This is a genomic window from Cobetia sp. 14N.309.X.WAT.E.A4, assembly GCF_030397495.1.
GTDB classification, from domain to species: domain Bacteria; phylum Pseudomonadota; class Gammaproteobacteria; order Pseudomonadales; family Halomonadaceae; genus Cobetia; species Cobetia marina.
Window position 1 is genome coordinate 1 of record NZ_JAPNXT010000015.1, and the last position, 57,671, is coordinate 57,671.

The following is a 57,671-nucleotide window of genomic DNA, read 5'->3' on the forward strand; positions in this document are numbered from 1 at the left end:
GTCGTGCCATCGATCACGATCAGGCAGGCTCCATGGAGAAGAAGAAGCGCGAAGGGTATTTCTAGTCGCCAATTCTCGCTAGGCCCATTGCCTCACGAGGCCCCATCCTGCTGATTCCGCCTCGTGCTTGATGACCTGAACGAACAATTCGCCTGATGAATCGGCTCGCAGCCTCACGAGACACTGGCTCGTGATACTGGCTCGCCAGCTCATCAGGCCCATGACAGCGGCAAGGAGAAGAGTGTGTCCCACGCGTCAGACAAGATTTCCGCGGATATCGAAGCCTATCTGCAAGAACACGAGCGCAAGGACCTGCTGCGCTTCATCACCTGCGGTAGCGTCGATGACGGCAAGTCGACCCTGATCGGTCGTCTGCTGTTCGACTCCAAGCTGATCTATGAAGATCAGCTGGCCTCCATCACCCAGGCCTCCAAGACCAGCGGCACCACCGGTGATGAAGTCGATCTGGCCCTGCTGGTCGATGGCCTGCAGTCCGAGCGTGAGCAGGGCATCACCATCGATGTCGCCTATCGCTTCTTCTCGACCGACAAGCGCAAGTTCATCATCGCCGATACCCCGGGGCATGAGCAGTACACCCGCAACATGGCCACCGGTGCCTCGTCCGCGAGCCTGGCGATCATTCTGATCGATGCGCGCTACGGCGTGCAGACCCAGACCCGTCGTCACAGCTTCATCGCCGACCTGCTGGGTATCCAGCATCTGGTGATCGCGGTCAACAAGATGGATCTGGTCGACTACTCCGAGGCGCGCTTCAACGAGATCGTCGCCGAGTATCAGGAATTCGCCGACAAGTTGAATGCGCCGGATATCCGCTTCGTGCCGATGTCCGCGCTCAAGGGCGACAATGTCGTCAATCGCAGCCCATCACTCGACTGGTACACCGTCGATGGTCAGGCCGGACCGTCGCTGCTGGAGGTGCTGGAAACCGTCGAGCTGACTCGCGATCAGAACCTCAGCGATCTGCGCTTCCCGGTGCAGTACGTCAATCGTCCCAACCTGGATTTCCGTGGCTATTGCGGCACGCTGGCGGCCGGTGTCGTGCGTCCGGGCGACAGCGTCAAGGTGCTGCCGTCCGGCAAGATCTCGACCATCGAGCGCATCGTCACCTTCGATGGCGACCTCGAGATCGCCTATCCGGGCCAGGCCATCACGCTGACGCTTGACGACGAGATCGACATCTCGCGCGGTGACTGGCTGGTGGCGGCAGACGCCGAACTGCCGCTCTCCAATGCGCTGGAAGCGGATGTCGTCTGGATGCACGAGAAGCCGCTGCAACCGGGCCGTCAGTACGATATCAAGCTGGCGACCCGTGATCTGACCGGGCAGGTCAGTGCCATCGACTACCTCTACGACGTCAATACGCTGGAGCATCACGAGGGCGACAGCCTGGCGCTGAACGCCATCGGCCGCGTCCAGCTCGAGCTGACCCAGTCGGTGCCGGTGGACGACTACCGTTCAAGCCCGGGCACCGGCAGCTTCATCGTCATCGATCGTCTGAGCAACGTGACCGTCGGCGCGGGCATGATTCGTGGCGTGGGCCGCTCCGGCACGCAGGCAACCACGCAGCAGACCGATTGGGCCGCGTTTGAAGCCGATCTCAACGCGCTGGTACGCAAGCACTTCCCGCACTGGGAAGCCCGCGACGTGCGTGAGCTGCTGGGCCGTGGCAACTGAGTCTTTGCAACTGAGCCTTGGCAACATGAGTCGCGGTAACGGAGTCGAGCCGGCACGGTCGACTCCGTCGCATGACCCGATAACAACAACGCTGGACACGCGATAACAACACGGCCTGCTAGATATGAAGCCGGAGAACGCAGAAGCCCCCATGGCCGCAAGGCGATGGGGGCTTATTGCATGGTGCGGGTCACGTCAGCGCATCAGGCGGCAGCGGCGTCGATGGCAAGCGGTGTGGAGGGGCCGAAGTGCTCATGATGGCACTGGGTGAGCGGTACGCCGATGCGATTGAGGTGCTGGATCATGCTCTGCATGAAGCCATGCGGACCGATCACGAAGGCCTGCAGGGACTCGGCACTGGCACCTGTCGCGGCAATCTGACGTGCCAGCCAGTCGCGCTCGATGATGCCCAGGTGCGCATGCGTCGGCAGAGTGTCAGCCTTCTCGTAGCAGACCTGATAATGCAGCTGCTCAGGATACTGCGCGACCAGTGATTGCAGCGTGGTGTCGAAGGCATGTACCTCGGGATTGCGGGCCGCATGCAGATAGATCACCTGACGGCCCGCCGCGAGCGCTGCCTCCAGCAGCGAGAGCATCGGTGTCTGGCCGACCCCGGCAGACAGCAGCAGTACCGGGGCCTCGGGGCTCTGGGGCGCGGCATGCTCGAAGGTCAGCTCGCCGGCCGGCGGCAGCAGATCGATCTCGTCACCCACGTTCAGCGCATGCAGATACTGGCTGGACTGGCCGTGGTCTTCACGCTTGACAGAGATACGGCAGAAGCGCTCGTCCGGCGCGTGTGACAGGCTGTAATGACGGTGGATCACGCCCTGCGGCGTCGTCAGGCGCATGCCGATGTACTGGCCCGGCAGGAAGGAGAACATCGGACCTTCCACTGGCGCCAGGTACAGCGAGCGAATCTCGCGGCTCTCGTCCTCCGTGCGCACGATGCGAAAGCGGCGCAGCCCCTGCCAGCCGCCGCGAGTGGCAGCGAAGCTGTCGTAGCGGCCCTGCTCGGCGGCGATCAGCACGGCGGCCAGCTCTCCGTAGAGGGCGCCCCAGGCGTCGGCGATCTCCGGCGTGACGGCGTCTCCCAGCACCTCACCGATGGCGGCCATCAGGCACTCGCCGACGATGGGGTAGTGCTCGGGCAGGATATTGAGCGAGACGTGCTTGCTGACCACGGGCGCGAGCAGGCGGTCCACCGCCTCACGCGAGTGGCGTGCGCCGACATAGGCGAGCACGGCGCCGGCCAGCGCACGGGCCTGACCCCCACTGGCCTGGTGCGTCTGATTGAACAGCGGCTTCACTTCGGGATAGCGCTCGAACATCAGCGGATAGAAGCGCGCGGTAATGGCGTTGAGGTGCTCGGCGACGACGGGAGCGGTGGCGGCGATCAGGTCTTCCTGGGCGTTGGTCAGCATGACGGTACCTCGTGATGAATGTCGCCATGAAGAGAGCAAGGGCCATGCCAACTCGTCAGGCCAGTATCCATGCGTCCCCGAGAGTGGTGATGTGAAAAATACACGACGTGAGAATGTGTCAAGATGACATCTTGCGTGTCATGATGACATCATCTGTCGCCATGACGATGTCTTGCGACACGCCGTCGCGTGAGCAGCGTGCTCATCACCCAGTACCTCGCCCGCCATTTCCGGTTGACTGACGTCAGGAATCCCGCATGCCCGAGACTCCCTTGCCACGCAATGATACGCCCCTTGCCGCCCTGAACGCCTGGCTTGCTGCCTGGTTGACGGAAGAGGAGGGTGGCAAGCGGCGTGCCTTGCCATGGACCCGTCTGCTGGCCGCGATCATGCAGCGTCTGCCCGGTGAGGCCGCGACGCTGATGCGCTATCTGCCGGAGCGTGACGAGTTGCTGCCGCTGGCCACGCATGGGCTACCTGCCGAGGTGCGCGGTCGGCGCTTTGCGTTGTCAGAGCATCCGCGGCTCAAGGCGATTGCCGAGCACACCGGTGTCTATCGCTTCGCGGTGGACAGTGACTTGCCGGACCCCTTCGATGGCCTGCTGGGGGAAGTACATGGGCCGGATCTGCTGGTGCACGACTGTGCGGGTATCGCGCTGCGCGAAGGGGGCAGGTTGCTGGGCGTGATGACCTTCGATGCGCTGACACCCGGCGTGCTGGCCCCGCTGGAAGCGCTGGAGATTCGGCAGATCGGCGATGCCGAGCTGGCAGACGTCCTGGCTCAGGAGTATCAGGAGCATCAGGAGCTTCATGACCTGCTGACGCTGCCCACCTGCTGTCTGGCGCTGGCATCACGGCTTGAGCGTGGGGCCGCTCCGCTGACCGGCATGCCAGCGCTTGCGCCGGGCATGACACCGCAGGCCCAGAGGACCTGTCCGCAGCGCGGGCCAGCGATGGCGAGACTGGAGGCACAGCTGGAAGCGGTGGCCGATACCGACATGACGGTGCTGGTGACGGGCGAGACCGGGGTGGGCAAGGAGGGCGTGGTCCAGCGGTTGCACGATGCGTCGCGTCGCGCCAGTCGGCCTCTGGTGCGCATCAACTGTGCCGCGCTGGCACCGGAACTGGTCGAGAGTGCGCTGTTCGGGCATCGGCGAGGGGCCTTCTCCGGCGCGTCCCATGATCACCGTGGCCATTTCGTGATGGCCGATGGCGGCACCCTGCTGCTGGACGAGATCGGTGAGCTGCCACTGGCGCTGCAGCCCAAGCTGCTGCGGGTGCTGCAGGAAGGTGAATTGCAGCCGCTGGGCAGCGATCGCGTGGTCAGGGTGGACGTGCGCGTCATCGCGGCGACCAATCGTGATCTCGAGGCCGAAGTCGCCGCCGGGCATTTCCGCGAAGATCTCTACCACCGCCTGAGCGTCTATCCGCTCAGGGTACCGCCGCTGCGTGAGCGCGGACGAGCGGATCTGCTGGCGCTGGCGGGAACCTTTCTCGAGCACAACCGCACGCGCCTCGGGCTGGGCAATCTGCGCCTGACGCCGGCGGCGGAGCGTCTGCTGTGTGACTACCCGTGGCCCGGCAACGTGCGTGAGCTGGAGCACTGCCTGAGTCGTGCCGCCCTGCATGCGCGCCTGGCGCAGGGGGCTCATCCGACGCGCCTGCGCGCCGATGGGCGTCAGCTGGTGGTGATCACGCCGGAGTTGCTGGGGCTGGAGGCGAGTGCCGAGGTGGCGCACGAGCAGGCCGGTGGCATTGCCCTCCACGCCGCACAGGAGGGGCATGGCACGATTCAGGCGGGGAGAGCGAACCCGGCGCAGCGTCATGTCCTGCAGGACATCGATGAAGCGCTGGGGCTGCGTGATGCCACCGAGGCGTTTCAGCGCGAGCACATCTCGCGGGTCTGGCTGGCGAGTGATCGCAACTGGGCAGAGGCCGCGCGCAGGCTCAAGGTCGATCGCGGCAATCTGTATCGACAGGCCCGGCGGTTGGGCATCGTGTGAGGCGAGAGACGAAGACGGCGGTGCTCGATGAGCGCCGCCGTCGTGTGTCGTCTGCCCTGGCGCAGACACCGCTGGGAGAGAAGGTGCTGCGCAGATCAGGCGCGCGTGGCGATCAGCACCGCACGCCGTGGTGCCGGATGGCCTTCACGGGTCAGGCGTGGGTCGTCAGGGTCGAGGAAGTCACTCAGCGAGTGATAGGTCATCCAGTCGGTCGAGCGTTGCTCATCCAGCGTGGTCACCGCTTCATCGACGATGCGCACGTCCTTGAAACCGGCGCGCTCACACCAGTGGGCCAGCGCCCGGGAGGACGGCAGGAAGTAGACATTGGGCATGGCGGCGTAGCGCTCGCCGGGCATCAGTACCGTCGTCACGTCACCTTCCACCACCAAGGTCTCTAGCACCAGTTCGCCGCCGGGGCGCAGGGCATCGCGCAGCTGGAAGAGGTGATCCATCGGCGAGGGGCGATGATAGAGCACCCCCATCGAGAACACGGTGTCGAAGGCGGCCATCTTCGCGGGGACGTCCTCGATGCCCACCGGCAGGAAGTGCAGGTTGCGCCCCTGGGGGTGATCCGCGCCGATGAAGTGACGCACGGCATGGAACTGGCAGTAGAAGCGCGGGGAAGGGTCGATCACCAGCGTGAAGGCGGCACCAGCGCCGACCATGCGCCAGCCGTGGTAACCATTGCCGCCCCCGACATCCAGCACGCGACGGTGAGTGAGATCCGACAGATGCGGCGCGAGGCGCTGCCACTTCCAGTCGGAGCGCCATTCGGTATCGATATGGATCTCGTCGAGCTGATAGGGGCCCTTGCGCCACGGCATCATGGCGCGCAGCAGATTCTCGCTCTGGCGTTGCTGCCCCGTGCTCAGGCCTGTCGGAAAGCATGCACCGACACGGTCGGCATCCAGCTGCACCTCGCGCTCGTCAGGTAGCGTCGGCAGCTTCTCCAGTGCCCCATGCCAGGCCTTGAGGTCAGCATGGCGCTTGCGGTCCAGACCCTTGGCCAGTTGCTCGGGCAGGGCGCCCAGCCAGCGGGCGAAGCCGTCACCGACGGCGCCTGGCTCACAGGCAAGCTCGGTGAAGGCGCGGTAAAGATCACGATCGTAGGGGGAAATGCTCATGCGCTGGGTCGGGTCCGTGTAGGCGTAGCGGTCATTCGGCGGCTTTGAAAGCGACCATCGAGGCAAAGTTCAGGTATTGCAGCCAGGTGTGGCTGCGCGCGAAGCCGGCGCGTGCCAGGCGCGCATGGTGAGTGGCGAGACTGTCGGGCTTCATCACGTCCTCCAGCGCTTCGCGTTTCTGCGAGATCTCGAGGTCGGAGTAGCCGTTGGCGCGCTTGAAGTCGTGATAGCGCTCGATCAACCAGGCGTTCTCGACCGGGTCGTCGCTGATGATCTTCTCGGACAGGATCAACACGCCGCCGGGCTCCAGCGCCGCAAACAGCTTGTCGATCACGGCGTCGCGGTCCTGCGGCGGCAGAAACTGCAGGGTGAAGTTGACCACGATCATTCCGGCAGGCTGGTACTCCAGGGTGCGGATATCGGCTTCACTGACGTTGATGCGATGGTCCGGGAAGGCGTCGGCGAGCTCGCGGCTGGCGCGCTCGACCATCGGCCGGGACAGATCGACGGCTTCGATCTCGATGTCCTGGGCCGCCATCTCACGTGCCAGTGCCATGCTGGCAGCCCCCAGCGAGCAGCCCAGATCATAGACGCGTGCGCCAGGGCGCAGGTGGGCGCGGGCCATCAGCCCCAGCATGGCGATGATCTGACCGTACCCCGGCACCGAACGGCGCAGCATGTCCGGGAAGCAGCTGACGACCTGTTCGTCGAAGGAGAAGCTGGCAACACGGTCAAGGGGTGTCGTAAATATCGCGTCACGGTAAGATGCATCACTCATGGATCAAGGCTTCATCGGGCAGAGGGCCTGGGCGACATGCCATTGGCCGGGGAGCGGCTGGGCTGAGTGCCCTGCTGGGCCCGCCATTCTACGCATTCGAGGTGCCTGACGCACCCGCCGCGGCTTACCGATGATGCCTCCATCAACCGATTTCTGACCGGGCCACGCAGGGCCGGTCGCGACACTTCAAGGAGAGAGGTGGCCATGTCCACTCCATCGTCTGCACGTTCTGCCCGCCGTAACAGTCAGGCCTGGCAGGCCCTCGCGCGTCATCATCAGGAGCAGATGGCCGATGTGCACCTGAAGGACCTGTTCGCCGAGGATGCGGCGCAAGGGCGCGATCGAGTGACGACCTTCACCCGTTCTGCCGCGGGCCTGCGCCTGGATCTCTCCAAGCAGCGTCTCAAGCAGGAGACCCTGGAGCTGCTGCTGGAGCTGGCGCGGGAAACCGGTGTCGAGCAGGGCATCAAGCGTCTGCTGGCCGGTGAGCACGTCAATCGCTCGGAAGATCGCCCGGCCCTGCACGCGGCCCTGCGTCTGCCACGCTCAGCAAGTCTCGAGGTGGATGGCGAGGATGTGGTACCTGCCATCCACGAGAGCCTCGAGCGGCTCGCCGAGATGGTCGAGACCTTCCATAGCGGGCAGTGGCGTGGCGCCACCGGCAAGCCGATCACCGATGTGGTCAATCTGGGGGTCGGTGGCTCGGACCTGGGGCCGCTAATGGTCTCGAGCGCGCTGAGCGATTGCCGTCCCAAGGGCGTCCATGAGGTCGGCGTGCACTTCGCCTCGACCATGGATGGCTCACAGCTGGCGGACTACCTGCAGTCCTTCAGTCCGGAAACCACCTTGTTCATCCTGTCGTCCAAGTCATTCTCCACCATCGACACGCTCTCCAATGCGCGCACCGCGCGTGACTGGCTGAAGTCGCGCCTTGACCCGCAAGGCCGTCTGGAAGGACTGATCAATCGCCAGCACTTCATCGGCGCTTCCGCCAAGCCGGAGAAGATGAGCGAGTGGGGCATCGCACCGGAACATCAGCTGCTGTTCTGGGACTGGGTCGGCGGGCGCTACTCGCTGTGGGGCACCATCGGACTGCCCATCGCGCTCAATGTCGGCATGGACAACTTCCGTCGCCTGCTGGCGGGGGCGCATGAGCTGGATGAGCATTTCCGCACCGCACCGCTGGAAGACAATCTGCCGGTATTGCTGGCGCTGGCGGGTATCTGGAACAACAACTTCCTCGATATTCGCGCCCACTCCATCCTGCCCTACGACGGCCGCCTGGAATACTTCGCCAGCTACCTCGAGCAGCTGGAAATGGAATCCAACGGCAAGTCGGTCACCAACGATGGCGAGATGGTCGATTACTCCACCTGCCCGGTGCTGTGGGGCCAGCTGGGCCCGAACGCTCAGCATGCCTTCTATCAGCTGCTGCATCAGGGCACCCAGGCAGTGGAATGTGACTTCATCGCGCCGATGCGTCGCTATGACCACGTCGAGGACGCCGAGACCCGTGCCCACCTCAAGGCGCAGCACCGTCTGACACTGGCCAACTGCTTTGCCCAGTCGCGCGTGCTGATGCTGGGCGATGACGCGATACCGGGTGACGAGGCCCAGCCGAATCACAAGCGTTATCGTGGCAATCAGCCCTCGACCACCCTGCTGCTGGAAGCGCTGACGCCGGAAACCCTGGGGGCCCTGATCGCGCTTTACGAGCAGAAGGTCTTCGTCCAGGCCACCATCTGGGACATCAATCCGTTCGATCAGTGGGGCGTGGAGCTGGGCAAGCAGATCGCCACCGCGACGGAAGCGACCATGACCACGGGAGAAGGCTTCGAGCAGCTGGACGCTTCCAGTCGTGCCTTGATCGAGTCCGTGTGGGCCGCCCAGGGGCAGGACCCGCGCTGACGGGGGATCACGCAGGCGATCATCCTCTGTTGATTTATACAGTATTCTCGCTATCCTATATGGGAATCAATCGTTTACACTAGACACCTTGCCGCGAACCGAGCGTGAGCCGTTCGGTTCGCGCGTGTCGGGAGCGCTGATGAGCCGTCCCCATTACCCTGCGCAGGCAGGCGTTGTCGTTCCTCCGGTCAGGGGCGTGTTGTACCTGCATGGTTTCAACTCGGCCAGTTGCTCGCCCAAGGCGCAGTTGATGAAGCGTGCGGCCGCCGAATTCGGTCTGCCCTGCGTCGCGCCTGACATCCCACCGCAACCCGCTGCCGGGCAGGCGGTGGTGGAGGAGGCCTACCAGGCGCTCTGCGCGCAGTTGGATCTCGACCCGGCTGACCCTGCCTGTGACGACGCCATCGTGGTGATCGGCAGCTCCATGGGTGGCTTTCTGAGCACCTGGCTTGCCGCGCGTGAGGCTGCGCGACTCGATGGACCCCAGGGCTGCGAGCAGAGCGTATGGCGTCAGGGGCCGCGCACGGTATTGATCAACCCAGCCGTGCGCCCGGTCAGGCTCGTCACGGCATGGCTGGGGTCGACCCATGCCAACCCCTATACCGGCGAGTCCTTCACCGTCACCGAAGCATTCGGTCCGGCGCTGGCCGCACTGGAAGCGATCCCCGTCACGCCGCAGCGCACCCTCGTGCTGCTTGCCACGGCGGACGAGACATTGGACGTCAACGATGCCGCAAGCCTCTATCAGGATTGCCGGCTGATCCTCACGCCGGGAGGGGATCATGGATTTGCCAGACTGGCGGAGTACCTGCCTGCCATCATGGCGCATGCCGGCCATCGTCTGGCCCCGTCGCTTGCGACATCCTTCCACGTCGCACCCTGCTAACGTGTCGAGGACGGTTGGGCGTGCGGGCCGGACAGGAAGATGAATCCGTCATCGGATCGTTCGGCCAGCGGCGACTCTCTTCAGAAAATCAGGCAGAGGCATCGCCATCCGTGATGCGTCTGCCGGACGTCAACACCAAGGACACAAGGCTGCGATGAGTCAGTACAGCGCCAGTTCCATCGAGGTTCTCTCCGGCCTCGAACCGGTCCGCAAGCGGCCCGGCATGTATACCGATACCACTCGGCCCAACCACCTGGTCCAGGAAGTCATCGACAACTCCGTCGATGAGGCGCTGGCGGGTCACGCGAAGGAAGTACGCGTGAAGCTGCTGGAAGACGGCAGTATCGAGGTGGCGGATGATGGTCGTGGCATGCCCACTGACATCCACCCCGAGCATGGTGTGACCGGGATCGAGCTGATCCTCACCAAGCTGCACGCGGGGGGCAAGTTCTCCCAGGACAGCTATCGCTTCTCGGGCGGCCTGCACGGCGTGGGGGTCTCGGTGGTCAACGCCCTGTCGACACGCCTTGAGGTGGAAGTCTGCCGTGAGGGTCTGCGTCAGCGCATTGCCTTCGAGAATGGCGAGAAGGTCGAGGAGCTGAGTCAGATCGGTACCGTCGGCAAGCGCAATACCGGCACTCTGGTGCGTTTCTGGCCGGACGAGAGCTACTTCGACAGTCCGCGTCTGGCGATGGCGCGCCTGCGTCACCTGCTGCGCGCCAAGGCGGTATTGTGCCCGGGGCTCAAGGTCGTGCTGACCGAGACGGATGGCAGCGAGACGGCCTGGCATTACGAGGATGGCCTGCGCGACTATCTGCTCGGCGCCACCGATGGTTTCGAGCGACTGCCGGAATCGCCGTTCGTCGGTCATTTCGAGGATGAGGAGCATGGCGTCGACTGGGCCATCCAGTGGCTGCCGGAAGGCGGCGAGCTGGTGCAGGAGCCCTACGTCAATCTGATCCCCACGCCGCTGGGCGGCACCCACGTCAATGGCCTGCGTTCCGGCCTGCTCGAGGCGCTCAAGGAATTCTGTGACTACCGCAGTCTGCTGCCGCGTGGCGTCAAGCTGAGTGCGGATGACCTGTGGGAGCGCGCCGCCTTCGTGCTGTCGGTGAAGATGCTCGATCCACAGTTCGCCGGTCAGACCAAGGAGCGCCTGTCCTCGCGCAGCGTCGCGGCCTTCGTCTCCGGCGTGGTCAAGGACGCCTTCTCGCTGTGGCTCAATCATCATGTCGACCAGGCCGAAGCGCTGGCGGAACTGGTGATCTCGGCGGCCCAGCGCCGTCTGAAGAGCGCCAAGAAGGTCGCGCGCAAGAAGGTCACTTCCGGGCCTGCGCTACCGGGCAAGCTCTCGGACTGCTCAAGCTCCGACCCTGCCGACAGTGAGCTGTTTCTGGTCGAGGGGGACTCGGCTGGCGGCAGCGCCAAGCAGGGTCGCAACCGCGAGACCCAGGCGATCCTGCCGCTGCGCGGCAAGATCCTCAATACCTGGGAAGTCGAGTCGCATGACATCTACTCCTCCCAGGAAGTCCACGACATCGCGGTCGCCATCGGGCTGGACCCGGGCTCGGATGATCTCACCAAGCTGCGCTACCACAAGGTCTGCATCCTGGCGGATGCCGACTCCGATGGCCTGCACATCGCCACGCTGCTGTGCGCGCTGTTCGTGCGGCACTTCCCGGCGCTGGTGGATGCCGGACGCGTCTTCGTCGCCATGCCGCCGCTGTATCGCATCGACCTGGGCAAGGAAGTCCATTACGCCCTGGACGAGAGCGAGAAGGCGCACATCCTCAAGCAGCTCGAGAGCAAGCGTGGCACGCCCAACGTGCAGCGCTTCAAGGGGCTGGGTGAGATGAACCCGCTACAGCTGCGCGAGACCACCATGGCACCGGACACTCGCCGCCTGGTGCAGCTGACGCGCAGTGCGGATGACGGCACCCACGAGATGCTCGACATGCTGCTGGCCAAGAAGCGCGCCAGTGATCGCAAGAGCTGGCTCGAGGACTACGGCAACATGGCCGATATCGAGGTCTGATCATCGGTTGAGCTTTCACAGCCTTTGAACTTCGAAAGCCAACTGGGCTTCGAGAGCAGCTGAACTTCGAAAGCCAGACAAGCTGCGCGACAGCATTCTTTCGGGAGCGCCAGAGTCAGGCGCTCCCCGGTTTTACGCTCGTAATCAAGGTCAAGTGCCCATGAGCATGGATATCCAGGTCGCGGAGGGTGACGTCGAACGTCTGGCCCTGCGTGACTACACCGAAAAGGCGTACCTCGACTACTCGATGTACGTGATTCTCGACCGCGCCCTGCCGCATGTCGGTGATGGCATGAAGCCGGTACAGCGCCGCATCGTCTACGCCATGCGCGAGCTGTCCCTGACGGCCAACGCCAAGTACAAGAAGTCGGCGCGTACCGTCGGCGATGTGCTGGGCAAGTTCCACCCGCATGGTGACAGCGCCTGTTACGAGGCCATGGTGCTGATGGCGCAGCCGTTCAGCTATCGCTATCCGCTGGTGGATGGGCAGGGTAACTGGGGTAGCCAGGATGACCCCAAGTCCTTCGCGGCCATGCGTTACACCGAATCGCGTCTGTCGAAATATTCCGAGGTGCTGCTGTCCGAGCTCTCCCAGGGCACCGTCGACTGGGTGCCCAACTTCGATGGCACCATGAACGAGCCCAAGGTGCTGCCGGCGCGTCTGCCCAATGTGCTGCTCAACGGCACCACCGGCATCGCGGTGGGCATGGCGACCGACATTCCGCCGCACAACGTGCATGAAGTCGTGGCCGCCACACGCCACCTGCTGCGCAACCCGGACTCCGACAGCGATCAGCTGGTGGACTTCCTGCCGGCACCGGATTTCCCCACCGAGGCGGAGATCATCACGCCGCGCACCGACCTCGCCAAGCTCTATCGCACCGGTCGTGGCAGCGTGAAGATGCGCGCCCGCTATGTGCTGGAAGAAGGCGATATCGTGATCACGGCGCTGCCGTATCAGGTCTCGGGCGCCAAGGTGATCGAGCAGATCGCCGCCCAGATGCAGGCCAAGAAGCTGCCGATGGTCGCGGACCTGCGCGATGAGTCCGACCACGAGAACCCGACGCGCCTGCTGATTCAGCCGCGCTCCAATCGGGTCGATATCGAAGGCCTGATGGCGCACCTGTTCGCCACCACGGATCTCGAGAAGAACGCGCGCGTCAACATGAACGTCATCGACCTCAAGGGTCGCCCGCGCGTGATGGCACTGCACGAGATGCTGGCCGAGTGGCTGCGTTATCGTCGTGCCACCGTGCGTCGCCGCCTCGAGCATCGTCTGGCCAAGGTCGAGGATCGTCTGCATATCCTCGAGGGGCTGCTGACGGCTTACCTGAATCTCGACGAGGTGATTCGCATCATCCGCGAGGAGGAAGACCCCAAGGCCAGCCTGATCGAGACCTTCCAGCTTTCCGAGCGTCAGGCCGAGGCGATCCTCGAGCTGCGTCTGCGTCACCTGGCACGTCTTGAAGAGATGAAGCTGCGGGGCGAGCAGGACGAGCTCAAGCGCGAGCGCAAGCACCTCAAGCATCTGCTGGGCAATGACGAGGCCCTGACGGACCTGATCGACAGTGAGCTCGAGCAGGCTGCCACTGACTTCGGCGATGCACGTCGCTCGCCGCTGGTTGAACGCGGCGAGGCCAAGGCGCTGTCGGAAGTCGAGCTGATGGGCGCCGACCCGATCACCGTCGCGCTGTCCGAGAAGGGCTGGATCCGCGCCGCCAAGGGACATGATATCGACCCCGAAGGCCTGTCCTACAAGGCCGGCGACCGCTTCCATCTGGCGGCGCGCGGCAAGACCAATCAGCCGCTGGTGCTGCTGGATGACACCGGGCGCGCCTACACCCTGGCCGCGCACAATCTGCCCAGTGCGCGCGGGCAGGGCGAGCCGATCACCGGGCGCATGAATCCGGCGGCGGGGGCTTCGATGGTCGGGCTGCTGCTCGACGCACCCTCGGCGCGCTATCTGCTGGCCTCCGATGGCGGCTATGGCTTCGTGACCACGCTCGAGCAGCTCACCGGTAAGAACAAGTCCGGCAAGGCGGCGCTGACCTTGCCGCGCGGCTGTGCGGTGCTGCCACCGGTCGAGGTGCCGACAGTGCCGGAGGCTGCCGATGGCACGCCCGCGGCCTTGGAAGTGGCGGTGGTGTCCAACGAAGGGCGCCTGCTGGTCTTCCCGCTCGCCGAGTTGCCGGAAATGTCCAAGGGCAAGGGCAACAAGATGCTGTCGATTCCGGGCGAACGTGCCGCCAATCGTGAGGAATTCGTGCGCTCGCTGGTGGTCGTGCCTGCCGGGGCCACGCTGGTGGTGCACGCCGGCAAGCGCAAGACGCTGCTCAAGGGCGCGGATCTTGACTACTATCGTGGCGAGCGTGGCCGACGCGGCAGCAAGTTGCCCAAGGGCTTCCAGAAGGTCGATCGTCTGGCCGTAGACAGTTGATGATGCCAGTGGCGAGCTGCCCTGGAGGTAACCTCTTGATGATTCATTGCTCAGGAACGATTTTCCGATGACACAACGTATCTTGATCCGCGCCACCGGTGCGGCTCGTCCGGGACAGCTGGCAGGGCTCGGTCAGGCGCTGGCCCGCAGTGGCGCACGTCTGCTGGATATCAATCAGAGCGTGACCTTCGGGCTTGTGTCGCTGGAAGCGCTGGTGGCACTGGAGGCGCAGTCCGAACTGGAAGCGGCGCTGAGTGCTGCCGGGGAACAGCTGGGACTGGATGTGCAGGCCGTGCAGGTCGGCGCCGAGGAATATGCACGCTGGAGCCATCAGCTGGAGCGCCCGCGCTGGATTCTGACGCTGCTGGCGCCGCGGCTGCCGGCGGGCATTCTCGCCGAGGTCGGCGGCCTGACGGCGGAATTCGGTATCACCGTCGAGCTCATGCATCGCCTGTCGGGGCGTGAACCGCTGGATGGCGAGTCACCGGCCGAAGGCGCCTGTGTCGAGTGCTGGCTGCGCCTGCCGGAGCACGAGACCGACATCAATGCGCTGCGCGAGAAGGCGCTGGCGCTGGGCGCGCTGCATGGTGTCGATATCGCGATCCAGGAAGACGATATCTGGCGTCGTCATCGCCGCCTGATCTGCTTCGACATGGATTCGACCCTGATCAAGACCGAGGTGATCGATGAGCTGGCGCGTCGTCATGGGGTCGGCGAGGAAGTCTCGCAAGTCACCGAGCGTGCCATGCGCGGTGAGCTGGATTTCCAGGAAAGCTTCCGTGAGCGCATGAGCAAGCTCAAGGGGCTGGACGAGTCGGTGCTGGCGGAGATCGCCGCCAACCTGCCGCTGATGGATGGGGTCGAGCGTCTGATGGCCAATCTCAAGGCGTTGGGCTATCGCACCGCGATTCTCTCCGGTGGCTTCACCTACTTCGCGCGTCACCTCCAGCAGCTGCTGGGCTTCGATGAGATCCACGCCAACGAGCTGGTGATCGTCGATGGCAAGGTGACCGGTGAGGTGCGTGAGCCTATCGTCGATGCCGAGCGCAAGGCGCTGCTGCTGCGCGAGATCGCCGAGCGTCACGGCCTGCGCATGGAGCAGACCATCGCCGTCGGGGATGGTGCCAACGACCTCAAGATGCTTGCTGAAGCGGGGCTGGGCATCGCCTTCCGCGCCAAGCCGCTGGTACGTGAACAGGCGCGTCAGTCGATCTCGACGCTGGGGCTTGATGCCGTGCTCTATCTGATGGGCTACCGCCAGCAGGACCTCAAGCACTGAGTCTGCAGTGAGTGCCTGACGGTGCCTCATCGAAAACGCCCTCACCGCGGTTGCGGTGGGGGCGTTTTCGATGTTCGGGGCGGATGGGACGGGGTCTAGTCCCAAAGCAGCAGGGTGGTTTTGCGCACGGTGACTAGACTGGTGACAGACGCCGACGACTCGGAGTCTGTCTGTTGTCGCCCTACCAAAACGCCATTCGCCACGCCGTCAGGAGTTTGCCCATGCCGTCACCCTATGACGATGAACTGCACCTGCTGTGTCTGTTCCCGCATGACGCCGCCCTCAAGGGCTTGAAGATTCGCCACGATGCCAGTCCTGACATGGTCGCTGCGGCAGAACGTCTGCACGCCAAGGGCCTGACCACGCTGCCCGATGGTGGCTATCTGACCTCCGTGGGTCGTGAGGCTGCCGAGCATGCCCATCGTCTGAACGATCTGCTGCACGTTCCCCAGGCCATGACAGGGACCTGAACACCGCGCATGAGCCCCGGATACGGCGATATCCGGGGACAGGTGCAATAACGCAAGACGCCCCGCGGCAGCCTGCCGGCGGGGCGTCTTGCGTTATTGCCTGAGGGGTCAGGCCTTGTGCTTGCGGTAGGTCGCGCGCGTGATCTCGACGATCTCCACGCTGACCTCGCGAGCGGCCTCGCAGTGCGGCTTGAGGGCTTCCATCAGGATGTCCGCCAGACGCGACTTGTCGTCATCGCTTCGACCTTCCAGCTGATGGCAGTGAAGGTTGACGAAGCCATGCTTGTGCGCCAGTGGTGCCTGATTGCCCGCCAGGCGCCAGTGACGCCAGCTTTCCGCGCGCACCTTGATGTCGCTTTCCTTGAACAGGCCGCTTTGCATGGCGGCGGCATGCAGGTCATCCATGATCGCGTCCATGTCGAGGCTGGGGGCCAGACTGTCGGCATAATCAATGACGAGATGAGGCATGTGATGGGCTCCTTGAGCGTGGCCACGCCTCTTGGGGCGTGTGCCGATGGTGATGATGGCCAGCGATTCTAGCGAAATGGGGCCGCGATGGTAGCAGATTTTCGCAAGCGCACCGCGCATGGCGCAGTGCTGACCTCAAGGTCTGACCTCATCGGCTGATCTCATCGGTGGATTTTATCGGTGGATTTCAGCTGCGGGCAATCAGCGTGGCTCTCGTCGGGTCCGGATGGTCACCATGGCCGACAGTCTGGGTGTGGTCTGCGAGGTGGCCCGGGGAGTGAGCACCACTCAGGGGCGTCTTGGAGCGGCGCCCGGGGATCTCGCGCACCAGACGTGGCATCAGGAAGCCGGGCAGATGCTCCAGCAGTGCCTCCATCAGGGCGCAGGCGTCTTCATCGCTGACCGCGAAGTGGGCGGCGCCCTGGACGGGGTCGAAGGCATGCAGGTAGTAGGGCAGCACCCCGCACTCGAACAGTCGCTCGGCGAGGGCCGTCTGCGTTTCCACCGAGTCATTGACGCCGCGCAGGATGACGCTCTGGTTGAGCAGGGTGACCCCGGCTGCCTTGAGGCGTGTCATGGCCGCGGCGACCTCCGCGTCCAGCTCGTTGGCGTGGTTGCTGTGGATGACCAGCACCTTCTGCAGCCGCGTCGCCTTCAGCCAGTCCAGCAGCTCGGCATTGACGCGATCCGGTATCACCACCGGCAGGCGGGTGTGGATACGCAGACGCTTGAGATGCGGTATCTCGCCCAATGATTCCACCAGCCAGGCCAGTCGCCTGTCGGGAGACACGAGCGGGTCGCCACCCGAGAGGATGACCTCGTGGATGCGCTCATCGGCGCGCAGGTAGTCGAGAATGTCCTGCCATTGCGCGCGGCTGGGCTGGTGGTCTTCATAGGGAAAATGGCGCCGGAAACAATAGCGGCAATTGATCGCGCAGCCACCGCTGGCCATCAGCAGCACCCGGTTGGTGTACTTGTGGATCAGTCCCGGGAGCGGGGTGTGCTCCGCTTCTTCCAGCGGGTCGGTGACATAGCCGTCGAGCACGTCCGTCTCGCTGTCCAGTGGCAGCACCTGACGCAGCAGCGGGTCATTCGGGTCTTGGGGGCGGATGCGGCTGGCATAGGCCTCGGGAACGCGGATCGAGAATAGGGCATGGCCGTCGCTGGCGCCGGGAAGCCATTCGTGATCCAGTCCCAGGCGGTCCAGCAGCGCCTCGGGAGAGCGAATGACGTCGCGCAGCTGTGCACGCCAGTCACCGCGCGGACTCGAGTGGAGTGCGAGGGGCGTCACATCGTGACTTTCGCACGTCTCATGCGTGATGGTATGCAAGGATGGCGAGGTTCGGGTTATCATGCGCATCACTTCTTAGTCATGGTTGCTGCCCGTGAGGCGGCAATCTGGAATTCATGGCGGGCAAGACCCGTTAACGAGTCGAGAGCGAGCAAGATGGCCAATTATTCTACCAACGAATTCAAGTCCGGTCTGAAAGTGATGCTGGACAATGACCCCTGTGCCATCGTTGACAATGAGCTGGTCAAGCCGGGCAAGGGGCAGGCCTTCAATCGCGTCAAGCTGCGCAACCTGAAGACCGGTCGTGTGTGGGAGCGGACGTTCAAGTCCGGTGAGAGCATCGAAGCTGCCGACGTCATGGAAGTCGACATGGAATACCTCTACACCGACGGGGAAATGTGGCACTTCATGCGTACCGATGGCTCCTTCGAGCAGTATGCCGTCGATGGCAAGGCGCTGGGCGACAACATCAAGTGGCTGAAAGAGCAGGTCGTCTACACCATCACGCTGTGGAATGACAACGCGATCGCGGTGACTCCGCCGAACTTCATCGAGCTGGAAGTCGTCGAGACGGATCCGGGCCTCAAGGGTGACACCGCCAACGGTGGCTCCAAGCCGGCGACGCTGTCTTCCGGTGCCGTGGTGCGTGTCCCGCTGTTCATCAACCAGGGCGAAGTGCTCAAGGTCGATACGCGCAGCGCCGAGTACGTCTCGCGCGCCTGAGCCTTTTCGCTCACGTCGTGACCCCTCTGATGCCTCGCCTCGTGCGGGGCATCATCGTTTGTGCCGGTCAATCCTGCAGGCTGGCCACTGTTCCTTGCTGATCCACTCGTCGAGCTCGCCATGTCAGACGTCGATATTCCCTCTGATTCTCCCCAGCCCCCCTTGCCGCAAGACTGGGCGCCCACTGCGACGCGAGAGCGACTCGTGCAGCGCGCACGACTGATCAATGAGGTGCGGGCCTTCTTCGCCGAGCGTGAGGTGCTGGAGGTGGAGACGCCGGTGCTGGGGCAGGCCGGCTCGACCGACGTGGGGCTGGCCTCGTTGTCATCGTCGTTGCAACTGCCCGGTGAGCGTGAACGGGTGCCGATGTGGCTGCAGACCTCGCCGGAATTCCACATGAAGCGTCTGCTGGCGGCCGGCAGCGGGCCGATCTTCCAGATCGCGCGTGCCTTCCGCGATGGTGAGGTCAGTCGTCGCCACAACCCCGAGTTCTGCATGCTGGAGTGGTATCGCCCCGGCATGAGTCTCGAGGGCCTGAGAGAGGAAACCTGTGAGCTGATCCAGCGCGTGATGGCGCTCGGGGCGCAGCTGACCGGCAAGTCGTCGCTGCTGGACACCTCTGATGCATCAGACGCCTCAGGGGCTGGTCCTGCCGTCACGGCCTACCGTGATCTCTTCCGGCGAGTGCTGTCACTGGACCCGTTCAGTGCCTCTCTGGACGAGGTACGCGCGGCATGCGGGCGTGAGTGCGCTGTCGATGCCAGTGACTGGTCCCATGAGACCTGCCTGGATGCGCTGATGAGTCTGGTGATCGAGCCGACATTGGGGCAGGGCGCCGTGGAGCTGGTGACGGACTATCCTGCGGCCCAGGCGGCGCTGGCACGCAAGCATCGGGATGCTGAAGGGGATTGGGTAGCCTCGCGTTTCGAGGCGTATGTCGCAGGGATCGAGTTGGCCAACGGTTACGATGAGCTGACCGATGCCGCCGAGCAGGCATCGCGCTTCGCGGCTGACAATGCCGAGCGTCATGCGGCAGGCCTGCCGCAGGTCGCGGCAGACCAGCGCCTGGTGGCCGCCTTGCACGCCGGGATGCCGGCAGGCAGTGGTGTGGCGCTGGGGCTGGATCGTCTGATCATGCTGGCACTGGGTGAGCGTGATATTGCCGCAGTGGTTGCCTTTCCGGCAGCACGTGCTTGAGGTATCACGTTGCTCGCAAGCAATTGCGTTTATCTTTGACACGCTAGGGACATCTGAGTCGTCTAGACTGCAGGTATCAGACAGGGAGTCTGATGTCGTCATACCGGCGTCGTAGCGGGGCAGACATTCCCTCTGGGTACCTGCTCCATCGATCGGCACGGGGTGAGGCGATTCACATGACCGAAGGAGTGGCTGTCGGGCGCCTTTCATCGGGCATGGTGACAAGGTGTCGACAGGGGTCTCGCATGAGCTTCTCGGAGCCGCTCATGAGAGATTCCGGCAGTAGAGCCTCAAGAGAACTACGCCATTCAGGGAGGAAGACTCGCAGTTGGACGAACAGGCATGTCCAGGCACGTTGGCGAGATGCTGACGTGCAAGGATGCCAGAGGGGGCCGGTTGATACTGGTGCCTCAGTTGAAAAGGGAAGCCTGGCGGCTTCCCTTTTTTATGTGTCATCCATTGCCTTCGGCAGCGCTCCTGCCTGTCATTCGCTGTCTGGCGCGAAGTTTTTTTCATCGCCGAGGGCCGACTCGTCAACGACCTGCGACTCGCAGGAGGCTGGCCGCATGCCGAGTGACTGGCCCATGCTGACCTTCTGGCCCGGCATCAGGGTGTCATCGAACTCGACGCTGTCCGGGAAGCACATCACCACGGTGGAGCCGAGCTGGAAGCGACCCATCTCGGCGCCCCGTGCCAGCTCGATGAGTTGATCGAAGCGGGTCGTCTCGACATCGCCGGACAGTGGCGTGACCTGGCCGCTCCACACGGTCTTGATCGCCGCGACGATCATCGCGCCGACCAGCACCATGGCCATCGGGCCGTGTTCGGTCTCGAAGATGCAGACCAGGCGCTCATTGCGGGCGAAGAGGCCCGGCACATGCGTGGCGGTGGCTTCATTGACCGAGAACAGGCGTCCCGGCACGTAGGCCATCTCCACCAGGCGGCCCGCCAGGGGCATGTGGACGCGGTGATAGTCCTTCGGTGACAGATAGACGGTAGCGAAGCGGCCGTTGCGGAAGGGGGCGGCACGCTCCTCGCTGCCACCCAGCAGCTGGGTCAGCGAGAAGGCCTGACCCTTGGCCTGCACCAGGGTGCCGTGGCTGATGGCTCCGAACTGCGACAGCACACCATCGGCAGGCGAGACGAGTCCTTCCTCGATGGGGCGGGCCTCTTGCTTGAGGGCACGGGTGAAGAAGTCGTTGAAGCAGGCGTAGGCGCGCGGATTCTCCTCGAGCGCCTCGCTCATGTTGACGTCGTAGGCCTTGATGAAACGTTCGATGAAGGTGTTCTTGACCCACGGGTTCTCGCAGGCGGCGATGCGCCCGATGAGGCGTGAGATCAGGTGCTGGGGTAACGGGTATTGGCTCAGAGAAAACAGCTTGGCACGATCCACGATGTTGATCCTTGCAGAAAAGAGAAGCCCGCCCCGAAGGGCGGGCGCTGACCAACGAGATGGCGGCCAGCAGGCTGGCAGCACCTTAGCCCATCGTCATTGGCCGCTCAAGCGCGGGGGCAGGCAGGGGCAGCAGCGAGCCCCCTCCAGCCGCTCAGCGTTCTATCGGCGTGTCCTCGCGATTGCCCCATTCCTTCCAGGAACCGGGATAGGCGCGAATGTCCTCGAACCCCAGTGCACGCCCCACCAGCCAGGTCAGGCCTGAGCGGTGGTGGCTCTGGCAGTGCGTCACCACATGCTGCTCGGGACTGATGCCTCGCGCGCCCAGCTCGGTGATCAGCTCGGCATAGTCACGAATGCGCAGGTCGCGCTCGCGGTCCATGGCCTCGGTCCACTCGAAGTGCACGGCGCCGGGGATATGGCCAAGGCGCGCGTTCTGGCCTTTTTCTCCGCGATACTCCTCCAGTGAACGGGCATCCCACACCACGACCTTCTCCTCGGGGGCCTCGGCGGACAGGCGCTCGAGAATGTCCTCGCGGGTCGCCATCACGCTGGTATCGACATAGGCGGCGTGATATTCACTGGCCTGCCATTCGCTGGCAGCCTCACTCAGGGCAAGTCCTTCACCCTGCCAGGCATGCAGACCGCCGTTGAGATAACTGAAGCGCGTGTGGCCCAGCAGCGCGAGGGTCCACAGCAGACGACCTGCCCAGCCACCGCCTTCGTCGTCATAGGCGACGACATGGCTGTCCCGCGTGATGCCCAGCTCGGACATGATGTCGGACAGCGCCTGTGGGCTCGGCACGCCGGGGATCTCGTCCTCGTTGCTGCCGACCAGGCGCTTGAAGTCGAGCAGGCGTGCACCGGGCACATGACTGGCATGACTCTCGGTCTTGAGCGGAACATCGACGATCACGATGTCCGGGTGGTCAAGCAGCGGCAGCAGCTGCGCAGGCTCGACGATCAAGGGCAGCAGGTTCTGCTCGGAGCTGAACGAGGCGGAGGCCGTCGGGTCGCAAGACGTTGACTGGGAAGAGGAGGGTGACATGGCGTGGTCCTTGCTTCATCGATGGGGATGATCCTTGTGAGCATCATGGCATGCTGGCGGCCAGTGGCGTCAAGTCGCGGCTTGCGGGGCAGATGGCGGACGCCAGGCGGTAGATGGCAGGCACCGCCATGCGCCGCTGCAGCGGTCCTGGCGAGAAACGCTCAATTCGTGCTGACTTTGCGTCTATAATGCTGCCCGTCACATGCTGGGCGAAGAGTGTGACGCGCAAGTGGTGGCGAGCGCTGGTCGTCATGCACAGCGTCATGCACGGAGACGGTGCGTCATTCGCAGTGCCTTGCGCTGGTGCCATGCTCTGGCGCATCCGTGCCTTGTGCTGCGGCGTCTGTCCGTCCCTGCCTGTCAGGGACGAATCGCCACATCCGGCAGTGTCCTGCAAAGCACACAGCCTCTGAAACGCCTGCAGTGAAATCCGTCTTGTCTCCAACCAATCGCGACCTAGTCCACGGGAGTCTCACCTTGTTCGAGCGCCTCTTTTCACTTCGCGCCGAAGGCACCACGACGCGCACGGAAGTGCTGGCAGGCATTGCCACCTTCCTGGCTTCGATGTACATCATCGTGGTCAATCCCGGCATCCTGTCCGCTACGGGCATGCCGTTCAGTGCCGCACTGACCGCCACCGTGCTGGTCAGCTTCTTCGGCAGCCTGATGATGGGACTGTACGCCCGCAATCCGATCCTGGTGGCACCGGGCATGGGCATCAATGCCCTGTTCGCCTACACCATGGTGCTGGGGACCGGCATGCGCTGGGAGGTCGCGCTGGGGTGCGTCTTCTGGGCGGGTGTCATCTTCGCCATCCTGGCGCTGTTCAACGTGCGACGTCTGGTCATCGATGCGATTCCCGCTCAGCTGCGCTATGCGATTGCCTGCGGTATCGGCCTGTTCATCACCCTGATCGGGCTGGTGAATGCCAAGCTGATCGTGTCCAACCCCGTCACCGTGGTCAGTGTCGCCCCCATGACGCCCTCGCTGGTGATCTTCATGATCGGGCTGGCGCTGACGGCGGTTCTGGTCGCCAGACGTATCCATGGCGCCTTGATCATTGGCATCGTGGCGACCACCCTGATGGCGGCCACCATCGGCCGTCTGTGGGGGGACGGGACTGCCTACTTCCCGCCCGAGATCGCGCAGCCGACGCTGGTCAACTTCACCGGCATCTTCGCGGCACCTGATTTCAGCGGCCTGCTGGCACTGGATTTCATGGGCTCGCTGAAGATCGCCTACGTGCCCTTCATCTTCGTCATCCTGTTCACGGTGTTCTTCGATGCCCTGTCCACCTTCATGGCGGTCGCTGAGGCGGGCAATCTGAAGGATGAGAATGGTGACCCGCGCAACATCCGTCGCTCGATGATGGTCGATGCCTTCTCGGCGCTGGTCTCCGCACCGCTGGGCACCAGCCCTGCCAACGCCTATATCGAATCGGCGGCCGGTATCAGCCAGGGTGGGCGCACCGGTCTCGTCGCCGTGGTCGTGGCACTGTGCTTCCTGCCGTTCCTGTTCCTGGCGCCGTTGCTGTCGCTGGTGCCTGCCATCGCCACCGCGCCGGCGCTGATTCTGGTCGGCGTGTTCATGATGGAGCCGATTCGCAAGATTCACTGGCACCAGTTCGATGATGCGATTCCGGCCTTCATCGCCATGGTGATGATCCCGCTGACCTACTCCATCACCCACGGGATCGTGTTCGGCTTCCTGAGCTTCGTGATCATCAAGCTGGGGGTCGGCAAGGCGCGGGAGATTCGCCCGACCATGTGGGTGCTGTTCGCGCTGTCGATCCTGCTGTTGCTGGAAGGCTGAGGGGACGCGATTGCGTCAGACGCCTTCTCTCGGGCGAGAACGAAAAAATCCCGCCAGTCTCGGACTGGCGGGATTTTTTGTGGCCGATGAGGTAGCGCGATCAAGCGATCATCCAGCCCAGGAAGGTCAGTCCGAGGAACACCAGCAGGATGCCGCCGATGATCGAGCCTCTGAGCAGTGACGTGACGCCCTTGAACAGCAGATACAGCCCGAACACCAGGCCCAGCAGACTGAAGAGGGAGGTGCTCATGCCCAGCTCACCGGCCAGACCACTGAAGAAGCCCTTGAGGGCGTCGTCGAAATTGGCGAAGAAGCCGCTCAGGCCCTCCACGATGAAGCGGATGGCGGCGCCAAGCTGAGTGCCGATCCAGTTGAAGAAGTCTTCCATTGCGCACGGTATCCGGACAGAAAAGAGGCCACAGTGTGCCATGAATGCGGCGTGGACGCTGTCGTGCTGTTGCACTGCGGCATGTGGGCCCGAGCGTCACTCCTCACTCACCTGCTCACTTTTACTCTCACTCGCACTCTCACTCTCACTCTCACTCCAAGTCCCACTCCCACTCTTGCACCATCAGGTGTCCAGGTACCTGGCGGTGAAATCGTCGATCCCCATGGGCTTGTCCATCAGGTAGCCCTGCAGGGCGTCGCAGCCCATCTCCAGCAGCAGCTCTCGCTGTCTGGAGGTCTCAACGCCTTCCGCCACCACGCACATGCCCAGTTCATGCCCCAGCTGCACCATGAAGTTCACCATCCGGCGGTTCATCTCGTCGTTCTCGAGATCATTGACGAAGCTGCGATCCACCTTGAGCTCATCGAAGGGCAGGTGCTTGATGTAGGTCAGCGAGGAGAAGCCGGTGCCGAAATCATCCAGTGACAGCCGCAGTCCCAGCGAGCGCAATTCATGCATGCGTGCCACCGTGGCTGGCATGTCGGTCGCGAAGACATTCTCGGTCAGTTCCAGTTGCAGGTATTCAGGGGAGAGGGTGTGCTGGCCGAGCGTTCTGGCGACATTGCTGACGTAGTGCGGTGATTCCAGCTGTTTGACGCTGACGTTGACAGATAGATAGAGCTCGGCGAAACCGGTGCCGTTCTGCCAGCCCGCCAGCAGCCTGCACGCCTGTTCCAGTACCCAGTCGCCGAGGCTGTCGATCAGCTGGCTCTTCTCGGCCAGCGGGATGAATTCATAGGGGGAGATGTTGCCGAACCGAGGATGTCGCCAGCGCAACAGGCATTCAGCGCCGACCAGCTTGAGCCCTCTGTCGAATTGCGGCTGAAGCTCCATGTAAAGCTCTTCGTGCTCGATGGCGCGACGCAGGTCATTTTCCAGCTGCACGGCCCGCTCAAGCTCCACGCGCATGCTCGGGTCAAAGCGCACGGTCTGGTTGCGTCCGGCTTCCTTGGCGCGATACATCGCGATATCGGCGCGGCGGATGAGCTCCTCCGCACTCAGGGCGCGATCATGGAACATGATGCTGCCCAGACTGGCCGAGCTGTGATGATCCAGTGGCTGCGACTGCGGGTCGGAGAGCGTATAGGGCTGGTTGAGCGCCTGCTGCAGACGCTCCATCAGCTCATCCAGCTCACGACAGGCTGCCTGCGGGTCATGGCTCAAGGGCTGTACCAGGATGACGAACTCGTCCCCGCCAAAGCGCGCGACAAGATCCGTCTCCCGCACCTGGCCGGTCAGGCGGTGGGCCACTTCGATCAACAGATGGTCGCCGGTGGTATGCCCCAGCAGGTCATTGATCTTCTTGAAGTGATCCAGGTCGATGAAGATGAGCGCCCCGTGAGTGTCTCTGGCGTCCGTGATGATGATCGCCTGCTGCAGCGCATCAATCAGCGTGGCGCGATTGGCCAGCTTGGTGAGAGGGTCGAAGCGACTGTGCTGATGCAGCAGGGCTTCTGATTCGACGATGCGCGTGATGTCGGTGATGGAACCGATCATGCGCAGGGGAGTGCCGTCGTGATCACGTTCGATCACGTCCCCCTTGTCGATGACCCAGACGACATTCCCGTCCCGTGTCAGCATGCGATGGCGATGGTAGTAGGGTGTCCCGCCTTCCAGGCAGTCCTGGATGGCGACCATGACTTCCGGCGTGTCCTCGGGATGCAGCAGGCTGGCGAATTCCTCGAGGCTGTTGTGCAGCTCGTCGTGGGGGACGTTCAGGATCTCGGACCAGCGCCGATTGTGCGTCACGGAGCTGTTGGTGATGTTCCAGTCCCAGAAGCCTTCCAGCGAGGTGTCATAGATATGATCGATATGACGGCTCTTGCGCTCATGCTCACGGACTTCCGCGGTGATGTTGTGCGCCAGCACGGCGACCAGCGGCTTGCCATGAATGTCATGGAAGGGCTGCTTGATGGAGCGGAAATGATTGATCTCGCCGGTGGTGCCGTCGGTGGCATCCTCGAAGACCTGCTCACGCTCGAACTTGCTGAGCACCTGCTCTACGCTGCGGCGGAAGAAGCGGCTCTGCTCGGTATTGCCGGTGTAATGACTGTCGTCGCGTCCGATGATGTCTTCGAGCGTGGTGCCGTAGAAGTCGGTCAGGGTGCGATTGGCGAAGCGAAACAGCCCCTTGGCATCCTTGATGAACAGGATGTCGGGATGGGTATCGACCAGCGTGCGCAGCAGATGGTTCTCGGCTTGCAGCGCCTCGAGACGTGACGACATGGCCTGCAGTCGTGCATGCAGGCTGTCGTCGTCAGACGCTAGGGTCTCGGTGGAGACTTCTGAATGCGAAGGGTGGCGTCCCTCGGCATCGGAAGGTGCGGCCATGGCGGGTTCCCGGGGCGATGGAGATAGCCTCCAGTCTACGTTGCCGCTCGGTTGAATAGGCAGGGAGGCGGGGTCCTCGCTCAGTCAACGTTCACGCCTGCCGGCCACGCATGGTCAAGCCCCCCGATAACGCCTGGTGTCCTGATGTGTTAGAGGTCTACCTTGTCCTTGTACTCGCAGAGGTCCTCGATCACGCAGCTGCCGCAGCGTGGTTTGCGTGCCACGCAGGTGTAGCGGCCATGCAGGATCAGCCAGTGATGGGCGTCGACCAGAAACTCCTTCGGTACATGGCGCATCAGCTTGTGCTCGACCTCCAGCACGTTCTTGCCCGGCGCGATTCGCGTGCGATTGGAGACGCGGAAGATGTGCGTGTCCACCGCCATGGTCGGCTGACCGAAGGCGGTGTTGAGCACCACGTTGGCGGTCTTGCGGCCCACGCCGGGCAACGCTTCCAGTGCCTCGCGGGTCTGCGGCACCTCACTTCCATGCTGCTCGATCAGCATGCGGCAGGTCTTGATGACGTTCTCGGCCTTGGTATTGAAAAGCCCGATCGTCTTGATGTACTCCTTCAGTCCCTCGACGCCCAGCGCCAGAATGCTCTCCGGGGTATTGGCGACCGGATACAGCCTGGCGGTGGCCTTGTTGACACCCACATCCGTGGCCTGGGCCGAGAGCAGGACCGCGATCAACAGCTCGAAGGGCGTCGACCACTCAAGCTCCGTGCGTGGCTCTGGATTCTCGTTGCGCAGGCGGGTGAAGATCTCGAGACGTTTCTGGGCGTTCATGGCAGCTCGGTGTCAGGTCGGCGAGGTTCGGTCAGTGTCTGTCTGGAGGAACGCAGCTGGCCTCCAGACAGGGAAAGGCAGACAGGGGAAACAGACAGAATAAAGCAGGCAGGCCCGGGGCTCAGGCCCGCGTATCAGGAAATCGTGCCGGTGACGCGCACGCGACGCGAGGCCTTGGGCGCATCCACGGCTGCTGCCTTGCGGCGCTGCTCGAGGCGCTCATCGATGGTCTTCTTGCCCGCGATGATCAGTCCCATGCAGAAGAAGGCGCCGGGCGGCAGCACCAGGAACAGGAAGGAGTAGTCCGGGAACAGCGTCAGCTTCCAGTCGGCGGCCACCGGCCCGAGCAGCAGCTCCATGCCCGCAAACAGCGTGCCCTGACCGAACAGCTCGCGCATGCCGCCCAGCAGTACCAGCACGGCCATGAAGCCCAGCCCCATCATCAGCCCATCGGTGGCCGCCGGCAGCACCGGGTGCTTGGCGGCGAAGGCATCGGCACGCCCGAGAATCGCGCAGTTGGTGACGATCAGCGGAATGAAGATGCCCAGAATCTGGTAGAGCTCATAGGTATACGCCTTCATCAACAGCTCAGCGCAGGTCACGAAGGAGGCGATGATCATCACGAAGGCCGGCAGGCGTACCGCCGACGGCACCAGATTGCGGATCAGTGATACCGCCACGTTGGAGCCGACCAACACCAGCAGGGTGGCAAGTCCCAGGCCGATGGCATTGACGACGCTGGCGGTGACGGCCAGCAGCGGACACAGGCCCAGCAGCTGTACCAGCGCCGGGTTGTTGTCCCACAGGCCGTCGCGGCTGATCTTGCCAAGTGAGATATCACTCATGAGGTTCATCTCCGCCGTATTCAGAAGTCGCTGATGGCGCAAGCGTGCCGTCAGCGGAGGGAGCGTGTGCGGTGTCCTGTGCCTTGGCGGCGCGGCGTGTCGCGGTCAGCGTCTCACTGTCGCCGGCCAGCAGCGCCGTGCGATGCGCCATGAAGTAGATCAGAGCCTGACGCACGGCCCCCACGACTGCACGCGGGGTGATGGTCGCGCCGGTGAACTGGTCGAAGTCTCCGCCATCCTTCTGCACCTTCCACTCCACCGAGCTGAGCGTCTGGTCGTCGAACTCATGGATCCATCCGGACTTGCGGGCTTCGATCTTGTCGCCCAGTCCCGGGGTCTCGGCGTGCTTGACGGCGCGCACGCCGGCCACACTGCCATCTGCCCGGATACCGACCAGCAGGCGGATATCGCCGCTGTAGCCCTTGCCGGTGACCACCGGCAGCAGCACTGCGACGGTCTTGCCATCCCGAGTGGCGCGCCAGCCGGTGTCGGCGCTTTCCAGTCCCAGCACCTGGGAGGGCGGCAGGACGAAGGCATCGTCGAGCAGGTCATTGTCGTGCAGTGACGGCGGGATGATCTCGGCAAGCGCGGCGCTCTGGGCGGCACGCTCGTTGTCCGCGATGGTGTCGGCGGTGGTCATCTGGGTGGCGGCCACCACGCCGGCGGTGACGATGGCGAACACCGCCAGGCCCGAGGCGGCCCGCGCGATGTTGTGCTTCAGGCCTCGCGCGGCCTGGGCTTGCTGTTCCGGCTGATCCGGCGTCAGGCTCATGCCTTGTCCTCCAGCTTGATGCCGCGACGGGCCTTCTTGTGGCCATAGCTGCGGGGCTGCGTGTAGTAATCGATGAACGGTACGCTGAAGTTCATCAGCAGCACCGCAAAGGCGATGGCATCCGGATAGGCACCGAAGGTGCGAATCAGATAGATCAGCACGCCGATACCCGCGCCGTAGTAGAGCTTGCCCTTGTTGGAGGTCGCCGCCGTGACGGGGTCGGTGGCGATGAAGAAGGCACCGAAGATCGCCGCGCCGCATAGCAGGTGGAACAGCGGGTTTGCATGCTGATCGCCCTCCATCAAGAAGAAGATGCCCGAGATCACGCTCAGGCTGCCCAGCATCGCCACCGGGATATGCCAGGTGATCAGGCGACGTGCCAGCAGCACCAGGCCGCCGAGGCCCCAGGCGATGGCGGTCTGCTGCCAGGCCAGCAGATTGGCGGCGGGCAGCAGGCTCGGGTCAGCCCAGAACTCGCTGCTGGAAAGCTCGCCCTTGTTGCGGAAGGCGTCCAGCGGTGTGGCGCCGGTCAGGGCATCCGGCGTGGCGATCACGCCGAAGAACTGCCTGAGGCTGTCGGCGAAGCCGAGCGTGAAGCCATCGGGGGCCGACCAGCGCGACATCTCGACCGGGAAGGAGATCAGCAGCAGCGCATAGGCGACCATCGCCGGATTGAACGGATTCTGGCCCAGGCCGCCGTAGAGCTGCTTGGCGACCACGATGGCCGCGACCACGCCGGTCAGTACCAGCCACCAGGGGGCCAGCGGCGGCAGCGAGACGGCCAGCAGCACGCAGGTGACGAGCGCCGAGTTGTCCTTGAGGAAGAAGCTGACCGGCCGTCCGCGCAGCTTGAGCAACAGCGCCTCGAGCGCGATGCCGGTCAGGCAGGCGAAGACAAGATTGAACAGCACGCCCCAGCCATAGTGCCAGCAGAGTACGGCGATGCCCGGCAGCGTGGCAGCCAGCACCCAGGCCATCACGCGCGAGGTGGCGGTGGGGCCGTGGGCATGGGGAGAGCTTGCGTGCATCAGGCTCATGAGGCGTTCAGATCCTTGCGGTAAATGGACAATGACGTGTGGCGTGCGGTGCAGCGGCCTGCCAAGGGGGCGGTGAAGGAACGCGCGTCACTCATTGCGCGTCCACCAGTGCCTGTACCTCGGCCAGCGACTCGCGGGCGTGTTCCAGATTGCGGCGCGTACGGTCGACCTTAGTGGCCAGTCGCTGGCGGCTTTCGTCATCCGCCTCGCTCAGTGCCGCCTCTGCCTTGCGATGGGCCGCCTCGGCCGCCTTGACCGCGATGGTGACCTGCTTGTGACGCTTGGCGAGGTTCTCGGCGCGCGATGCCTCGATCTCGGCCTGGGAGAGCGTCACGTTGTTGGCCATGCTGCCACGTCCCACCGATCCTGCGGCAGCCTTGGGGGCCTCGGGAATCAATTCACCCGCGCCCTTGGCGGCAGGCGGCGCGTCAGTGCCGTCAGCTTGCGCGCTGGTCAGGCGAACCTCGGCGGCGCGCAGGTTTTCCTGTGCGGTGGCCAGCAGGGTCTGCAGGTCCTCAATATCGCCTTCACCGCTTTCGCTGGCGCGGGCCAGCGCCTTCTCGGCCTTCTTGACCGCGATATTGGCGGCTGCACGCGCCGTCTTGAGCGCCTTGAGATCGGCAGCCGAAGCTGCGGCAGCCGGCGCTGCGGCTGCAGGGGCAGCGGCGCCTGTCGAGGAAGTGCTGGCCGGCGCAGGGGCAGCTGGCTCGCTGGCCGCCTTGAGGTCGGCTTCGGCCTTGGCAAGTCGCGCCCTGGCATCTGTCACGCTGGCCTCCAGCGCCGCGATGTCACCCTCACCGCTATCCTGTGCCGTCTTGAGGGCCTTCTCGGCCTTCTTGACGGCGATGTTGGCGGCGGCACGCGCCGTCTTGAGCGCCTTGAGATCGGCTGCCGGGGCAGCGGCGCCTGTCGTGGAAGTGCTGGCCGCCGCAGGGGCAGCTGACTCGCTGGTCTCGCTGGCGGCCTTGAGGTCGGCTTCGGCCTTGGCCAGTCGGGCCCTGGCGTCCGTGACGCTGGCCTCCAGCGCCGCGATGTCGCCTTCGCCACTGTCTTGCGCCGTCTTGAGGGCCTTCTCGGCCTTCTTGACGGCGATGTTGGCGGCGGCACGCGCCGTCTTGAGCGCCTTGAGGTCGCCAGCCGAAGCTGCGGCAGCTGGGGCGGCGGCGGCGGACGCGCCGGTGGCAGCAGAGGCGGGGGCCGCAGCGGCGGACTCGCTTGCCTCACTGGCGGCCTTGAGGGCGCTCTCGGCGCTGGCAAGCTTGGCCTTGGCCGCGGTCACGTTGGCCTCAAGCGCCGCAAGATCACTGGCGCTGCTCTCGCCACTGTCCTGAGCCGCCTTGAGCGCCTTCTCGGCCTTCTTGAGGGCGATGTTGGCTGCGGCGCGCGCCGTCTTGAAGGCTTTGATATCGGTGGCCGGTGCCGGTTGGGCAGCCGTGGTCGCTGTGGAGGCCGAGGTCGACGTCGTGTCTGCGGTGGCACTGGCATCGGCGCGCGCTGCGGCGGCCTTCTGGGCGGCCTGGGCACGCTGTTGGCGCTTGGCTTCCTTCTCGGCTTCCTCGCGTGCCATGCGCGCCTGCTTGAACTCGAAGCGGTGACGGGCGCGCTCTGACTTGCGCGCCTCGTGCTGGGCGGTACGTATCTCGCCCTTGGCGAAGCGGTAATACTGCACCAGCGGAATCTGGCTGGGGCAGACATAGGAGCAGGCACCGCACTCGATGCAGTCCGCGAGGTTGTAGAGCTCGGCCTTGTCGAACTCGCGAGACTTGGAGAACCAGTAGAGCTGCTGCGGGAGCAGCTCCGCCGGACATGCCTGCTCGCACATGCCACAGCGGATGCAGGGTTGCTCGACAGCAGGGGCCGGCACCGCCTCAGGCGAGGAGGCCAGCAGACAATTGGTGGTCTTGATGATCGGCAGGGCGTCACTCTCGAGGGTGAAGCCCATCATCGGCCCACCCATCACCAGACGGGCGATGCCGCTCGCAGAAGGAGCAGCCAGGCGCAGCAGGTCACCGATGGCGGTGCCCAGGCGGGCCTCGACGTTGTGCGGGTGCTGCAGGGCCTCGCCGGTCAGGGTGACGACCCGCGAGATCATCGGCTCGCCGAAGCACACCGCACGCTGCACGGCGCGCACGGTGCCCGGATTGTGCACCACCACGCCGACATCCGCAGGCAGGCCGCGACTGGGCACTTCGCGATCCGTCAGCAGCTTGATCAGCTGCTTCTCACCGCCGGAGGGGTACTTGGTCGGCACCACCACGACTTCCAGACGTGAATCCAGTGGCGGCAGGCGCTTGTCGGCACGCCGGGCGCGAATCGCCTGCTCCAGCGCGATGACGGCCTCGGGCTTGTTGTCCTCGATACCGATCAGGATGCACTCGGGGCCGATCAGGCTGGCGAGAATCTCGAGCCCTTCGATCAGCGCTTCCGGATGCGTGCGCATGGTCAGGTCGTCGGCGGTGATGTAAGGCTCACACTCCGCCGCGTTCAGGATCAGGGTGTCGATGGCGTGGCGCTCACGCACGCGCGCCTTCACCGCCGAGGGGAAGCCCGCGCCGCCCTGGCCGACCACGCCGGCATCCTGCAGGCGCTGGATCAGGTCCTGGGCTTCCTGCTGGCGCCAGTCGCGCCAGGCCTCAAGGCGCGCCCATTCATCGATCTCGCCGTCACGCTCGATCACGATGCACAGATCTTCCAGGCCCGAGACGTGAGGGATCTGAAGCGGCTCGATGGCGGTGACCACGCCGGTGATGCTGGCATGCACTGGCGCGGAGATCATGCCCTGGGCGCGAGCGATCAGCTCACCGGTCTTCACGCGCTGGCCGATCTCCACCAGCGGCTGGGCGGGCGCGCCGATATGCTGACTGAGCGGCAGTACCACCTCATGGGGCAGCGGGGCGGCCACCAGCGGGGCGCGATTGGAGAGTGCCTTGTGTTCCGGCGGGTGGATGCCGCCGTGGAAGTCGAATACGCGGGGAACGCTGTCACTGCCTGTCGCGCGCGGGGCAGCAGTGCTCGTGGCAGAACGGGACGTCACCATGGACTTGAGCAACGACAGAACCATCAGGCGACATTCCTTGCAGAGGTGGCGGTAGCGCGCTCTTGCGGGGCAGCGTCAGTGACGATCAGGCTGCCGCTGAAGCGGGTATTGTCTCGGGTCGGGCCGGCCGGCTGTGGCCAGTGCCAGCTGCGCACGTCGGTGGCGACCGGCACCATGTCGATGCAGTCCACCGGGCAGGGCTCGACGCACAGGTCGCAGCCGGTGCATTCGTCGGCGATCACGGTATGCATGTGCTTGGCGGCGCCCAGGATGGCGTCCACCGGACAGGCCTGGATGCACTTGGTGCAGCCGATGCATTCGTCTTCGCGAATCACCGCCACCTTGGGGGTGTTGTCGGCATCGCCATCCAGCGGCGTGGCCTCGCGCCCCAGCAGGTCGGCCAGCGAGGCGATGGTGCTCTCGCCACCCGGTGGGCACTTGTTGATCTCGTCCCCCTCGGCGATGGCCTGGGCATAGGGCTTGCAGCCCGGATAGCCGCACTGGCCGCACTGGGTCTGCGGCAGCAGCTGGTCGATCTGCTCGACGATGGGGTCGCCCTCGACCTTGAAGGCCACCGAGGCGAAGCCGAGCAGGCCACCGAAGACGATCGCCATGGCCACCAGCGCGATGATGGCGGAGATCAGCGTATGGTCGTTGAGGAAATCGAGCATGTCAGATCTGCACCAGTCCGGAGAAGCCGAGGAAGGCCAGCGACATCAGGCTGGCGGTGATCATCGCGATGGCCGGGCCCTGGAAGGGGCGTGGCACATCGGCGAAGGCCAGGCGCTCACGCATGGCGGCGAACAGCACCAGCACCAGCGAGAAGCCCACGGCCGCACCGAAACCGTAGAGCGTGGCTTCCATGAAGCTTGAATTGCGGTTCAGGGTCAGCAGCGCCACGCCGAGCACCGCACAGTTGGTGGTGATCAGCGGCAGGAAGATGCCCAGCACCTGATAGAGCAGCGGACTGGTCTTCTTGACCACCATCTCGGTGAACTGCACCACCACGGCAATCACCATGATGAACGCGATGGTGCGCAGGTACTCAAGCCCCAGCGGCGCGAGGATGAAGTGGTAGGTCAGGTAGGCGCACATCGAGGACAGAGTGAGCACGAAGGTGGTGGCCAGCGACATGCCCATCGCCGACTCCAGCTTGTTGGAGACCCCCATGAACGGGCACAGGCCGAGGAACTGAACCAGCACGAAATTGTTGACCAGGATGGTGCTGATCAGGATAAGAAGGTATTCACTCATCAGGGGCGTCGCTCGGTCAGGGTGTTTCGAAGGCGCTCTGGTGTACGGTCGACAGGCATGACGCTGCGCTAGCAGAAGATCATGGCGCGTCGCTGTCGTGCGCAGTCAGGATGCGGCACGTCAGGAAGGAGCGTCGAGCGCGGCAGCATTATACGCAAGATACTGCCTGCCGACAGCCTGTAGCGTGGCAATCAAGGCGCAGTGTTGCCAGTGTGAGACGGCCATTGTTTCGTGTTTTGCTTGGCTCTTGAAGTAATAAAGAAGAATTCCTTTATTACTTTTTATGATTCTGGCGTTGCCGGTGTCTTTTCATCCTCAAGGGATTGCACAAGGAGTGGGATATGCGTCGATCGGGTTCGCGCGGCAGGCGGCCGTTGTGGGTCATTGTCATCGTGGTCATCCTGGCGGGAATTTCCCAGCTGACGGGCAATGGCAACTTCTCGCTCACACAGTGGTGGAGCGACTTCCGCTCACCGCAGACCACGCAGGATCAGGGCACCGGCTCCGCGGATGAGCAGCGCCTGCGCGATGCCATCCGCGCGCAGCAGAGTGATGTGCAGGTGCGCGGCACGGGGGAGGTGATACGCCTGCTCCGGGATGATCTCAAGGGCAGTCGTCATCAGAAATTCCTGATTCGAGTGGCAGGCGGGACCACCATTCTGGTGGCGCACAACATCGATCTCGCGCCGCGTATCGACAGTCTTCAGGTCGGGGATCGCATTGGCTTCTACGGGGAATACGAGTGGACCGACAAGGGCGGCGTGATCCACTGGACGCATCATGATCCCGGTGGCCGCCATGTGGGCGGCTGGCTGGAGCATGCCGGCCGTCGTTACGAGTGATCGTGATACTGCCGAGTCCTGAGCCAGATGCCTGAACGACGACGCCCCGCCAGAGACTCTCTGGCGGGGCGTCGTGCTGAAGAGCCCTCAGCATGTTGCAAAGAGCCCTCAGCGTGTTGAAAGAGCCCTCAGTGCATCAAGTGACGCGCTGACCCGGCTTGGCACCGGTGTGCGGCTCCAGCAGGTAGATGCCTTCGTCGTCACCGGCGGCCAGCACCATGCCTTCGGAGACACCGAAGCGCATCTTGCGCGGTGCGAGGTTGGCGACCATCACGGTCAGGCGGCCTTCCAGGGCTTCCGGGGCGTAGGCGGACTTGATGCCGGAGAATACGGTGCGCGTCTCGCCGCCGATATCCAGTGTCAGCTTGAGCAGCTTGGCCGCCTTCTCGACGTGCTCCGCCTTGACGATCTTCGCCACGCGCAGGTCGGTCTTCATGAAGGTGTCGAAGTCGATCTCCTCGGCGATCGGGTCGGCGTCGAGCGGGCTCGGCGCGGCGGCAGCTTCCGCCTTGGCGGTGCCGTCCTTGATCTTCTGCTCCTCGACCAGCACTTCGCGCGAGGCTTCGAGCATCTTGTCGATGCGCTCCGGCTCGACACGGGTCAGCAGCGGCTTGAACTTGTTGATGGCATGATCGGTCAGCACGCTTTCGCGGCTGGCCCAGTCCAGGCTCTCGAGGTTCAGGAAGTCGCGCGCCTTGTCGGCCAGCTCCGGAATCACCGGCGCCAGATAGACCATCAGCTGACGGAACAGGTTGATGCCCACGGAGCAGACCTCGAGCACTTCCTGCTCGCGACCGTCTTCCTTGGCCATCGCCCACGGCGCCTTGTCGGCGATGTAGGTGTTGGCTTCATCGGCCAGCTCCATCACCTTGCGCATGGCGCGGGCGAATTCACGGGCTTCGAAGTCCGCCGCGATGCCTTCGCCAGCGGCGATGAAGCGCTCGACCAGCTCCGGCTCGGCGCAGGTGGCGGACAGCTTGCCGTCGCCGAGCTTCTTGACGAAACCGGCACAGCGGCTGGCGATGTTGACCACCTTGCCGACCAGGTCGGAATTCACGCGGGCGGTGAAGTCCTCGAGGTTGAGGTCGAGGTCATCGACGCCGGAGGTCAGCTTGGCGGCGAAGTAGTAGCGCAGGTATTCCGGGTTGAGGAACTGCGCGTAGGTATCGGCCTTGATGAAGGTGCCGCGCGACTTGGACATCTTGGCGCCGTTCACGGTCACGAAACCGTGGCAGTTGACGCCGGTCGGGGTGCGCATGCCGGCACCTTCCAGCATCGCCGGCCAGAACAGGGCGTGGAAGTAGACGATGTCCTTGCCGATGAAGTGATAGACCTCGGCGTCGGAATCGGCCTTCCAGTAGCTGTCGAAGTCGATGCCCTGCTTCTCGCACAGGTTCTGGAAGCTGGCGAGATAGCCGATCGGTGCGTCCAGCCACACGTAGAAGTACTTGCCCGGCGCGTCCGGAATCTCGAAGCCGAAGTACGGTGCATCGCGGGAGATGTCCCACTCGGCCAGACCCGCCTCGAACCATTCCTGCAGCTTGTTGGAGATCTGGCTCTGCACGCGGCCGCTCTTGGTCCACTCCTGCAGGAACTCGGCGAAGTTCGGCAGCTTGAAGAAGTAGTGCGTGGAGGTGCGCATTTCCGGGGTGGCACCGGAGATGGCCGAGACCGGATCGATCAGCTCGGCCGGCGTGTAGGCCGCGCCACAGGCTTCACAGTTGTCGCCGTACTGGTCTTCGGTCTTGCACTTCGGGCAGGTGCCCTTGATGAAGCGGTCGGCGAGGAACAGGCCCTTGACCGGATCGAACATCTGCTCGATATCGCGGGTGGCGATATGGCCGGCATCACGCAGCGCCAGATAGATGCGCTCGCTGTGGGCGCGGTTCTCCGGCGAGTGGGTGGAGTGGTAGTTGTCAAAGTCGACACCGAACTTGGCGAAGTCGGCCTGGTGCTCGTCACTCACGCGCTGGATCAGCTGCTCGGCGGTGACGCCTTCCTGCTCGGCACGCAGCATGATGGCGGTACCGTGGGCGTCATCGGCGCACACGTAATGGCATTCGTGGCCACGACTTTTCTGGAAGCGTACCCAGATGTCGGTCTGGATGTACTCAAGCAGGTGACCCAGGTGGATCGACCCATTGGCATAGGGCAGGGCACTGGTGACCAGAATCTTGCGCGCTGACATGAGGCCTCGTCTTGACGGTAAAGGGCGCCTGCTGCGTGAAGGGCAGCGGCTCGCCGGAATGACACGTGATAGGGGCGAACGCATCGCCCCGTCGGGATGAGCGCTACTATATCGCGAAGGTGCGGGCGGCGCGAAGGGCGCGTCGCGTCACCAGCAACGCCGCCATGCGCAACTGTGCGGTTGCATCCCTTCCCGGCGCCCTCATGAAGGATGCTATACGCCACTTTTCCCGTTTCTGGAGGTCAGCATGGCAGCTCAACTATCCGTCGCCGGTCAGATCAATCGTCTCATCCGTCAGGTGATGATGCCCGGCAGCAACGCGCGCCCCAACGATGAACCCGGCCCCGAGCTTGCGATGGCCGTGCTGATGTTCGAGGTGGTGCGCGCCGATGACCACCTCGACGTGCGCGAGCGAGAAGCGCTTGCACGTCAGCTGGCCGAGCGTTTCTCGCTGGAGAAGGATGAGCTTGCCAGCCTGTTGTCCCAGGCCGAACAGGATGCCGAACAGGCCACGGATCATTACCGCTTCGTCAAGCAGCTCAACGAGCACATGAGCCTTGAGGAGCGCACCGAACTGATCGGCATGCTCTGGGAGCTGGCCTACGCCGATGGCGAGCTGGATGCTCATGAGGAGCATCGCATCCGCCGTCTTGCCGGACTGCTGCACGTCAGTCACAGCGAATTCATCCGTACCAAGCTAGCGGCCCAGCCGGACAAGTAAGCGCAGCCGCTCTCATGCAGACGCCCCCGCTGCCAATGGCAACGGGGGCGTCGTGTTTCCGACTTGTGGTCGCAGTGTTGGTTGGCTCTCAACAGCGGTCATCCAGCAGCAGCGGCTCGCGCTCAGTTGCGATAGAACAGGTGCTGACCGATGCGCGCGGTGCGCACGAAGCGCTTGGCCCAGTAGGGCGTGGCGTAGCGGGCGTGGAAGTAGAGCGCGCCGTCGGTGACGTCTTCCAGCTGATGGTTGAGCGCCTGCCGAGCCACGTCGCGTGCCTCGGCGTAGGCTTCCGGCTCGCGAATCCTGTCGGAACGCCCGTCACACCACCAGGAGAACTGGCAGCTGCCGCTCTCGCCGCCCTGCTTGACCACGCCACAGAGGCTGTCGGGGAAGCGCGGGTCGGCGGCGCGATTGATCACCACGTTGACGATGCCCTGCATGCCGCTTCGGCCTTCGCCCTTGGCTTCCCAGTAGGCGGCGCGCGCCAGACAGGTCAGCGGGTCGTCCACCGGTCGCTGGCCATTGGGGTCGATGGCGCGGGCGCCGGCCTTGGTCAGCAACAGCTCATCGGGGATATCGTCCTGGCCTCGCACCAGCAGGCTCTCGAGGCGCTCGGCCTTGGCGGCGGCGCTGACGGCATTGGCAGCGGCAGGGGTGTCCGAGGCCTGTGGCGCCGAGCAGCCAGCCGCCAGCGTCAGCCCCGCGACAAGCAGCAGATGACGCAGTCCACGCAGCGTGGCGTGGCGGTCGATGCCGGCAATGCCGCGGCGCGGTGCCGGGGGTGTAGCGTGGGCACGCACGGGGTGCGCGGATGTCGATGGACGCATGCAGTTTACCTGTAGACATGTCCTGTAGGCTTGGGGTGGTGTGCCAATCTAGGCAGTGACACAGGCATCCCCCGGCGTGATGACCCTTCGGGCGCGATCGAGCAGTGATGGTCGCATGAGGGCGAGTCGCGCAGACGCGCCATCTTGCCCGATGTCATTCGTTCGATGCCCCTTGTCGGCTTCAACGCAACTCTGACGCAGCTCAGACGACGACAGTCGGGAAGAGTTCCCTGCCGCCATTGAATCACGCCGGGCGGCGGCGGGCATTCTCCCGTGTCATCGCGCCGGCTTGTCGTTATCATGGCCGGTCTTCGTGATTGTCCATCGTGCATCACACTTCGTCATCCTGCGCTGGTGCGTGCCATTGCCTCCGGTCGCTAGCGTCGCTGTCCTTGAGAGTTTCCATGACTGAACCCGTCCGTCTATCCAAGTTCCTGGCCCATCAGCAGGGCATTTCACGTCGTGAAGCCGAGCATCTCATCGCCCAGGGCGTGGTGCGAGTCGCGGGCGAAGTCGTCGAGGCGCCGTTCTTCAAGGTCACGGATGAGGAAGTCACGGTCGATGAGGGCGCCAGCATGGAGCCCATCGCGCCGATGACTCTGGTGTGGTATCGCCCGCCGGGCGCTCCGCTGCCGGACCCGCTCACCCTGCGTGACGGCGCGCCGCGCAGTGCGCTGGACCACAGCGGTGCCGACTGGCTCAAGGTGCATTTCCTGTCCCAGCAGCCGCTGGCCGAGCTCGGCGAGGATGAATCCGGTCTCGCGGTGTGGTCACAGAATCGCGGCGTGATCCGCAAGCTCGGTGATGACCTGGACCAGCTGGAGCAGGAATACGTCGTCGAAGTGGAAGGCACGCTGGATGACGACGGCCTCAAGCGTATCGGCTTCGCGCTGTGCGCCGACATCCGTGGCCGCAAGCCCAAGGTCAGCATCAGCTGGCAGAGTGATACCCGTCTGCGCATCGCCATGAAGCGCGTGCCGGTGGGCGGTATCCGTGGCGCGGTCGAGGAGCAGGGCCTCAAGGTCATCGAGGTGCGCCGCCTGCGCCTGGGCGCGATCCTGCTGGGCCGCATGGCACCGGGCGAGTGGCGTTTCCTGCCGGTCGACGTGCGTTTCTGATCATGGTTCATCGGGTCATGACTCCTCGAGGCATGTCCCATCGGCTTGGCCCGTATCGCGGTGGCAGGCATACTGTGCCCATCGTGTTCCACGGCTTTTTTCGCTGACAGTTCAGACGTCTGCGCCTGCTGCGTTGACCGCGCGGCGCAGGCCGTCACAGGAGTTTCAAGATATGGAAGGTATCAAGCACATCGTGGCCGTCGCCTCCGGCAAGGGTGGCGTCGGCAAGTCCACCGTGACGGCCAATCTGGCACTGGCGCTGGCTCAGGAAGGTCTCAAGGTCGGCCTGCTGGACGCCGACATCTACGGGCCGAGTCAGGCGCAGATGTTCGGCGTGCCGACCGGTCAGCGTCCGGAGATGGCCGGTGAGCAGGTCTTCAGCCCCATCGAGGCCCACGGCATCAAGACCATGTCGATGGCCTATCTGGTCGACGTGAAGGACCCGATGGTCTGGCGTGGCCCGATGGTCGCGGGTGCCTTCCAGCAGTTGCTCAACCAGACTGCCTGGGGAGAGCTGGACGTGCTGTTGATCGACATGCCGCCGGGCACCGGTGACATCCAGCTGACCCTGTCACAGAAGGTGCCGGTCTCCGGGGCTGTCATCGTCACCACGCCGCAGGACATCGCGCTGCTGGATGCCCAGAAGGGCATCGAGATGTTCCGCAAGGTCAAGGTGCCGGTGCTGGGCGTGGTCGAGAACATGAGCACGCATACCTGCAGCCAGTGTGGCCATAGTGAAGCGGTCTTCGGTGCCGGTGGCGGTGAGCGCATCGCCGAGGAATACCAGACTCGCCTGCTGGGCCAGCTGCCGCTGACCCTGAGCATCCGCGAGAATGCCGATGGTGGTCGTCCCAGCGTGATCGCGGAGCCGCAAGGCGAGGTGGCCAAGTGCTTCCTCTCCATCGCGCGTCAGGTCATCGAGACCCTGGACACTGCCGAGGCGGACGAAGGCCCGAGCATCAGCTTCAGCTGAGCCTGAGCCGACACGCCGCCGTCGCCTCGTCGCGAGGTTTCCAGCGGCGCAGCGGGCCGGTATCATGCTGGCCCGCGTTTCATGGCGCTCACGCGTCTCTCCCCCATCAGTCAGTCAGGTACGCTCGATGAGCATCAAATCCGACAAGTGGATCCGTCGCATGGCCGAAAGCCACGACATGATCGAACCCTTTGAGCCCGATCAGGTGCGCTTTCACGATGAGCGCCGTGTGATTTCCTACGGCACCTCCAGCTACGGCTACGACGTGCGCTGCTCGGATGAGTTCAAGGTCTTCACCAACATCCATTCGGCGACGGTGGACCCCAAGCACTTCGACGAGAAGAGCTTCGTGGACGTGAAAGGCGATTCCTGCGTGATTCCGCCCAACTCCTTCGCACTGGCCCGTACCATCGAGTACTTCCGCATTCCGCGTAACGTGCTGACCATCTGCCTGGGCAAGTCCACCTACGCGCGCTGCGGCATCATCGTCAACGTGACGCCGCTGGAGCCGGAGTGGGAAGGGCACGTCACCCTCGAGTTCTCCAACACCACCAACCTGCCGGCGCGTATCTACGCCAATGAAGGCGTGGCGCAGATGCTGTTCCTCGAGTCCGACGAAGTCTGCGAGACCAGCTACAAGGATCGCGGTGGCAAGTATCAGGGCCAGCGTGGCGTGACACTGCCGCGTACCTGAGGCACCGGTAGCGGTACTGCTTTCGCTGCCAGCCGCACCTGTGATTGCCGAAAGCGCCTCCCCCGGGAGGCGCTTTTCTTTGCGTGAACGCAGGCGAGATCCGTCGCGGATGTGCTCGCTGCTTGCTGCTTGCGAGCCGAAGCATTAGTCGGAAGTTGAACGAAACATTCGATTCAATCACTTGTTTTATTGCCTATGCTTGTCTGCAGGCCACCCCAGAGTGGCTGCAGGACGGATACCTCCCACAAGCAAGGGGCACGCCATGCCATCGCGTTCACATCGCGCTGTATTCCCTCCGACCAGCGCCAGCGGTCTGGTCCGACGTTTCACTCTGAGCAGTCTCGCGCTCGCCATCAGCACCACGCTGCTGGCGACTCCCGCGCAGGCCTATTCCGACATCTATCTCTTCGGCGACAGCCTGAGCGATTCCGGGCAGTTCCCCGATACCACCCTGGGCGGCCTCAACAGCCTGCGATTCACCAACCGCAGCGGGCCGGATCACGAGAACTCGCCCTATGGCAGTGTCTCGACCCAGTTGCTGGCCACGGAGCTTGGGCTTGCCGCTGAGCCTTCCACCTCGGTGATCTATCAATTGGCCGGCTTCAGTGACGGCACCAACTACGCCGTGGGCGGCTATACCACGGCGCAGATTCTGGCCTCGGTGACAGATGAAGATGGCTCCGAGGTGGTCATCCCCGCGGGCAGCCCGGGCGGTGGTACGGTGCTCAGGGTCGAGGATGGCTATCTGGTCAGCACCGGCGGCAGTGCCGACCCGGACGCGCTCTATTACGTCAATGGCGGTGGCAATGACTTCCTGCAGGGCGTGATCACCTCACCGGCCACGGCGGTCGCCTCCGCCGGCAATCTGGCCGCGGCGGTGGAGGCACTGGCGGCGGCGGGGGCGACCACCATCATGGTCTCCAACCTGCCGGATGTCGGCAGCACGCCGGCCGGTCAGTCGGCGGGTGCCGCGCAGGCGGCGGGGACCTCCGCGCTGGTGGGCGTCTTCAATGACGCGCTGGGCGAGCGATTGGCGGCGCTGGATGGTCAGGTCAACATCATCCGGCTCGACACCGTCGGCATTCTCGAGGAGGTACTGGCATCGCCGGCCGAGTTCGGCTTTGCCAGCGACGTGCCGCTGACCCAGGTGTGCTTCTCGGACAGCTGCAACGTCACGCCTTATGGGCTGGGCGGAGCTGCAGAAGACCCGGACTCCCTGCTGTTCAATGACGGGGTGCACCCGACCACCGCCGGCCAGGAGATTCTCGCCGACTACGCCTATGCGATGCTCGCCGCGCCCTCGGTACTGGGGTTGGCGCCGCAGCTGGGCACGGGGGCGCTCAATGCCAGTCAGCGTAGTCTCGCCGATGAATTGCGCCCCGGGGCGCAGCATCCGCACGCGGGAGGGGAGACGGGCGTGCGTGTGTTCGCCATCGGCTCGGCCACTGGCGGCACCGGCGGTGGCGAGACCTCCACCGGCCAGCAAGGCGTTGACAGCGAACAGCGCGGCGCGGGTGTCGGCGTGATGCTGCCGCTGGACAACGCGCTCGGCCGCGCCTGGGGCGGGGTGGCGGTCAGTCAGCGCCATGCGGACTTCGATGTCGACGACGGCAGTGAGCTTGAATTGGAAGGTCAGGTATTCAGTCTGTTCGCCCGTCAGCAGCTGGGCAGAGTTGGCATGCAGGCAGTGGCCAGCTACGGTGACTTCGAGTACGATCTCGACCGCCATGTCGCGCTGGGCCAGTCATCGCGCACCCTGTCCGGTGAGACGGATGGCGATGGCTTCAGCGCCGAGGCGCGTCTCGATTATCGCCTCACCGCCGCCGATTCGCTGTGGTACAACGCGCCCTTCGTGGCCTATCGCCACACCGAGTCCGACCTCGATGGCTACACCGAATCCGGCTCCGCCGCCAATGCCCTGAGCGTCTCGGATCAGACGCTGCGCGATCGGCGTGTCGAGCTGGGCTTCATGGTCGATCGCGCCGTCGCGGATGGCTTCGGCCTCTACGGGGAGCTGGCCTACGGCAAGCGTCTCGATGATGACGCCGAGAGCGCCGAGGTGCGTCTGGCGAGCCTGCCGACCAACGCCTACAGCGCCGAGGATCTCGATCGCGGCAGTGACAACTACCTGCGTGTCGATGGCGGCTGGCGCATGCAACTGGGCCGCAATGCCATGCTGCATCTGGGGGCAGGGTTCGAGACATGGGATGAGGTGACGGCGCGCGGCGAGGTGGGCGTGAGTTATACCTTCTAGAAGCGCAAGCGCCGAGAGAGAAGGGAAGCGTGAGAGACAAGAAGACCCCGTGACATTGGCATGTCGCGGGGTCTTCTGTTTTCAGCTCGCTGTCGTCAGTTCGCTGTCAGTTCAGCCTGCCTTGTCAGCAAGGCAGGCAGTGCGGATCAGTCTTCTTCACCTTCCGGCAGCTCATCGCTGAGCTCTTCTTCCACATCGGCGTGGGAGAGGCGCAGACCGCCCACCGGCAGGTCATGGCCGTCGAGCTTGGCCACTTCGCCGTCGAGCTTCAGGCGGCCTTCGAGGAACCAGCGCACCGCGATCGGGTAGATCAGATGCTCACGCGTGTGCACGCGTTCCTTGAGGCTGGCTTCATCATCACCTTCCAGCACGTTGGCGACGGCCTGGATCGCCACTGGGCCACCGTCGAGCTCCTCGGTGACGAAGTGCACGCTGGCGCCGTGTTCCTTCTCGCCAGCTTCCAGAACCTTGCGATGGGTATCAAGGCCCGGCCAGGCCGGCAGCAGTGACGGATGGATGTTGATCAGTCGACCGAAGAAGCGCTGCACGAAGATCGGAGACAGGATGCGCATGAAGCCGGCCAGCACGATGAGATCCGGCTCGTGGCGTTCGATCACCTTGATCAGGGCGCCATCGTAGTGCTCGCGATTCTCGTACTCGTCATGCGGCAGCACCACGGCATCCACGCCCGCTTCGCGTGCGCGCACCAAGCCGTAGGCATCGGCCTTGTTGGAAATCACCGCGACCACGTCGCCGCCCAGCTCATCGTGCTCCTGAGCCTCCAGCAGCGCCTGCAGGTTGCTGCCGCTGCCGGAGATCAGTACCACGACGCGTGGGCGTACCGGCGTGTCATCCGCCTCGAAACCGTTGCCGAAGCCGCCGAGAGTGTCACCGTTGGAGGCGTTGGTAGTCGGTTCGATCATGCGGACAGATTCTCCAGCTGGACCTGTTCTTCTTCGCCCTTGCGTGCACGGATGGCGCCGAGGGTGAAGACCGTCTCGCCCTGGGCTTCCAGGTGAGCGCGCGCGGCATCGGCATCCGCCGCGGCCACGACGACGACCATGCCGACGCCACAGTTGAGCACGCGGTGCATCTCGTGCTCCTCGACATTGCCCTGCTGCTGCAGCCAGTCGAACACGGCCGGACGCTTCCAGCTGGCGACGTCGATCTCGGCGGTGCAATCATGCGGCAGCACGCGCGGGATGTTCTCGAGCAGGCCACCACCGGTGATGTGGGACATGGCGTGCACGCTGACATCGCTTTCCTTGAGCAGGGACAGCAGCGGCTTGACGTAGATGCGCGTCGGCGCCATCAGGGCGTCAGCCAGCGGCTGGCCGTCGATCTGCTGCTCCAGCAGCGAGGCATCGGCGACTTCGAGAATCTTGCGGATCAGCGAGTAGCCGTTGGAGTGCGGGCCGGAGGAGGCCAGACCCAGAATCACGTCGCCTTCGCCGACCTTCTTGCCGTCGAGGATCTCGGACTTCTCGACCACACCGACGCAGAAGCCGGCCAGATCGTAGTCACTGCCTTCGTACATGCCCGGCATCTCGGCCGTCTCGCCGCCGACCAGTGCACAGCCGGACTGCAGGCAGCCTTCGCCGATCCCGGTGACGACGTCAGCGGCGATGTCGACGTCCAGCTTGCCGGTGGCATAGTAGTCGAGGAACTGCAGCGGCTCGGCGCCGGCGACCACCAGATCATTGACGCACATGGCGACCAGATCGATGCCGATGGTGTCGTGACGGTTGAGGTCCATGGCCAGGCGCAGCTTGGTGCCCACGCCATCGGTACCGGTGACCAGCACGGGCTGGCGATAGCCTTGCGGCAGTTCGCACAGGGCGCCGAAGCCACCCAGACCACCCATCACTTCCGGGCGGTGAGTGCGCTTGGCGACACCCTTGATGCGTTCCACGAGGGCGTTGCCTGCATCGATATCGACACCTGCATCCTTGTAGCTCAAGGAAGTCTTGCTGGGCGAGGAGTCCTGGGGGCGTTGCGTCATGTGAGGTTCCTGTCGGTGCGGCCTGAGCGGTGAGACACGATCGATCGGGGGAAAGAAAGGCGGCTATTGTAGCATTGCGCTTCACGGCTGACACCGTGGCGTTTCACAAAAAATGGCCATGATGTGAAAGACACGTCCCGAGCGCTTTCCTGAGGGCGCGCCAGTCCCTTTGGCCATCTTTCGTCAGGTGGGTCGTCCCGTTCGCCGGGCGCTTGTGGGTGAGTCAGTGACAGGCAACAATGGGGGCATGCGTGGACCGTCGGCGACATGCCGCCTGTGAGCCACACAGCTTGTCTCAAGGAGTGATGATGCAGCGTAAATGGTGGTTGCTGGCCGCAGGCGTGGCCCTGCTCGGGTTGCTGGTTCTGCTGGAGCCGATTCTGATGCCGTTCTTCATCGGCATGATTCTCGCCTATCTGGGCGACCCGCTGGCCGACTGGCTGGAAGAGAAGGGCCTGTCGCGCCGACTGGCCGTCAGCCTGGTGTTCAGCGTGCTCTCGGTGGTGCTGCTGATCGCGCTGCTCATTCTGGTGCCGCTGCTCGGGCGTCAGCTGGCGCAGTTGATCAGCTTCATGCCGATGGTCTTCAACTGGATACGCGAGACGATCCTGCCGGAAGTGCAGGCCTTCACCGGCATGGATTTCAGCGCCGATTTCGATCAGGTGCGCTCGCTGCTGCTGGGCAACTGGAAGGAAACCGGTACCTTCGCCGCCGCCTTCCTGGGCACCGTCTCCAAATCCGGGCTCGCCATGGCCATCTGGCTGGGCAACCTGGCGCTGATTCCCGTCGTCACCTTCTATCTGCTGCTCGACTGGGACCGCATGAAGGAGAAGCTGCAGGGGCTCCTGCCGCGCCACATGGAGCCGACCGCCACGCGGCTGGCCCATGACTGCGACGAGGTGCTGGGTGCCTTCCTGCGCGGGCAGCTGCTGGTGATGCTGAGTCTGGGCATCGTCTATGCCATCGGCCTGGCCATCATCGGCCTCAAGTTCGCGCTGCTCATCGGGCTGGTGGCGGGGCTCGCCAGTATCGTGCCGTATCTGGGCGTCATCGTCGGGGTGTTGATCGCGGCGACGGTGGCCTTCTTCCAGTTCGGCGAGTGGTGGGCGCTGCTGGCGGTGGGCGGTGTCTTCGCGCTGGGGCAGCTGCTGGAAGGCGTGGTGTTGCAACCCTTGCTGCTGGGCGACAAGATTGGCCTGCACCCCGTGGCGGTCATCTTTGCCGTCATGGCCGGCGGGCAGCTGTTCGGGTTCACGGGCATTCTGCTGGCGCTGCCGGTGGCCGCCGTGATCATGGTGCTCTTGCGTTATCTGCATGATCGCTATAAAAACAGTACTTTATATGATCAACAGCGTGATTCTCGCCCCGTGGCCGCCAGTGAGCCACCCGCGCCTTCGGCGGCAGAGGATACCCAGTGATCGAGAGAGATCACGGCAACAACAATCAGCATGACGGATGGCAATGACACAGGGACAGATGGCACTCGGCGTCGGGGTACGCGACGCCGCGACCTTCGACAACTACCACTTCACCTCCACCTCGCTGGCAGAGGCCCTCAAGGGGCAGCTTGCTGACGGCGGGGAGCCCTTCGTCTATCTATGGGGCGGTGAGCAGAGTGGGCGTAGCCATCTGTTGCAGGCGGCATGCCATCTGGCGGGAGAGCAGGGCAAGCGTGCCTTCTATCTGCCGCTCAAGGAGATTGGCCACTTCCCGCCGCACATGCTGGAAGGGCTGGACGAGATGGATCTGGTCGCCATCGATGACCTCGAGAGCGTGATCGGCCGCAAGCGCTGGGAAGAGGCGCTGTTTCACCTCTACAACCGCCTGCGTGACAGTGGCCGCCACCTGCTGGTCAGCGCCAGCTGTGCGCCGCGCCTGCTCCCCGTCACCCTGCCGGACCTGGCCTCACGCCTCTCCTGGGGCGTCACCTTCCACCTCTCCGGGCTAGATGATGCCCAGCGTCTCGAGGCGCTCAAGCTGCGCGCCAAGGACCACGGCCTCGCGCTGCCCGATGAAGTCGCCCGCTACATCCTGCATCGCGGGCCGCGCAGCCTGCCGGGTCTGTTCGCCGCGATGATCGAGCTCGACAACGCCTCGCTCTCCGCCCAGCGCAAGCTCACCATTCCCTTCGTCAAGCAGACCCTCGGCTGGTAGACGCCGCGCCTGCGCATTGCCTCAGCGTCAGAATCCGTAATGCTGCGACCGGGTGGCACCGTTCTTGCTGCCTCTTTCTCATCATCCCTCTTCGAGGACACAAGGCATGAAGCGGCTAGACAAGCACCGGGAACGCATGCACAAGCAAGCCAACTCGATCGGCAACTTCCTGGTCGAAGGCTTCCATTATCTCGGCCTGTTCGCCATCGGCGGGGCCATCGCCATTGCCTCGGTGTCGGCCTTCTTCGAGATGTTCGCCAAGGGCTCGGCCAGCGTCGATGACATCCTGCTGCTGTTCATCTATCTCGAACTCGGCGCGATGGTCGGTATCTACTTCAAGACCAACCACCTGCCGATCCGCTTTCTGCTCTACATCGCCATCACCGCGCTGACGCGCTACCTCATCGGCGATGTCTCCCACCACAAGGCCCCCGATATCGGCCTGCTCTACCTCTGCGGCGGCATCTTCTTCCTCGCCCTCTCGGTACTCGCCGTACGCTACGCCTCCTTCAAATACCCCTCCAGCAAATCCATCGACCCGATGGGCGGCACGGTAGGGGACGATGATTCTATGAAGTGAAGCTATATAAAGATGAGAGGTGAAGATTTCTTTAGTTAGACTAAATGTTGTTGTGTTGATAGTCGCCGGTCGTTTTGTAGAGAGGCTATAGTTTGCTCTATAAAGCTACCATTAAGTAAGTTGTTATTGTTTTCTATTTTATGGAAAGTATGCTTCTTGAGGGTTTGTCTTTCTTGTGAGATGTATGTAGCGTCATAACTCTGATAATCTTTTTATTTCAATATAAATGATATTTTGTTTTTAGGGAGGCTATATGATCAGGTATGATCTTAGAGATGTTTTTACACCAACCAGTTCTGCTAAAGTTACTTTTGTCGAGCGAGTTAATCAGAATGTAGATACAAGACTGAGTAGAGCATTGAGGCTGCCAGGTAATCAGGTTGTTATTTATGGGCATTCTGGTTCGGGGAAAAGTACTCTACTTGATAATGTTTTGTTTAGAACTTATGAAAAACATATAAGTACAAATTGTATGGTAGGGATGACATTTGAACAGGTCGTTCTTGATGCATTTGATCAACTTAAAGAGTTTTATATTCAAGAGGTAACTAATAGTAACAGAGTTAAAGTGGACGCGACTGCTAAAGCTGATTATATGGCGATTAAAGCGCAGATTGGCGCTGTTTATGAAAATTCAGACGGGCAAAAGCAGGTGCGCTTACTTCCACCTCAACTTACGCCACAAAATCTTGGTAGACTATTAGGGCAATCCGGTTATTGCTGGGTATTGGAGGATTTTCATAAGATAGAAGGAGAGGAAAAAGAAAAATTAGCACAGATGATGAAGGTCTTTGTCGATCTTTCATCAAAATATCAAGACCTTAAAATCATAGCTTTAGGAGCCGTCAATACAGCAAGGCAAGTAGTTAAATCTGATAAAGAGATGCGGAAAAGGGTATCCGAAATTCATGTTGACCTAATGACAGATAGTGAAATTAAAGCAATAATAAGAAAAGGGTGTGATGCATTAAATATAGTAATAGCAGATGACGTGCAAGAGGATATAGTTAAATACTCAAATGGATTGGCTTCAATATGTCATAAGATATGTTATTTTCTATGCGATTCCGCTTTGATTACTGAAACCGTTACTAGTTCAGTAGAGTTTGTTTCAGAAGATCTTCAGAATGCTTTATCCGAATATATAAAGGATGAAGAGGATACTTTAAAGGATGCTTTTGATAGTGCCCTGAAGATAAAGAATGTTGACCTAACATTAAGGGCTTTGATCGCTCAAGATCCGGAGGGCGCTCATATTGAAGATATTTTCAGTTATACAAAAGTTTATGGCATTCGTGTTACCAAGAAAAAATTGCAAGAAGATTTGCAGAATCTTGAGAAAGAAGAGTTTGGCGAAATGGTTAAGCTAGAAGATAATTCTCAGAGATATTCATTTATTGACCCCTTCTATCGAAGCTTTGCTATGGCCTATTTTGAAGAGCGTGATAATAGACCTAAAAAATCAAAAACTACTGATAAAGAACTAATCGAACTATTTAATGCCGTGATGAAAAATGTTAGAGCTAACTATAACGTTGAGTGATAATTCGTTCTTGATTAGCGAATACCCCATTAATATATAACTATGTTCCACTCAGCGTCAGACACAGTCTCCGGCTGCCGCCGTGGTCGCGGTGTTCGCCGAGCCAGATGCCTTGCCAGGTGCCGAGGGCGAGGCGGTTGACGCCGCGACGGGCTTCGACGGGTAGCGTGAGTTGGGTGCCGAGTAGGCTGGCGAGCACGTGGGCAGGCATGTCGTCATCGCCTTCGAGGGTGTGGCGGAAGTAGGGCAGGTTGCCGGGCACCAGACGGCGCAGGAAGGCGTCCATGTCGTGGCGCACGTCGGGGTCGGCGTTCTCGTTGAGGGTCAGCGAGGCGGAGGTGTGCAGTAGCTGCACATGCAGCAGGCCAACACTGACCGGCGGCAGTTCGGCCAATGCCTGCTCCACCTCGTCACTGATGAGGTGAAAACCGCGCTTGCGGGCGGAGAGGGTGAGCGTGTCGCGTTGCCACATGAGAAGCCCTGCCTGTCGTTGATTCAGTCCATGCTAAACATGACAAGCCAGAACGCAAAAGGCCAGCCCCGGAGGGCTGGCCTTTTTGCGGCGTGCTGCGCTGGCTCATCTCAAGCGAGAGGAGGGCGACAGCATGGCACCGCTGCCATCAACCGGCAGTGGTGGCAGCTTCGCTGACGGTGCGACGGGCGGCCTTGGCGGTGACGCGCTCCGGTTCTGTCTTGCCGATCTCGCGGGCGAGCCAGTCGGCGAGCATGCGCACGCGGGTCGGGATGGGGCCGCGCGGCAGCAGCATGCCGATCTCGACCGGCGGGATCTCGTCGCATTCCAGACGCTTGAAGGACTGGCCGTTGCGCTCGCTGAGCGAGTTGACCCAGTCGATGGGCAGCACGGCGCGAATCAGGCCATCGGCGACGTAGTCGGTAAGGACTTCGAGGTCATCGGACTGGATGTGATTCGGGCGCGGGTCTTCCGGGTGACGCGAGAGAGAGGTGCCGGAGACCAGCGGTTCCAGCTCTCCCCACGGCAGCTCTTCGGGATGCTCGACATGCGAGGCCGCGTAGGCGGCTTGCTGCCACTGGGTCAGCGGGCGGAAGACGTGAGTGCTGCCGGCCAGGTGCGGGAAGCCGATGACCAGATGCGGCTGGTTCTCGAGAATCTCGCGACCGTTGTGCCACAGCTTCAGCTTGATATCGACTCCGTCATGCTCTGACAGGAAGCTGGTGAGAGCGTGACCCAGGAAGTGACGACCCAGCGCTGGGGTGGCGTGGATACGAATGGTGCCGGTGAGGTCCGACTGACGATCCTCGATGGCGCGGTGCGCTTCATCATCGAGGTTGGCCATCGATCGTGCGTAGCGGTAGAGAGTCTCACCCGCTTCCGACAGGCGGATACCGCGATGGCCGCGTTCCACCAGACGAGTGCCAAAGCGGCCCTCGAGGGCGTCGAGGCGACGGCTGACGGTGGATTTGGGCAGGCGCAGGCGTTCGGCAGCGCGGGACAGGCTGCCGAGATCCGCGACCATCAGAAAGGTGTTATAGGCGTCGATATCGCTCATCGAATAGGTCCGGTTGTTCAGGGGGTCGGGGTGTGTCGTCAGGGAAACACCCACCTTGTACGGGCCATGTCGGGCCCGTCGCAGCGCAGGGGCTGCACAACGGATTGCCTGTCGATGACCGTGCCCCTCGTACCGCGGGGGATGCCCCGGGCAAAGACGCGCTCATCGATCAACAACCGCTCCTGTCAGTCGTGCACCACAGCGCACGTCGACAGGTCTTGCACTTGATTCTTGCCTTCAGCTCTTGCGGCCGGCTCGTGAAGCCCGGTCTTGAAACCGGTCTCGAAACCCGGCTTCGCGCACAGTGCCGCGCCAGAAACGCGAGAACGGATTTCAGGCGCTGGATGACTGTGACTCTGAGCAGGCTAACAATATCACCATCCCGTCATTGTTGCATCCAAAGTCGCACGCATTGCGCAATTCCGATCTCCGTGAAACGTGACACCTCGGCAGAATGCGCAACGGCGGGGGACTGGCGTCATTGGCGGCATGACGGCTCAGACGTCAGTGACCGGAGATGGTTCCGTATCTGATGACAGACAGGTGAGAAAAAGTGTCTTTTTCGTGAGGCAAGGCGCAGGGCAGGTCCTTGCGCGGCTGGGGAGGGCCTTCTGCCGCGAGAAATCGGGAATCGGCGAGGGGGCAGATGGGCACGAGGCGAGTGGGCGTGCCCGTGAGGAGAGCACCCGATTGCAGGTTTCGAGAAGAGGCGTTGCAGAAACGGTAGATGACGGAAATGTGCAAGAAAGTGCATTATCTCGCCTGCAAAGAAGAATCATTATTATTATTAATCTTGGGAACGCTCCGCTCATGACAGTCTGCCTCTCTTCGCGCCACACCGTCAGCGCTTCACGCGCGACGGTCTTCACTCCTCGTCCGCTGGTCGCGGCCATCGCCTTGCTGTGTGCCGGGACGGTCAATGCCGAGCCGCTGCAGATGCAGACACTGCAGGTCGAGGAGGATCGCCTCGAGGCCACGGCGGTGGTGGACAGCGAAGAGCTTGCCCTGCATCAGGCGCGTGACCTCAAGGACATCTTCCGCGATACGCCTTCCGTCACCGTTGGCGGCACCACGGCCTCCTCCGAGAAGCTCTACGTGCGCGGGCTGGAAGATACCAACCTCAACATCAGCATCGATGGTGCCAGCCAGAACGGCTACCTGTTCCACCACAGCTCCAACTTCAACATCGAGCCGGAGCTGCTCAAGCGCGCCGAGGTCCAGGCCGGACCGGGGGCGGCGGACAACGGGCCGAACGCACTGGGTGGCAGCATCAAGTTCGTGACCAAGGATGCCCAGGACCTGCTCAAGCCGGGTCAGAGCTTCGGTGGCATGGTGAAGGGCAGCACGGAATCCGCGGCAGATGCCGTCAAGGGCACGCTGTCGGTGTATGGGGAGGTGGCGCCCAACGCGGGGCTGCTGTTCACCACCAGCGCACGCAACAGCGATGACTACCGCACCGGCGGCGGTGATGAGGAAGAGGGCACCGGCGGTCATCAGCGCAGCTATTTCGGCAAGTTCAGCCTGCTGGATCAGGGCGCGCACAGCCTGCGACTCAGCGCGGAGCACAATGAGGACACCGGCATCTACTGCGTGCGTCCCAACATGGAGTGTCAGCCGTTCAACAACGCCAAGGTCGATACCGAGCTGAGCCGTGACACCTATACCGCCAACTACGATTTCGAACCGGGCTCGCGGCTGGTGGATGTGCACGCCAATGTCTTCCACTCCAGTACGGAAGTGGACCGCACGTCCCTCGCTACCGGGGCCAGCTCGAATGCCAAGGTCGAGAGTGTCGGGGGGGATCTCAACAACACCTTCCGCTTCGGCCCCGAGGCGATGAACAACCGTCTGACCCTGGGCAGTGATTACGTCGAGGATGAATCCAGCACCGCTGGCTTCGACGAGACGGCGCGCAACATCGCGCTCTACGCCCAGCACCGCATGACGCTCGGCGCGGTGGATCTGTCCTTCGGTGCCCGAGTCGATGACTATCGGACCGAATACGCCAATGGCGAGACGCTGGATGACACCGATGTCAGCCCCAACGCGAGCCTCAACTGGCGTGTCGGCGGGGGTGTCGAGCTGTTCACCGGCTATGCCACGGCCGTGCGTGGCAACAAGGGCCGCGAAGCCCTGTTGATCGACGGGGGTGTCGGCCCGGGCGAGACGCTGGTGGTCGAGCCGGGTCTCGAGGCCGAGACCTCGCGCAGCACCGAGGTCGGTGCCCGCTGGAAAGGGGAGGGCATCCTCACCCAGCGTGACCGCGCCGGACTGGAAGTCACCTACTTCGATACCCACTTCGACAACTACATCACCGAAGGGTCGGCGGGTGATGTGACCACCATCACCAACATGGAAGGTATCGTCACCAGCAAGGGCGTCGAGGCGCGAGCCACCTACGGGCTGGGCGGCTGGGACATGACGCTGGGCTACCTGACCATGGACCTGGAAGACAACCAGGGCGAGACCGTGGTGGATGACATGGGGCTGGGCAACCAGACCGGAGACCGCTGGAGCCTGGACAACCGTTACACCTTCGCCGACCCGCAGCTGACTCTCGGCTGGACCGTGACCGCCTACGAGCGCCTCACCGACCTGCCGGATGACCAGAGCGAGCGTGCCGGTTACGCCACGCATGACCTCTACGCCAGCTGGGTGCCGGGTGACATGCCGGACCTGACTCTGACGGCCGGTATCTACAACCTGTTCGACAAGGAATACTCCGACCAGAACACCTTCTATCTGGAAACCAACAGCCCACGTGGCATCACGCCGGGCGCCATCACCAGCCCGGGGCGTGACGTGCGTCTGTCGGCGGCGTATCGCTTCTGATCAAAAGGTGCTGTCAGCCAGCGTGTCTCTGACGGAAGGGCATCGCCAGCGGTCGTGATCCAGGCTCGCACCCCGGGAGGCTTCACTGACGCGTAGCCCCGCTCCAGAGAACGAGGTAGCGACACGGCGGCAGCGGCAGCACCGATGCAAGGGCATCAGTGCAGGAACGTAAGCGCAAGAACGTCAGCGCAAGAACAAAGCGGCGCCATCGTGATTTCACGGTGGCGCTGTCTTGTCTTTGGAGTGCGCGTGCTCCATGGCGCGGGCCCCGGCCGGCCTGCGTCCCGCGGGCAGGCTGTGCTACCATCGCGACCAAATGTTGGAGAGCCGCTGCACGGCTCTTCGCACCGCACTCACGTTCCCGCCCGTGGCGGGTGATCGTACGAATAAGGAAGGATGCATGGCGCTTCTGAAGATTTTTGTCGGCACGATGTATGGCGGCTCGCTGGATGTGGCCGAGCAGGTGCAACCGCTGTTCGAGCAGGCAGGCTATACGGTGGAAGTGCTTGACCAGCCGACACTGGAAGACTTGACGGAGACACGCCCGGATTTGGCGCTGTTCGTCACCTCCACCACCGGCAGTGGCGATGTGCCGGGCAACCTGAGCGGCTTCCTCAATGCGCTCTCGGCCCAGTCACCGGCGCTGGACTGGCTGCGTTATGGTCTGATCGCTCTCGGCGACAGCTCCTACGGCGAGACCTACTGCGGTGCCGGGCGTCAGCTGGACGAGCGTCTGGCGGATCTGGGCGCCACGCGCCACGGCGAGCGCCTCGAGATCGATGCCATGGAGACCTTCATGGCGGATGACGCGGCCCTGCCGTGGGTCGAGAGCTGGATTCCGACGCTGCCGGCGACCGCCTGACCCCGTCACGCCGGGCGTGCCCGGCGTCCGACTTCTTCATCGTGTTCGATTTCCACGTTGCCCGACCTTTCCTCGAGACTGCTGCACATGCCGAAACTCAATCCTGATCATCCGCGCGCCCGCAACCTGACACCGCAACGTGTCTCCGTGCTGGCGGGCCTCGCCATCGTGATGGTCGCCAACATTCCGCGTTTTCTGCTCAGCGGTGACACCACGCGCCTGATGCTGATCAGTGGCTTTGCCGTGGCCGTCGCGGCGCTGGGGGTCTACATCTATCGCCAGCTCTCCGATGTCGCCCAGGGCGAAGTGCCGAGACTGATGCGTCGCGTGTTCGTGTGGCTGGTGGTGGGCCTGGCGGCGATGGCAGCCTTCAACTTCGCCGCGCCGATGCTTGACCGCCCCAGGGAAGGGGCGCTGGAAGTGCTGGTCGATGGCCTGACACTGGGGCTGGTGGCGCATGTCATCAGTCTGTGGATGCATCGGGGCCGCAAGAGCGACTGAGCCCTGTCTGCCGCAAACGACGACGCCCCCGGCCAGTGATGGTCGGGGGCGTCGTCGCATCAGGCCCGGGGCTGATGGCCCGGGCGTCACGGCCTCACTTGCACAGCGTGTAGCAGGGCTCGTAGTCGCTGCCCGGCAGCTTCATGCGGCCCTGGGCCACGAAGGAGGTGAGCAGGGCGTCGAGACGCTCCATCAGCTCGGCTTCGGCGGTCAGGCGGAAGGGCCCATCGCGCTCGATCTCCTCGATGCCTTCCTTCTTGACGTTGCCGGCAACGATGCCCGAGAAGGCACGACGCAGGTTGGCGGCCAGCTCATGCACCGGCTGGTTGCGATGCAGCGCCAGGCTCGACATGTTGGCGTGGGTCGGCGCGAAGGGCTGTTGGAAGTGCGGGGCGATATGCAGACGCCAGTTGTAGTAGAAGGCGTCGTGATGCTGACGACGGAACTCCGCGACGTCATCGATGCCGCCTCGCATGGTGCGCGCCACCTCGACCGGATTGTCGATGATGATGGTATAGCGCGAGCGCGCTTCCTCACCCAGCGTATAGGTGATGAACTCGTCGATCTGCTGGAAGTAGTCGGCGCTGGAGGCCGGGCCGGTGAAGATGACCGGGAACGGCAGGCCTTCGTTTTCCGGATGCAGCAGGATACCCAGCAGGTAGAGAATCTCTTCCGCGGTGCCCACGCCGCCCGGGAAGACGATGATGCCATGCGCGGTCCGCACGAAGGCCTCAAGGCGCTTCTCGATGTCCGGCATGATGATCAGTTCATTGACGATCGGGTTGGGTGACTCGGCGGCGATGATGCCCGGCTCCGAGATGCCCAGATAACGGCCCTGCTTGCGACGCTGCTTGGCATGCGCGACGTTGGCCCCCTTCATCGGGCCCTTCATCGCGCCGGGACCACAGCCGGTGCAGATGTCGAGTTCGCGCAGGCCGAGGTGATAGCCCACGTCCTTGGTGTACTCGTATTCCTCGCGATTGATCGAGTGGCCACCCCAGCAGGTGACGAGGCTCGGTTCACGCGAGGACTTCAGGGCACCGGCGTTGCGCAGGATATGGAACACCGCGTTGGTGGTGCCTTCGGTGGTGGAGAGATCGAAGCGGGGCGTGTTCTGGATCTCGTTGGCCACGTAGACGATGTCGCGCAGCACGCTCGAGAGGTGCTCACGAATGCCGCGGATCATCTTGCCATCCACGAAGGCATCACCCGGCGCATTGTCGAGCTTCAGACGGATGCCACGATCCTGCTGCAGCACCTCGATCTCGAAGTCCTTGTAGGCATTGAGCACCGAGACGCTGTCATCGGTCTGGCTGCCGCAGTTGAGCACCGCCAGCGCGCAGCGGCGCAGGATGTCATGCAGGCCATTGGAGGAGGTGTCGCGCAGGCGATTGACCTCATCCTGGGAGAGAACTTCCAGGCTGCCTTCCGGTGAGATGATGGTGGAGACCAGCGTCGAGCTGGCATCGCGGGAGTAGGTGGTAGCTTCACTGGTGACAGAGTTCATGACCGTCTTCCTTGTGTCAGGCGCCCACGGCTGACTGGGCGCGGTTCCGGGCTTCTGCCCAGAGTTC

The 57,671-nt window shown here is 63.3% G+C and carries 48 protein-coding genes (1 of these 48 running past the window's edge); 24 read left to right on the forward strand and 24 right to left on the reverse strand.

What is annotated here, in order from left to right; all coding sequences use genetic code 11:
* The first annotated feature begins 243 nt into the window (after window positions 1-243).
* On the forward strand, window positions 244-1,695 hold the full coding sequence (cysN, locus tag OW493_RS15855) for a sulfate adenylyltransferase subunit CysN (RefSeq protein WP_084208200.1): 1,452 nt from the start codon (window positions 244-246) through the stop codon (window positions 1,693-1,695).
* A gap of 203 nt (window positions 1,696-1,898) precedes the next feature.
* Here cysN and OW493_RS15860 read toward each other — a convergent pair whose 3' ends face one another.
* Entirely contained in the window at window positions 1,899-3,116 is a 1,218-nt protein-coding gene (locus OW493_RS15860) for a globin domain-containing protein (protein ID WP_077374267.1), read from the reverse strand.
* Window positions 3,117-3,373: 257 nt separating this feature from the next.
* On the opposite strand from OW493_RS15860, the gene norR reads away from it, so the two are divergent.
* Window positions 3,374-5,119, forward strand: a complete 1,746-nt coding sequence (gene norR, locus OW493_RS15865; protein WP_289864874.1) for a nitric oxide reductase transcriptional regulator NorR — start codon at window positions 3,374-3,376, stop codon at window positions 5,117-5,119.
* 95 nt (window positions 5,120-5,214) lie between these two features.
* Here the strand turns inward: norR and cmoB are convergent, their stop codons facing one another.
* Both cmoB and cmoA read right to left on the reverse strand, forming a co-directional pair.
* Complete coding sequence (gene cmoB, locus OW493_RS15870; protein ID WP_284729299.1) at window positions 5,215-6,243, reverse strand: tRNA 5-methoxyuridine(34)/uridine 5-oxyacetic acid(34) synthase CmoB; 1,029 nt, start codon at window positions 6,241-6,243, stop codon at window positions 5,215-5,217.
* Between the two features lie 31 nt (window positions 6,244-6,274).
* The gene (gene cmoA / locus OW493_RS15875; protein WP_176503991.1) at window positions 6,275-7,021 is read right to left on the reverse strand and encodes a carboxy-S-adenosyl-L-methionine synthase CmoA; all 747 of its coding nucleotides are present in this window, start codon (window positions 7,019-7,021) and stop codon (window positions 6,275-6,277) included.
* A gap of 204 nt (window positions 7,022-7,225) precedes the next feature.
* Here cmoA and pgi point away from each other — a divergent pair, with 204 nt between their 5' ends.
* The 6 genes from pgi to OW493_RS15905 all read left to right on the forward strand — a co-directional run bounded on the left by pgi (window position 7,226) and on the right by OW493_RS15905 (window position 16,036).
* Window positions 7,226-8,929 (forward strand): glucose-6-phosphate isomerase, encoded by a 1,704-nt coding sequence (gene pgi, locus OW493_RS15880; RefSeq protein WP_084208205.1) that lies wholly within the window; start codon window positions 7,226-7,228, stop codon window positions 8,927-8,929.
* Window positions 8,930-9,068: 139 nt separating this feature from the next.
* Window positions 9,069-9,815: a YqiA/YcfP family alpha/beta fold hydrolase gene (locus OW493_RS15885; RefSeq protein WP_084208206.1), complete on the forward strand. Its 747-nt coding sequence runs from the start codon at window positions 9,069-9,071 to the stop codon at window positions 9,813-9,815.
* Between the two features lie 154 nt (window positions 9,816-9,969).
* Window positions 9,970-11,850 carry a DNA topoisomerase IV subunit B gene (gene parE, locus OW493_RS15890; RefSeq protein WP_289864875.1) on the forward strand — a complete coding sequence of 627 codons (1,881 nt, stop codon included), beginning with the start codon at window positions 9,970-9,972 and terminating at the stop codon, window positions 11,848-11,850.
* A 160-nt stretch (window positions 11,851-12,010) separates the two neighbouring features.
* Window positions 12,011-14,287 (forward strand): DNA topoisomerase IV subunit A, encoded by a 2,277-nt coding sequence (gene parC / locus OW493_RS15895; RefSeq protein WP_289864876.1) that lies wholly within the window; start codon window positions 12,011-12,013, stop codon window positions 14,285-14,287.
* A gap of 67 nt (window positions 14,288-14,354) precedes the next feature.
* Window positions 14,355-15,566, forward strand: a complete 1,212-nt coding sequence (serB, locus tag OW493_RS15900; RefSeq protein WP_077374242.1) for a phosphoserine phosphatase SerB — start codon at window positions 14,355-14,357, stop codon at window positions 15,564-15,566.
* Window positions 15,567-15,787: 221 nt separating this feature from the next.
* Window positions 15,788-16,036: a TIGR02647 family protein gene (locus OW493_RS15905; protein WP_077374239.1), complete on the forward strand. Its 249-nt coding sequence runs from the start codon at window positions 15,788-15,790 to the stop codon at window positions 16,034-16,036.
* Window positions 16,037-16,144: 108 nt separating this feature from the next.
* Here the strand turns inward: OW493_RS15905 and OW493_RS15910 are convergent, their stop codons facing one another.
* Window positions 16,145-16,504, reverse strand: a complete 360-nt coding sequence (locus tag OW493_RS15910; RefSeq protein ID WP_077374236.1) for a 5-carboxymethyl-2-hydroxymuconate Delta-isomerase — start codon at window positions 16,502-16,504, stop codon at window positions 16,145-16,147.
* A gap of 187 nt (window positions 16,505-16,691) precedes the next feature.
* A complete protein-coding gene (epmB, locus tag OW493_RS15915; protein ID WP_289864877.1) occupies window positions 16,692-17,795 on the reverse strand; it encodes an EF-P beta-lysylation protein EpmB in 1,104 nt (367 codons plus the stop codon).
* A 156-nt stretch (window positions 17,796-17,951) separates the two neighbouring features.
* On the opposite strand from epmB, the gene efp reads away from it, so the two are divergent.
* The gene (gene efp, locus OW493_RS15920) at window positions 17,952-18,518 is read left to right on the forward strand and encodes an elongation factor P (RefSeq protein WP_077374233.1); all 567 of its coding nucleotides are present in this window, start codon (window positions 17,952-17,954) and stop codon (window positions 18,516-18,518) included.
* A 162-nt stretch (window positions 18,519-18,680) separates the two neighbouring features.
* Window positions 18,681-19,715 carry an EF-P lysine aminoacylase EpmA gene (gene epmA, locus OW493_RS15925; protein WP_279875944.1) on the forward strand — a complete coding sequence of 345 codons (1,035 nt, stop codon included), beginning with the start codon at window positions 18,681-18,683 and terminating at the stop codon, window positions 19,713-19,715.
* A 484-nt stretch (window positions 19,716-20,199) separates the two neighbouring features.
* Here the strand turns inward: epmA and asd are convergent, their stop codons facing one another.
* Window positions 20,200-21,108 carry an archaetidylserine decarboxylase gene (gene asd, locus OW493_RS15930; protein WP_289864878.1) on the reverse strand — a complete coding sequence of 303 codons (909 nt, stop codon included), beginning with the start codon at window positions 21,106-21,108 and terminating at the stop codon, window positions 20,200-20,202.
* A 154-nt stretch (window positions 21,109-21,262) separates the two neighbouring features.
* Complete coding sequence (locus OW493_RS15935) at window positions 21,263-22,156, reverse strand: rhodanese-like domain-containing protein (RefSeq protein ID WP_289864879.1); 894 nt, start codon at window positions 22,154-22,156, stop codon at window positions 21,263-21,265.
* A gap of 477 nt (window positions 22,157-22,633) precedes the next feature.
* Between OW493_RS15935 and OW493_RS15940 the strand changes: the two genes are divergently transcribed.
* Complete coding sequence (locus tag OW493_RS15940; protein ID WP_084208211.1) at window positions 22,634-23,968, forward strand: NCS2 family permease; 1,335 nt, start codon at window positions 22,634-22,636, stop codon at window positions 23,966-23,968.
* Between the two features lie 100 nt (window positions 23,969-24,068).
* On the opposite strand, the gene OW493_RS15945 is transcribed toward OW493_RS15940, so the two are convergent.
* The 9 genes from OW493_RS15945 to rsxA all read right to left on the reverse strand — a co-directional run bounded on the left by OW493_RS15945 (window position 24,069) and on the right by rsxA (window position 34,477).
* Window positions 24,069-24,356: a hypothetical protein gene (locus OW493_RS15945; RefSeq protein WP_077374218.1), complete on the reverse strand. Its 288-nt coding sequence runs from the start codon at window positions 24,354-24,356 to the stop codon at window positions 24,069-24,071.
* A gap of 183 nt (window positions 24,357-24,539) precedes the next feature.
* The gene (locus OW493_RS15950) at window positions 24,540-26,747 is read right to left on the reverse strand and encodes an EAL domain-containing protein (RefSeq protein WP_176494416.1); all 2,208 of its coding nucleotides are present in this window, start codon (window positions 26,745-26,747) and stop codon (window positions 24,540-24,542) included.
* 149 nt (window positions 26,748-26,896) lie between these two features.
* Complete coding sequence (nth, locus tag OW493_RS15955) at window positions 26,897-27,532, reverse strand: endonuclease III (RefSeq protein ID WP_077374212.1); 636 nt, start codon at window positions 27,530-27,532, stop codon at window positions 26,897-26,899.
* Window positions 27,533-27,666: 134 nt separating this feature from the next.
* A complete protein-coding gene (locus tag OW493_RS15960; protein WP_084208213.1) occupies window positions 27,667-28,377 on the reverse strand; it encodes an electron transport complex subunit E in 711 nt (236 codons plus the stop codon).
* Window positions 28,370-29,149 (reverse strand): electron transport complex subunit RsxG, encoded by a 780-nt coding sequence (gene rsxG / locus OW493_RS15965; protein ID WP_289864880.1) that lies wholly within the window; start codon window positions 29,147-29,149, stop codon window positions 28,370-28,372. Before rsxG ends, OW493_RS15960 begins: the two co-directional genes overlap by 8 nt.
* The gene (gene rsxD, locus OW493_RS15970) at window positions 29,146-30,186 is read right to left on the reverse strand and encodes an electron transport complex subunit RsxD (protein ID WP_289864881.1); all 1,041 of its coding nucleotides are present in this window, start codon (window positions 30,184-30,186) and stop codon (window positions 29,146-29,148) included. The genes rsxG and rsxD overlap by 4 nt, the downstream gene beginning before the upstream one ends.
* A 91-nt stretch (window positions 30,187-30,277) precedes the next feature.
* Window positions 30,278-33,247 (reverse strand): electron transport complex subunit RsxC, encoded by a 2,970-nt coding sequence (rsxC, locus tag OW493_RS15975; protein ID WP_289864882.1) that lies wholly within the window; start codon window positions 33,245-33,247, stop codon window positions 30,278-30,280.
* Window positions 33,247-33,894 (reverse strand): electron transport complex subunit RsxB, encoded by a 648-nt coding sequence (gene rsxB / locus OW493_RS15980; RefSeq protein ID WP_077374199.1) that lies wholly within the window; start codon window positions 33,892-33,894, stop codon window positions 33,247-33,249. The genes rsxC and rsxB overlap by 1 nt, the downstream gene beginning before the upstream one ends.
* Window position 33,895: 1 nt before the next feature.
* Entirely contained in the window at window positions 33,896-34,477 is a 582-nt protein-coding gene (rsxA, locus tag OW493_RS15985) for an electron transport complex subunit RsxA (RefSeq protein WP_077374196.1), read from the reverse strand.
* Window positions 34,478-34,818: 341 nt separating this feature from the next.
* Between rsxA and OW493_RS15990 the strand changes: the two genes are divergently transcribed.
* A complete protein-coding gene (locus OW493_RS15990; RefSeq protein WP_289864883.1) occupies window positions 34,819-35,319 on the forward strand; it encodes a DUF3465 domain-containing protein in 501 nt (166 codons plus the stop codon).
* A gap of 136 nt (window positions 35,320-35,455) precedes the next feature.
* Here the strand turns inward: OW493_RS15990 and metG are convergent, their stop codons facing one another.
* Window positions 35,456-37,507: a methionine--tRNA ligase gene (gene metG / locus OW493_RS15995; RefSeq protein WP_289864884.1), complete on the reverse strand. Its 2,052-nt coding sequence runs from the start codon at window positions 37,505-37,507 to the stop codon at window positions 35,456-35,458.
* A gap of 247 nt (window positions 37,508-37,754) precedes the next feature.
* On the opposite strand from metG, the gene OW493_RS16000 reads away from it, so the two are divergent.
* Window positions 37,755-38,228, forward strand: coding sequence for a TerB family tellurite resistance protein (locus OW493_RS16000; protein ID WP_077374187.1), 474 nt, complete (start codon window positions 37,755-37,757; stop codon window positions 38,226-38,228).
* 122 nt (window positions 38,229-38,350) lie between these two features.
* Here the strand turns inward: OW493_RS16000 and OW493_RS16005 are convergent, their stop codons facing one another.
* Complete coding sequence (locus OW493_RS16005) at window positions 38,351-39,055, reverse strand: cell wall hydrolase (protein WP_084208219.1); 705 nt, start codon at window positions 39,053-39,055, stop codon at window positions 38,351-38,353.
* Window positions 39,056-39,459: 404 nt separating this feature from the next.
* On the opposite strand from OW493_RS16005, the gene OW493_RS16010 reads away from it, so the two are divergent.
* The 4 genes from OW493_RS16010 (at window position 39,460) to OW493_RS16025 (ending at window position 44,094) form a co-directional block, all read left to right on the forward strand.
* Window positions 39,460-40,173, forward strand: a complete 714-nt coding sequence (locus OW493_RS16010; RefSeq protein WP_289864885.1) for an RNA pseudouridine synthase — start codon at window positions 39,460-39,462, stop codon at window positions 40,171-40,173.
* Between the two features lie 133 nt (window positions 40,174-40,306).
* A complete protein-coding gene (gene apbC, locus OW493_RS16015) occupies window positions 40,307-41,146 on the forward strand; it encodes an iron-sulfur cluster carrier protein ApbC (protein ID WP_255303307.1) in 840 nt (279 codons plus the stop codon).
* 127 nt (window positions 41,147-41,273) lie between these two features.
* Window positions 41,274-41,840, forward strand: a complete 567-nt coding sequence (dcd, locus tag OW493_RS16020) for a dCTP deaminase (protein WP_043334107.1) — start codon at window positions 41,274-41,276, stop codon at window positions 41,838-41,840.
* A 262-nt stretch (window positions 41,841-42,102) separates the two neighbouring features.
* Window positions 42,103-44,094: an autotransporter domain-containing protein gene (locus tag OW493_RS16025; RefSeq protein ID WP_289864886.1), complete on the forward strand. Its 1,992-nt coding sequence runs from the start codon at window positions 42,103-42,105 to the stop codon at window positions 44,092-44,094.
* A 146-nt stretch (window positions 44,095-44,240) separates the two neighbouring features.
* On the opposite strand, the gene purN is transcribed toward OW493_RS16025, so the two are convergent.
* Together purN and purM are read right to left on the reverse strand one after the other, a co-directional pair.
* Window positions 44,241-45,017 (reverse strand): phosphoribosylglycinamide formyltransferase, encoded by a 777-nt coding sequence (gene purN, locus OW493_RS16030; RefSeq protein WP_176494409.1) that lies wholly within the window; start codon window positions 45,015-45,017, stop codon window positions 44,241-44,243.
* The gene (gene purM / locus OW493_RS16035; RefSeq protein WP_077374169.1) at window positions 45,014-46,096 is read right to left on the reverse strand and encodes a phosphoribosylformylglycinamidine cyclo-ligase; all 1,083 of its coding nucleotides are present in this window, start codon (window positions 46,094-46,096) and stop codon (window positions 45,014-45,016) included. Before purM ends, purN begins: the two co-directional genes overlap by 4 nt.
* A 308-nt stretch (window positions 46,097-46,404) precedes the next feature.
* On the opposite strand from purM, the gene OW493_RS16040 reads away from it, so the two are divergent.
* From OW493_RS16040 to OW493_RS16055, 4 genes are all read left to right on the forward strand, one after another.
* Window positions 46,405-47,514, forward strand: a complete 1,110-nt coding sequence (locus OW493_RS16040) for an AI-2E family transporter (protein ID WP_103751398.1) — start codon at window positions 46,405-46,407, stop codon at window positions 47,512-47,514.
* A gap of 37 nt (window positions 47,515-47,551) precedes the next feature.
* A complete protein-coding gene (gene hda, locus OW493_RS16045) occupies window positions 47,552-48,250 on the forward strand; it encodes a DnaA regulatory inactivator Hda (protein WP_084208224.1) in 699 nt (232 codons plus the stop codon).
* Window positions 48,251-48,356: 106 nt separating this feature from the next.
* The gene (locus tag OW493_RS16050) at window positions 48,357-48,830 is read left to right on the forward strand and encodes a phosphate-starvation-inducible PsiE family protein (RefSeq protein WP_289864887.1); all 474 of its coding nucleotides are present in this window, start codon (window positions 48,357-48,359) and stop codon (window positions 48,828-48,830) included.
* Between the two features lie 253 nt (window positions 48,831-49,083).
* Window positions 49,084-50,373 carry a hypothetical protein gene (locus OW493_RS16055; protein WP_289864888.1) on the forward strand — a complete coding sequence of 430 codons (1,290 nt, stop codon included), beginning with the start codon at window positions 49,084-49,086 and terminating at the stop codon, window positions 50,371-50,373.
* Between the two features lie 40 nt (window positions 50,374-50,413).
* Here OW493_RS16055 and OW493_RS16060 read toward each other — a convergent pair whose 3' ends face one another.
* Both OW493_RS16060 and OW493_RS16065 read right to left on the reverse strand, forming a co-directional pair.
* On the reverse strand, window positions 50,414-50,845 hold the full coding sequence (locus OW493_RS16060) for a secondary thiamine-phosphate synthase enzyme YjbQ (RefSeq protein ID WP_289864889.1): 432 nt from the start codon (window positions 50,843-50,845) through the stop codon (window positions 50,414-50,416).
* Between the two features lie 148 nt (window positions 50,846-50,993).
* Complete coding sequence (locus OW493_RS16065; protein WP_077374153.1) at window positions 50,994-51,902, reverse strand: LysR family transcriptional regulator; 909 nt, start codon at window positions 51,900-51,902, stop codon at window positions 50,994-50,996.
* Between the two features lie 810 nt (window positions 51,903-52,712).
* On the opposite strand from OW493_RS16065, the gene OW493_RS16070 reads away from it, so the two are divergent.
* From OW493_RS16070 to OW493_RS16080, 3 genes are all read left to right on the forward strand, one after another.
* The gene (locus OW493_RS16070; RefSeq protein WP_271303301.1) at window positions 52,713-54,734 is read left to right on the forward strand and encodes a TonB-dependent receptor; all 2,022 of its coding nucleotides are present in this window, start codon (window positions 52,713-52,715) and stop codon (window positions 54,732-54,734) included.
* 400 nt (window positions 54,735-55,134) lie between these two features.
* Window positions 55,135-55,596 (forward strand): flavodoxin domain-containing protein, encoded by a 462-nt coding sequence (locus OW493_RS16075; RefSeq protein ID WP_077374146.1) that lies wholly within the window; start codon window positions 55,135-55,137, stop codon window positions 55,594-55,596.
* 87 nt (window positions 55,597-55,683) lie between these two features.
* Window positions 55,684-56,097, forward strand: coding sequence for a hypothetical protein (locus tag OW493_RS16080; protein WP_077374143.1), 414 nt, complete (start codon window positions 55,684-55,686; stop codon window positions 56,095-56,097).
* Window positions 56,098-56,191: 94 nt separating this feature from the next.
* On the opposite strand, the gene ppnN is transcribed toward OW493_RS16080, so the two are convergent.
* Together ppnN and OW493_RS16090 are read right to left on the reverse strand one after the other, a co-directional pair.
* Window positions 56,192-57,604 carry a nucleotide 5'-monophosphate nucleosidase PpnN gene (ppnN, locus tag OW493_RS16085; RefSeq protein ID WP_077374140.1) on the reverse strand — a complete coding sequence of 471 codons (1,413 nt, stop codon included), beginning with the start codon at window positions 57,602-57,604 and terminating at the stop codon, window positions 56,192-56,194.
* Window positions 57,605-57,620: 16 nt separating this feature from the next.
* Window positions 57,621-57,671, reverse strand: the 3' end of a protein-coding gene (locus OW493_RS16090; protein ID WP_077374137.1) for a hypothetical protein. 249 nt of this gene lie beyond the right edge of the window; only the last 51 of its 300 coding nucleotides appear in the window; its start codon lies off the right edge, out of view; the stop codon is at window positions 57,621-57,623.

Excerpts from the sequence above, each read along its gene's own strand:
- OW493_RS16070 (WP_271303301.1), top strand. The coding sequence starts at position 52,713 with ATGACAGTCTGCCTCTCTTCGCGCCACACCGTCAGCGCTTCACGCGCG.
- efp (WP_077374233.1), top strand. The coding sequence starts at position 17,952 with ATGGCCAATTATTCTACCAACGAATTCAAGTCCGGTCTGAAAGTGATG.
- rsxA (WP_077374196.1), bottom strand. The coding sequence starts at position 34,477 with ATGAGTGAATACCTTCTTATCCTGATCAGCACCATCCTGGTCAACAAT.
- OW493_RS16055 (WP_289864888.1), top strand. The coding sequence starts at position 49,084 with ATGATCAGGTATGATCTTAGAGATGTTTTTACACCAACCAGTTCTGCT.
- OW493_RS16080 (WP_077374143.1), top strand. The coding sequence starts at position 55,684 with ATGCCGAAACTCAATCCTGATCATCCGCGCGCCCGCAACCTGACACCG.
- rsxD (WP_289864881.1), bottom strand. The coding sequence starts at position 30,186 with ATGAGCCTGATGCACGCAAGCTCTCCCCATGCCCACGGCCCCACCGCC.
- rsxB (WP_077374199.1), bottom strand. The coding sequence starts at position 33,894 with ATGCTCGATTTCCTCAACGACCATACGCTGATCTCCGCCATCATCGCG.
- OW493_RS16025 (WP_289864886.1), top strand. The coding sequence starts at position 42,103 with ATGCCATCGCGTTCACATCGCGCTGTATTCCCTCCGACCAGCGCCAGC.
- OW493_RS16040 (WP_103751398.1), top strand. The coding sequence starts at position 46,405 with ATGCAGCGTAAATGGTGGTTGCTGGCCGCAGGCGTGGCCCTGCTCGGG.
- OW493_RS16010 (WP_289864885.1), top strand. The coding sequence starts at position 39,460 with ATGACTGAACCCGTCCGTCTATCCAAGTTCCTGGCCCATCAGCAGGGC.
- OW493_RS15990 (WP_289864883.1), top strand. The coding sequence starts at position 34,819 with ATGCGTCGATCGGGTTCGCGCGGCAGGCGGCCGTTGTGGGTCATTGTC.
- parC (WP_289864876.1), top strand. The coding sequence starts at position 12,011 with ATGAGCATGGATATCCAGGTCGCGGAGGGTGACGTCGAACGTCTGGCC.
- nth (WP_077374212.1), bottom strand. The coding sequence starts at position 27,532 with ATGAACGCCCAGAAACGTCTCGAGATCTTCACCCGCCTGCGCAACGAG.
- parE (WP_289864875.1), top strand. The coding sequence starts at position 9,970 with ATGAGTCAGTACAGCGCCAGTTCCATCGAGGTTCTCTCCGGCCTCGAA.
- ppnN (WP_077374140.1), bottom strand. The coding sequence starts at position 57,604 with ATGAACTCTGTCACCAGTGAAGCTACCACCTACTCCCGCGATGCCAGC.
- dcd (WP_043334107.1), top strand. The coding sequence starts at position 41,274 with ATGAGCATCAAATCCGACAAGTGGATCCGTCGCATGGCCGAAAGCCAC.
- OW493_RS16050 (WP_289864887.1), top strand. The coding sequence starts at position 48,357 with ATGAAGCGGCTAGACAAGCACCGGGAACGCATGCACAAGCAAGCCAAC.
- serB (WP_077374242.1), top strand. The coding sequence starts at position 14,355 with ATGACACAACGTATCTTGATCCGCGCCACCGGTGCGGCTCGTCCGGGA.
- rsxG (WP_289864880.1), bottom strand. The coding sequence starts at position 29,149 with ATGAGCCTGACGCCGGATCAGCCGGAACAGCAAGCCCAGGCCGCGCGA.
- OW493_RS15945 (WP_077374218.1), bottom strand. The coding sequence starts at position 24,356 with ATGGAAGACTTCTTCAACTGGATCGGCACTCAGCTTGGCGCCGCCATC.
- purM (WP_077374169.1), bottom strand. The coding sequence starts at position 46,096 with ATGACGCAACGCCCCCAGGACTCCTCGCCCAGCAAGACTTCCTTGAGC.
- OW493_RS16075 (WP_077374146.1), top strand. The coding sequence starts at position 55,135 with ATGGCGCTTCTGAAGATTTTTGTCGGCACGATGTATGGCGGCTCGCTG.
- metG (WP_289864884.1), bottom strand. The coding sequence starts at position 37,507 with ATGTCAGCGCGCAAGATTCTGGTCACCAGTGCCCTGCCCTATGCCAAT.
- hda (WP_084208224.1), top strand. The coding sequence starts at position 47,552 with ATGGCAATGACACAGGGACAGATGGCACTCGGCGTCGGGGTACGCGAC.
- OW493_RS16005 (WP_084208219.1), bottom strand. The coding sequence starts at position 39,055 with ATGCGTCCATCGACATCCGCGCACCCCGTGCGTGCCCACGCTACACCC.
- OW493_RS16065 (WP_077374153.1), bottom strand. The coding sequence starts at position 51,902 with ATGAGCGATATCGACGCCTATAACACCTTTCTGATGGTCGCGGATCTC.
- OW493_RS15910 (WP_077374236.1), bottom strand. The coding sequence starts at position 16,504 with ATGCCTCATCTCGTCATTGATTATGCCGACAGTCTGGCCCCCAGCCTC.
- rsxC (WP_289864882.1), bottom strand. The coding sequence starts at position 33,247 with ATGGTTCTGTCGTTGCTCAAGTCCATGGTGACGTCCCGTTCTGCCACG.
- cmoB (WP_284729299.1), bottom strand. The coding sequence starts at position 6,243 with ATGAGCATTTCCCCCTACGATCGTGATCTTTACCGCGCCTTCACCGAG.
- OW493_RS16060 (WP_289864889.1), bottom strand. The coding sequence starts at position 50,845 with ATGTGGCAACGCGACACGCTCACCCTCTCCGCCCGCAAGCGCGGTTTT.
- OW493_RS15960 (WP_084208213.1), bottom strand. The coding sequence starts at position 28,377 with ATGAGTGATATCTCACTTGGCAAGATCAGCCGCGACGGCCTGTGGGAC.
- pgi (WP_084208205.1), top strand. The coding sequence starts at position 7,226 with ATGTCCACTCCATCGTCTGCACGTTCTGCCCGCCGTAACAGTCAGGCC.
- OW493_RS15885 (WP_084208206.1), top strand. The coding sequence starts at position 9,069 with ATGAGCCGTCCCCATTACCCTGCGCAGGCAGGCGTTGTCGTTCCTCCG.
- OW493_RS15950 (WP_176494416.1), bottom strand. The coding sequence starts at position 26,747 with ATGGCCGCACCTTCCGATGCCGAGGGACGCCACCCTTCGCATTCAGAA.
- purN (WP_176494409.1), bottom strand. The coding sequence starts at position 45,017 with ATGATCGAACCGACTACCAACGCCTCCAACGGTGACACTCTCGGCGGC.
- norR (WP_289864874.1), top strand. The coding sequence starts at position 3,374 with ATGCCCGAGACTCCCTTGCCACGCAATGATACGCCCCTTGCCGCCCTG.
- OW493_RS15860 (WP_077374267.1), bottom strand. The coding sequence starts at position 3,116 with ATGCTGACCAACGCCCAGGAAGACCTGATCGCCGCCACCGCTCCCGTC.
- cmoA (WP_176503991.1), bottom strand. The coding sequence starts at position 7,021 with ATGAGTGATGCATCTTACCGTGACGCGATATTTACGACACCCCTTGAC.
- OW493_RS16000 (WP_077374187.1), top strand. The coding sequence starts at position 37,755 with ATGGCAGCTCAACTATCCGTCGCCGGTCAGATCAATCGTCTCATCCGT.
- OW493_RS15935 (WP_289864879.1), bottom strand. The coding sequence starts at position 22,156 with ATGTCACCCTCCTCTTCCCAGTCAACGTCTTGCGACCCGACGGCCTCC.
- OW493_RS15905 (WP_077374239.1), top strand. The coding sequence starts at position 15,788 with ATGCCGTCACCCTATGACGATGAACTGCACCTGCTGTGTCTGTTCCCG.